The organism is Commensalibacter melissae, from assembly GCF_003691365.1.
Lineage (GTDB): Bacteria > Pseudomonadota > Alphaproteobacteria > Acetobacterales > Acetobacteraceae > Commensalibacter > Commensalibacter melissae.
Map to the genome: position 1 here is coordinate 57,672 of NZ_CP033087.1, position 57,671 is coordinate 115,342.

The following is a 57,671-nucleotide window of genomic DNA, read 5'->3' on the forward strand; positions in this document are numbered from 1 at the left end:
AAAGTAGAGGCGTGTGGAATTTGCGCTGGGGATACCAAAGCATTTGATGGGGCACCAAGTTTTTGGGGGGATGAAAAGCAACCTGCCTATATTAAGGCTCCCATGATACCCGGTCATGAATTTATTGGGCATGTTGTTGCCTATGGCGATAAAATCAAAGATTTCAAACTGAATGACCGTATTATTTCCGAACAAATTGTTCCTTGTTGGGAATGCCGTTTCTGTAAACGTGGTGAATACTGGATGTGTGAAAAACACGATCTTTACGGTTTTCAAAACAACGTTAATGGCGGCATGGCAGAATATATAAAATTGCCTAAAGAAGCGATTAACTATCATTTGCCAGATGATCTTCCCATGAAACAGGCTGTTCTGGTTGAACCATATGCCTGTTCATTACATGCCGTGCAACGTGCAAGTGTTAAGTTGGGAGATTTTGTGGTGCTATCTGGTGCTGGCACTCTGGGTTTAGGTATGATTGGCGCATTGAAAAAATCCGGCCCCGACAAACTGGTTGTTCTTGATTTGAATGATGATCGTTTAGCACTGGCTAAGAAATTCGGTGCTGATATCGTGATGAATCCAGCCCGTGAAGATGTCGTCAAGAAAATCAAGGATATGACCGAAGGATATGGTTGCGATATTTATATTGAAGCTACGGGTGCAGGCAAATCAGTAGAGCAGGGTCTGTCAATGATTCGCAAACTTGGTCGTTTTGTTGAATTTTCTGTATTCAAAGATCCAGTATCGGTTGACTGGAGTATCATTAGTGATCGTAAGGAGTTGGATGTCTTGGGATCACATTTGGGTCCTTATTGCTATCCCATGGTGATCAAGGGAATACAAAATGGTGATTTTCCAACGGAAGGCGTTGTAACGCATGTTTTCCCGCTAAAAGATTTTAAAGAAGCTTTTGACATAATGAAAAAAGGAGTGGGTTCTTTAAAGGTCGTACTCGATCCAAATTTATAATTTATTGAATTTTAGCCATCTAATTATTTGAAAGTAATTTATTTACTAAGAGGGAGACCTGCACGTGAACAAAGTCATAGAGAGACTTTTCATTTCTCCAAAATTGATGTTGGGTTATTTTGGAGTATTAATTTTCATGGCTGGTGAAGGGCTGGAACAGAACTGGTTGTCTCCCTTTTTACAACAGCATGGTCTAACTGCACATCAGGCTTCTACCATTTTCACGGTTTATGGATTGATGGTTGCCATTTCATCATGGCTTTCAGGTGTTTTGGCAGAGATTTTCGGGGTTCGGAAAGTGATGACCATTGGACTTGTCCTTTTTTTTGTAGGGTCATTTCTTTTTTTGGTTTTTGGTATTCCAACTTATAATTTTAGCGTTATATTGCCTACCTATGCAGTGCGGGGACTTGCTTATCCTCTGTTCGCTTATGGTTTTCTAGTTTCAGTTGCATATGAGGCTCCCCGTGAACGGTTGGGAGGTGCTGTCGGTATGTTCTGGCTTGTTTATGCAGGTGGGATTTCCGTTCTGGGAACTGGCTATTCAAATATTATGCTTTATTATTTCCATATGGAAAACCTTCATTTATTGTGGACAGCATTGATTTTTGTTGCTGTAGGTGCTGTTATTGCATTGAGTCTAAGTGGGAAAAAATCTGCCCAAAATAATTATCCAGAAGATGATGAAACCCATTCATTAAAACATTTGTTAAAAGGTTTAACGATTGTTTATGAAAAACCAAAAGTGGGGATTGGTGGTCTTGTCCGGATGATTAATACAAGTGCCGCATACGGTTTTTCAGTTTTTATGCCAACTTTTTTATTCGGTATGGGATATGCTGAAAATGCGTGGCTTGAAGTTGCCGTGTATTTATGGATGGGTAATGTTGTATTCAATCTTATCTTTGGGGCCGCAAGTGACAAATTGGGGTGGCGTAACGTTGTTATGTGGTTTGGCTGTATAGGCTGTGCATTGAGCGTTATGGCATATACCTATTGCATTTCTATTCATGCGGATCTTTTCACCATAAAAATATGCGCCGCTATATATGGTGCATTGCTTGCAGCATTTGTTCCTTTATCAGCCATTATGCCAAATCTTGCCCCTGAAAATAAGGGTGCGGCCATGTCAATTCTTAATTTTGGTGCAGGAATGAGTTACTTTTTTGGTTATGCAATTGTCATGCTTTTTCAAGGGATCATTGGTAATTTCGGGGTAATGTACATTTATATTGGGCTCTATTTTGTTGCTGCAGCATTAATGATTTTTGTCAAGGTTCAACAATATAAAAATGAAACAATTGATCAAGAAGTCGGTGTGGCAATAGAAGAAACATTATAGCCTATTAAGGAGAGGTTTATGTCAACAAATCAAATGTTTGATTTATCAGGTAAAACTGCACTTGTTACCGGGGGGGCTGCCGGTATCGGAAACGAGATTGTTCGGACTTTTTTACAAAAAGGTGTAAAGGTAGCGTTGTTGGATCGACTTGATACCATTGATCAAGTTGCAAAAAATCTAAGTCCAGATAATGCTATTGGTATCCAGGTTGACGTAACGAATAAAAAACAGGTTGATCAGGCAGTAAAAAAAGTTGTTGATCATTTTGGCCGTATAGATATTGCTGTAAATTGTGCGGGTGTTGCTTTGCTTGATGCAGCTGAAACGCTCAGTGAGGAAATGTGGAATGCGACTATTAATATTAATTTAACTGGTACCTATTGGGTTGCCCAGGCAGTGGGAAACGTGATGTTAAAACAAAAGAGTGGATCCATTATTAATATGGCTTCACAGGCGGGGGTTATCGCCTTGCAAAAACATGCTGCTTATTGTGCCAGCAAGGCAGGTGTTATTGGATTGACACATGTACTGGCATTGGAATGGGGACCTCATGGGATCAATGTTAATGCGATTTCTCCAACCGTTGTTTTGACGGAACTTGGGAAAAAAGCATGGGCAGGTAAAGTTGGTGAGGATATGAAGGCGCAAATTCCCATGCGCCGTTTTGCTGAACCCGAACAGATTGCCGCTGCAGCTGTTTATCTTGCCAGCTCTGAAGCATCTATTGTGAATGGTGCTAATTTAGTCATTGATGGTGGATTTACCATTCAATAAAAAGAAATAAAAAATAATGAGAATAAATAATGACAATGAACAGAATTATTAATGATCCAGATTTAGTCGTTGAAGATGCAATCGAGGGATATGTCGTCGCCCATCCAGAATTTTTTGAAAAAACGGATAATTCTAGAGTTCTAAAATATTCAGGTTCAGAAAAAAAAGGTAAAGTTGGCATTATTACAGGTGGCGGTTCCGGTCATGAACCAGCCTTTCTGGGATATGTAGGTAAAAATATGGTTGATGCAGTTGCAATTGGGGAAATTTTTTCCTCTCCCACTGCTGGTGCATTTTTGGATGCAATGAAAGCCGCAGATTCAGGTGCTGGTGTTGCTTGTTTATACGGTAATTATGCTGGCGATAATATGAATGTCAAGATGGCAATAAAGAAGGCCACAGCCGCTGGTATTACAGTCAAAACAGTTGTTGCCAATGATGATGTCGCTTCCGCACCGGCCAGTGAAATAGAGAAACGCCGCGGTGTTGCGGGTGAAATCCTTATGTGGAAAATTGGTGGGGCTGCCGCTGCCGAAGGATATGATCTTGATGGTGTTATTGCCGCTGCTCAAAAAGCAATAAATAACTGTCGTTCAATTGGGGTTGGCTTGAGTTCTTGTACTATTCCTGCAGTTGGAAAACCAAATTTCCATATTGAAAAAGGAACAATGGAATTGGGTATTGGCCATCATGGTGAACCTGGAATCAAGGTTGTTCCTATAGAAACGGCAAAAGAGATGGCGGAAACCATGCTTCATCCAATCATGGAGGAAGGTCTTTTTGAACCCGGATCTGAAGTGGTCGTGCTGGTTTCCGGCCTTGGAGCAACACCTGTTATGGAGCTTTATATCTATTATGCAGAGGTTGAACGTCTTTTGAAGGCTAAAAATGTCAAGATCCATCGCTGTTATGTAGGAAATTATTTTACTTCTCTTGAAATGATGGGTGTGACGCTTTCCGTTATGAAATTAGATGCGGAATTAAAAAAACTGATTGATATTCCTGCACGTTCTTTGGGTTTGGTACAGGAGTAAATGGCATGACAGAAGTGGCTAAAATTGAAAATGGCACCGAGATTGTTGATGATCTAATCAGCTGTATCGTGAATAACCGTGATTATTTAAGCGAGATTGACGGTGCGATCGGTGATGGTGATCATGGGATCAACATGGCAAAGGGATTTAACATTTGCAAACATCGTATTGATGGGAAAAATCTTTCATTGTCAGAAGCCTTTGAAATATTAAGTGATTCCCTGATGGAGGGGATTGGTGGTTCAATGGGGCCTTTATATGGCAGTATTTTTGCTGGATGGGCTGAGGCAATTCAAGGTAAAAGTACCTTGAATTCAAATGAATTCAAGGAAATGCTTTCAAAAGGGTTGCATGAATTACAGGAAATTAGTTCTGCCAAACAGGGTGATAAATGTTTGCTTGATACTTTAATGCCTGCAATTGAAGGATTCAAAAAAGCGAATGAATCCGGAAAAACATTTCATGAAGCTTTGATTATTATGAAACAGGCAGCACATGATGGTAAGGAATCCACCCGCAATCTTGTTGCTAAAATAGGTCGTGCCAGTCGTTTGGGTGAACGTTCAAAAGGCATTTTGGATGCTGGTGCAACTTCTTGCTGTTTGTTGTTAACGCAACTTGCGGACAGTATTTCGAAAAGAATTTCCTAAATTTTTAAAAAATAAAATACAAGTTATATACATTATCGATTTATCGATAATGTATATAACCTTTTATTAAAAGTTGACCGTAGATCTCAATCCAAAAATGGCGGCATTTGGAATTTTCTTTTTACTATTTTCCTCAAGATTCAATCCTCCACCGGAACGGAAGACATATTGAAAATCAGGTTTTAACTCTAGCCATGATGTGGCCTGTATTTGCCAGGCGAGCTCGATATGATGTTCTGTTTTTCGAATACACCAGTATGGATCCGCAAAATTGCGGTAATCACGGTCATAATGTCTGGCACGATTGCCAGTATGGGCAAATCCCCAGCCAAAACCCAGGGAATCATGTTCCCGATTGAGAAGTCCCTTATAGACAATCCCTGCATCTCCTGCATAATTGATGGGGCTGCGGTCAGTTGGGCTGACTTGCATTCTTCCAAATATGCCAAGAGATTCTTTTTTGTTTACCGGGTTTCTCCATATCATTTGATCCATAATTCCATAAACTGACCAGGTATGGCGATGGTTGAGCATTGTTTGGGGATTGTCCGGATTTCCTAATGGATCCCCATCCCTGTTATAACGTTGATCCGGGAATTTTGAACTATCAAAATAGGCTCCCAACCGATAAGTTCCAGGATAAGCTGTATATTTTTCATCATCTTCATTGCCAGGATTCAGATGATATTGAATTTCATTGGTTATGAATACCCCGGTGGTAAAATTGAAATGTGTTCCTGATTGATGCTTGGAATATGGATCACAGGTAAATGGTCCGGATGGATTGCAAAAAGAAACATTGTTGGGATTACTGTCCGCAACTGCAAAAAGGTCCGTCCAGTGATCATTGGGTTGGAAACTGAAACGGATTGCAGGAGAGGCAACGGGATAGTCAATTCCTCCACTATAGGTATTGACTGATGGAATCATGGGCCATCCAAAAGAGGAGTTAATGAATAGCGTTGCATAATCGCTGATGTTAAACTCCTGGTCCAAACTTAATTTCCCGATGCGAACGGTCATTTTATTATCAAAAAATCCCTGTTGGTACCATAGCTCCCATAAACGAGTCGAGCGATCGCCTTCCCAACCACTGGTAGAGTTATAGGCTCCTATATTTTCTGCCGTAAAAGCCCGTCCTCGAAGTTGCAGGGCGCTAATGTTAAAAAGACCATTCTTAATTCCTGTCACTTTCTCGGGATCCCAGTTCAAGGTAACTGTGGTCAAACCTGTATAGGCAGCACCCTGCTTGATGCCCCCATAAGGATTTCCCCATACCTCATTGACATCCACCAGGGTGAGGGTCAGACCATATTGTGCCATAAGGGAACGTAATCCCAAAATATTTCCCAATAACATATCGTTGTTTTCGGGTGCCTGACCTGTATCCTTATCAAGGATTGTGGCTGGTGGAGGGGATTTTTTTACCGGGGTGGCACCGCTAATATTTGTCGATGGAGATGCACCCTGATTAACAATAGGGGAATTTCCAACCGCATGTGCTGAATGTTGATTAATCAGAGTTTGATATACAACAAAATTAATTAAAACAATTTTGGGTAAATTATTTTTTTTTGATAAAAATAGCTGGGAATAGCGATGAGACATTATAATACACTTCATTGCAAATGATTATTATTAACGCGAAATTAAAGTTAATCTTATTTATTTTGTATTGTCAATTAGTTGATATTATTGTGCTTATGACCTGTATCAGGATTTGACATTCTTTTTCTGTGCCAATTGTTATCCTAAGCCAGTTTTGAATGCGTGGAAGATTAAAATGTCTAACTAAAATTTTATTTTTTCTTAACTGTATTGCAAGCTCTTCACCAGATATCTTGGGATGAGATGTAAAAACAAAGTTTGATTTTGAATCGAGAGTTGTGAATCCTAATTCAGAAAGGGCATTGATCAGGTAATCTCTGTTTTTGATAATCTGTCGGGCATTATTAACAGACCATTGAATGTCTTTTACTGATGCAATCGCACCAATTTGTGCCAATCGATCTAAGGGATATGAATTAAAGCTGTCCTTTACACGTCTAATACCCTCAATTAATTGTGTGTTTCCAATTGCATAACCAACGCGTAACCCGGCAAAGGCGTGAAATTTCGAGAAAGTTCGAACAACTAGAAGATTTTGAAATTGATTGATAAGGGGAATGACCGATTTTCCACCAAAATCTATATAGGCTTCATCGATAATAACAATTTGTTCAGGGTGTGTTTCAAGGTAATGCCGGATTGTCTCCTGGTCAATCAGCAAGCCAGTTGGAGCGTTGGGGTTGGCAATGACGATCCCGCAAGCGTCCTCTGCATCATATTGTTCAAGGTCAATCTTGAAATTTCCGGTTAGGGGAATGGTTTTATAGTCAATATTGAAAAGATTGCAGTAAACAGGGTAAAAACTATAGGTTATATCTGGAAAGAGAACAGGTTTTTCATGTTTTAATAAGGCATGAAAGGCAAATCCAAGCACCTCATCAGAGCCATTGCCGACGAAAACCTGGTCTGGTTGGACATAATGCAAATCAGCCAAGGATTGACAAAGGGCCTGGGATGTAGGATCGGGATACAATTTTAATAAATTGTTGGTATTTGTCTGTATGGCTTTTAGTACGTTGGGGGATATATCATACGCATTTTCATTTGTATTAAGTTTGATAAGATTATTTACCTTGGGTTGTTCCCCAGGTGTGTAAGGAACTAAATTTTTGACAAAAGAACTCCAATAACGATTTTGCATAAGGATATACCTATTTAAAAAATTATGAAATTTAAATGTTTTGATAGTTTTCAAGTAAGTATATTAGATGTTTATTCCCCTGTTGTTCTGCAAGTTTTAAGGGTGTAAAGCCTTCCCCATCGGCGTGCCGAGGGTTCGCCCCGGCTTTTAATAAAATTTCAGTCATGTCGTTTCGGTTAAAAAGGATTGCAAACATCAAAGGTGTGCGTCCTAGATTATTGGGAATATCAACCGAGGCACCAGCCTTAATCAAAAGATTGGCCATTTCAACATGATCTTTGAAAGCTACGCCCATTAAAGCCGTTGCACCTGTTTTATCCTGCAGATCAGGATTTGCCCCGCTTTTTAATAGGAAAGTCGTTGCATCATGATGATTATTGTAAGTGGTTAAGATGAGAGGAGTATATCCTTTTTCATTCTGATGATTGATATTCATACCCGCGGCGATGAATTCTTCAAGCAAAGGAAGTGAACCTTCTCTAGCAGAATTGAAATAAAGCGTTTCTATTTCCTGTGAAGTGAATTCGGGGGAAGAACTAGAATCAAGAGAGGATGAAACCGTCATGGTATTGCCATATTATTGAGAGTTAATGAACAAAAATCTGGTTTTTATTTTATAGTGCCGCGTATAAAAAAGAAAGATCAAGAAAAATAAGATTTCTTTTATAGGAGAAAGTTTTATAAAAGTGTATGATTTTAATATAATTTAATATAATCGATAAAATTGATTACAGATAAAATGTTTTATTAATTGAACATTTGGCAGGGGTCAGAATTTATCGGAATATTAACAATTCGATCTTAAGTTAATTGATAGCTTTGTAGGATAAAATTTTTGTAATTTGAACAATCGATTTTTTTTCCTTTTTTATTGGGTGATATAAATTGATTTAAAAAAAACGATTAAATTTATGATTAACGAAGTTATTTTAAAAGTTGTTTGATGGAGAGACTTGAATGAATATGGATAAGGTATGTATTAATACCATTCGTGGACTTGCAATTGATCAAGTGCAGAAAGCTAACTCTGGTCATCCAGGTACGCCGCTTGACTTGGCACCCGCGACATATGCCTTATGGAATAATATTTTAAATTATGATCCTGCGAATCCATTGTGGCCGGCCCGCGATCGTTTTGTTTTGTCAGGTGGTCATGCCTGTTCCCTTTTATATGCCATGATTCATTTAAGCGGTATTAAGGAAGTGACACGTCAAGGTAAAGTGGAAAACAAACCAGCCTTAACCCTTGAAGATTTAAGTCAATTCAGACAGCTCAATTCAAAAACGCCCGGTCATCCAGAGTATTTGCATACCACCGGAATTGAAACCACAACAGGACCTTTAGCTCAAGGGATTGCAACGTCTGTGGGGATGGCGATTGCCCAGGAATGGTTTGCTGCACGTTATAATCGACCAGAATTTCCATTGTTCGATTATCATGTCTATGCCTTTTGCGGTGATGGTGATCTTATGGAGGGGATTTCCTATGAGGCGGCCTCTCTTGCAGGACATTTGAAGTTAGGTAACCTTATCTGGGTATATGATCGGAACCGTATTACGATCGAGGGCAATATCAATATTGCCTTTACAGAAAATGTTGAAAAACGTTTTGAAGCTGCAGGATGGAAAATCTATCATGTGAAAGATGGTAACGATATCGATGATTTCCAAAATAAGATTAATCAAGCGCGTCAAAATAAAGACATGCCAAGTTTCATCGTCATTGATAGTGTTATCGGGTATGGGTCTCCTAATAAAGCGGGAAAATCAGTAGCGCATGGTGAACCGCTTGGGGTGGAAGAAGTTAAAGCGACCAAAAAGAATCTTGGTTTGCCTGAAGACAAAGATTTCTTTGTCCCTGATGGTGTAATGGATCATTTTAAAGCCAATATTGGTAAAAGAGGGGCTGCAGCCTATCAAAAATGGCATACGCTGTTTGCGGATTATAAGGTAAAATATCCCGAGTTGGGTCAAGAGATCGAGGATATTTTAAATCATCGCCTACCAAAGGGATGGGACAAGGATATTCCAATTTTTGCGCCTGATGCCAAAGGGGTTGCATCGCGGGCCAGTTCAGGTAAGGTATTGAATGCCATTGCGAAGAATGTTCCCTGGTTAATCGGTGGGTCTGCTGATCTTGCCCCCTCTAATAAAAGCAATCTGGATTTTGAAGGGGCCGGGGTTTTTCAGAATCCTGCTTATGGCGGTACATATGATGGACGGAATTTTCATTTTGGCGTTCGTGAACATGCCATGGGGGCAATTGTCAACGGAATGGCCTTAAGCGGTTTGCGTTCGTATGCCGCAGGATTTTTCATTTTTTCTGACTATATGAAAAATCCCATCCGTTTGTCTGCATTGATGCATTTGCCGGTCATATATATTTTTACGCATGATAGTATCGGGGTTGGTGAGGACGGTCCGACACATCAGCCAGTTGAGCAGTTGGTTCACTTTAGGGCAACGCCTAATCTTGTTGTTTTTCGTCCCGCCGATGCAAACGAGGTTGTCGAGGCATGGAAATATGCGATGCAGGAAAATTCTAAACCAGTCATTCTGGCATTAAGTCGTCAGAATTTGCCAACAATTGACCGCCATCAATATGCTTCGGCAGAAGGGCTTAAAAAGGGTGCTTATGTTATTGCGGATTGTGAAGGTAAGCCAGACTTGATTCTCATGGCGACAGGAAGCGAGGTTGGTTTGATTATGGAAGCTTATCAGGTTTTAACAAAATCCGGAAAAAAGATTCGGGTTGTTTCAATGCCCTCATGGGAACTTTTTGAAGAACAGTCCAAGTCTTATCGTGATCAGGTTTTGCCTCCTGATATAACAGCACGTGTCGCGGTTGAACAGGGATCTCCCATTGGATGGGATCGTTATGCTGGAACAACCGGTGCAATCATCGCTATGCGTGGTTTTGGTGCCTCTGCTCCCTATAGTGATCTACAGAAAAAATTCGGGTTTACTCTTGAAGCTGTTTTACAAGCGGCACAGGAACAATTGACAAGGTAAATGTAGTGAATCCTTCTTAATTTATTAAGAAGGATTTTTTGTCGCAGCATATTTAAGGAAAGAAATAGAAATGGTTGAAAACCCTCTCATTAAATTAGAACAGTATAGACAATCACCTTGGCTAGATTTTATCCAGCGTTCATTTACACAAAGCGGTGGGTTAAAAAAACTGGTTGATGAAGATGGATTAAAGGGTGTTACTTCCAACCCTTCAATTTTTGAAAAGGCAATGGGGCATGGCACTGACTACGATGAACAATTTAAACAACTGATTTCTTCGGGAATCACCGATGTTGTTACCTTATATGAAACAATGGCGATTGATGATATCCGTGCGGCCTGTTCAGTATTGTATCCTGTATGGGAAAAAACCCATGGGCTGGATGGATATGTCAGTTTGGAGGTTTCTCCATATATCGCTATGGACGGGCATGCAACATTGGAAGACGCACGCCGATTATGGAAAAGGGTTGCTGAAAAGAATCTTATGATCAAGATTCCAGCAACAGCACCTTGTATTGCCGCTATTGAAGGGGCCATTGCCGAGGGAATCAATGTTAATGTAACTTTATTATTTTCCTTGGATATGTACAAACAGGTTCTTGAAGCGTATATCAAGGGGCTTGAAGCGCATCTTGCCAAGGGTCATCATATTGCGCATATTGCCAGTGTGGCCTCTTTCTTTATTAGTCGTATTGATACGGCCATTGATAAGCAAATTGATCAAAGGATCGCCGCAGGGGATAAGGAAAGCGGTGCATTAAAAGCTATTCGCGGTAAGGTTGCCATTGCAAATGCAAAACTTGCTTATCAGCATTATCTTGAAGTGATGCAAAGTGACCGATGGAAAAAACTTGAAGCTGCAGGAGCGAAACCCCAACGTTTATTATGGGCCAGTACAAGTTGCAAGGATAAGACATTTCCAGACACTATTTATGTTGATCAACTGATTGGTAGGGATACTGTCAATACAATTCCACCTGCCACCATGGATGCTTTTAGAGATCATGGTACTGTGGCTGACACCCTGGAACAAAATATTGATGAAGCTAAAAAGATTCTGGCTGAGGCTGAACATTTGAACCTTGATTTAAAAAAAGTTACGGATCAGTTATTGGAAGACGGTGTTAATTCATTTGCCGACGCTTTTGATCAATTATTGGGTTCTGTTGGTGAAAAGCAGATGATATTACAGGGGAATAAGCTAACTCATTTGCAGTCTGATTTACCTTCAGATTATGAAACCGCTGTAAAAACTGGTCTGGATAAATGGCGTAAGAATGGTACAGTCCGCAAACTGTGGGATCGTGAATCTTCTGTCTGGACGGGAAAGGATGAGAATAAATGGCTCGGTTGGCTTGATATTGTTGATCAACAGGTTGAAAATCTTGCTGAACTGGAGGAATTCCAAAAAGAAGTCAGGAATAGAGGTTTTACCGATATCCTTTTACTAGGTATGGGCGGATCAAGTCTTGGTCCTGAAGTTCTGGGAGAGGTTTTTGGACATCAGGCTGGTTTTCCGCGTCTTCATGTCCTGGATAGCACTGATCCACAGCAAGTGCACAGCTTCCAGCAGAAAGTGACAATTGCGACAACCCTGTTTATTGTTTCTTCGAAATCAGGCAGCACTCTTGAGCCTAATATTCTTAAGGCATATTTTTTCAATGAAGCCAAAAAGGTGCTGGGTGACAAAGTGGGGCAGCATTTTGTTGCGGTCACCGATCCGGGTTCCCATATGGAAGATGTGGCCAAGCAGGATGGTTTCTGGAAAATCTTTTACGGCTTGAAATCAATCGGTGGGCGTTATTCCGTTTTATCTAATTTTGGAATTGTTCCCGCAGCCGCAGCGGGATTGCCTTTACAGGAAATCCTGTATTCGGCCCAACGAATGGAAAAAGCTTGTTCTGCAGGATCTCCACCGGCACAAAATCCGGGAGTTCAACTCGGGACAATTTTCGGGGTTGGTGTTGCTGAATTCAAACGGGATAAATTTACAATCATAGCCTCACCTGATATTGGCTCCTTAGGTTCATGGCTTGAGCAACTTTTGGCAGAATCAACGGGTAAGGTTGGTAAAGGAATCATTCCTATAGATGAGGAAACCTTGACTGTTCCATCTGTATATGGAAAGGATCGTTTATTTATCTATTTACGGTTAGAGAATAAGATTGATCCTCAACAGGAAAAAGCAATTGCTGAATTAAAAGCGGCTCAACAGCCTGTTGTGACAATAAATCTACATGATAAAGCACAGATTGTTCAGACTTTTTTCCAAACTGAATTTGCAACCGCTGTGGCGGGTGCCTTCATTGGAATTAATCCTTTTGATCAACCCGATGTTGAAGCCAGTAAGATTGAAACCAAGAAAATTACAACTGCTTATAATGAAAAAGGTTCTCTTCCCGTTATTACCCCAATCGTTCAAGAGCAAGGGTTTGATCTTTATGCAGGTAAGGTTGAAATTGCAAAATTAAAAGGTCTTTCCACAATCTCCGAAGCCTTGAAAAGCTTTTTCAATGAAATTGCTGCAGGAGATTATGTTGCTGTTTTGGCCTATATTGAACGTGATTTGGCAACACGGGAGTGGATCCAGAAATTACGTCTGGCTATAAGAGACAAGAAAAAGGTTGCAACAGCGGCTGAATTCGGTCCCCGGTTTTTGCATTCAACTGGACAGGCTTATAAGGGTGGACCCAATAGTGGTGTATTTTTACAGATCACTGCCGATGATGATCATGATTTGCCTGTTCCTGGTGAAAAATACACATTTGGAATTGTGAAGGAAGCACAAGCTCGTGGTGATTTTGACGTATTATCGGAACGGGATAGAAGGGTTATCCGTATTCATGTAAAAGGGAATATGAAAGTTGGATTGGATAAATTAAGCCAATCAATTTTAAATATTCTGTAGATTAATCAACGTTTATATCTTACGATTACCACAAGATATAAACTTATTGTGATGAAAATGGAGAAATTAACTATGAAACTAGGTATGTATGGCTTGGGCAGAATGGGAGGTAACATGGCAATTCGTTTGGCTCGTCATGGTCATGAAGTTGTTCTGTTAAATCGTACGCGCAGCAAAAGTGAGGAAATTCATAATCAAGCTCCTAAAAGTACCATTGTCGATGATTTGAAATCTTTGGTAGAAGCATTGCCTTCCCCAAAAATTGTTTGGATTATGTTGCCTTGTGGTGAAGTGACAGAACAGGCAATCAAAAGTCTTGGAGATATGTTAAATAAAGGGGATATCGTTATTGACGGTGGAAACACGTTCTATAAAGATGACATACGTCGTGCAAAAATGCTGGAAGCAAAGGGTATTCACTATGTTGATGTTGGAACTTCTGGTGGCGTTTGGGGCCTGGAACGTGGATATTGCATGATGTATGGTGGCAGTAAGGAAGCTGTTGACCATATTGATCCGATTTTGGACTCTTTGGCTCCTGGAATGGGCGATATTCCACGTACAAAGGGACGTAATGCCAATTTGAATCCCCGTGCGGAAAAAGGTTACCTTCATTGTGGTCCCGCAGGTTCTGGACATTTTGTTAAAATGGTTCATAACGGTATTGAATACGGTATGATGCAGGCCTATGCAGAAGGGTTTGATATTATGCGTACCAAAGGGTCAGATCGTTTACCTGAAGATGAACGTTTTGATTTGAATATGGCAGATATTGCAGAAGTATGGCGTCGTGGCAGCGTTATTCCGTCGTGGTTGTTGGATTTATGTGCGGATGCGCTTGCAAAGGATGGTACTCTTGCAGGTTTTAAAGGTGATGTTGCAGATACGGGAGAAGGGCGCTGGACCATTGAAGCCGCAATTGAAGAGGCTGTTCCTGCCCCCGTTATAACTTCCGCTTTATTCACCCGTTTTCGTTCCCGTTCAGGAAATACGTTTGGCGAAAAGATGTTGTCAGCAATGCGTTTTGGTTTTGGTGGCCATGTAGAAAAGAAATAATATAAATTTTCCAATTTCATTGGAAAAGGCCTTAATCCTCACGATTAAGGCTTTTTTTTATAAATTTTATACAAAATATATAAGGAATATATAGAGTTAGTGAAATAAATCAAATTTATTTTACTAACATTACGTTAAACAAAATTCGCTATTGAATGGTTTATGACATAATAATTTTCTAACAACATACATAAGCATAATGGTTTTTCATAAAGATTATAAAAATCTACAAGATATAATTTAAGGGTATCATCTAATGGGAACAAAACATCACGATATGAGTCCGGTCATTGATATGACTCAACAACAGTTTGGTGGGCCGGTAAGGAAATTATATCCTGTTTATAATCGCCATTTACCACCATGTAATTATGCCTGTCCCGCCGGTGAGGATATACAAGGGTGGCTTTCCCTTGCTCAAGAGGGAAAGTTTAGAGAGGCTTGGGAACATATTCTTGATAATAATCCCATGCCTGCAGTTCACGGGCGGGCATGTTATCATCCATGTGAAGGTTCATGTAATCGTAAAGAATTGGATGGATCTGTCACCATTCACGCTGTTGAACGGTTTTTGGGGGATATGGCTAATGACCGGGGATGGCAAGTTTCCGTTGCAGATAATCCTAATCGTAAACGTATTTTAATTGTTGGAGCTGGACCTGGGGGGTTATCTGCAGCTTATCATTTGTGTCGTATGGGGCATGAAGTTGTAATACGTGAGGCTTTTCCTGAACCTGGAGGCATGATGCGTTATGGCATTCCCGCTTATCGTTTACCGAGAGATATTCTAAAGCTTGATATTTATCGGATTGAACAGATGGGGGTCAAGATCAGATGTAATGATCCAGTGAGGGATTTATTGAAAGAAAAGCAGGAGGAACGGTTTGATGCGGTCTTTTTGGCAATAGGGGCTACAAAACCAAGTTTGTTAAATATTCCAATTGATAAGGAAGCGCATCTTTTGTCAGCCATAGAGTTTTTGGGTGATGTCAGTGTTGGGAAAAATCCAAAAATCGGTAAAAACGTTTTGGTCTATGGAGCCGGAAATACAGCGATGGATGCCGCTCGAACAGCCTTTCGTGCAGGGGCGCAAAAAGTAACGGTTATTTTCTTTTGGGATCGTTCGCATATGGAGGCGCATCAATTTGAGATTAAGGATGCAGAGGCAGAAGGTACTCAATTTAAATGTATGAGGACAATTGATTCTGTTTTTAAAGACAGGGTGATTTTACGGAAAATGATCATTGGCCAGGATGCTCGTCCGGAACCATCCGAGGAGATGGAGGAAATACAGATGGATACCGTTATTATGGCATTGGGACAGCAACCTGATAATCATTTTTTGCAAAATATTGAAGGAATAGAATTTGATTCAAAGGGGACTCTGGTTATTGATGCCCAGATGATGACTGGGGTTTCTGGCATATTTGCGGGCGGGGATGCTATTGACGGTCCTCGAAGTATCACGAATGCTGTGGGTTCTGGTAAAAAGGCTGCTCGGTTCATTAATGCTTGGCTGGATAATAAACCCTTTATTGTATCCCCAAAAAATCCGATTACCTATTATACGGATTTACATCTTCCCTTATTGGAGGATACACCTCAGATCCTACAAAAGGAATTGCCTGTTGAAAAGCGTGTTGGATTTACGGAAACATTAATCGGTTTTAATGAAAAGGAAGCTCTGTATGAAGCCAAACGCTGTCTTTCCTGTGGAAATTGCTATGAGTGTGATAACTGTCTGGCAGCTTGTCCAGAGGATGCTTTAACCAAAGCCGGAGTGGGAAAAGGGTATTTACTGGATATGGATCGTTGCACGGGATGTGCGGTCTGTTTTGAATCCTGTCCATGCCAAGCAATTGATATGACAGCTGAAAATATCTAAATATATTAATATTATATGCAGATAACGTCTCAAGAGAGGATGGTTATAGATGACTAATACAATAATGGACGCCAATACTGCAGTTGCCCATATTGCTTATCGTGTTAATGAGGTTTGTGCCATATTTCCGATTACGCCCTCATCCCCGATGGCTGAGCATATTGATGAATGGGCGGCAAAGGGAATTAAAAATATTTGGGGAAATATTCCCCTTGTTCAGGAAATGCAAAGTGAGGGTGGTGCTGCAGGAGCAGTACATGGCTCTTTACAAACAGGGGCATTAACAACAACCTTTACGGCATCACAGGGATTGTTGTTGATGTTGCCAAACATGTTCAAGATCGCTGGTGAATTGACCTCGACGGTTTTTCATGTGGCAGCACGTTCTGTTGCAACTTCTGCCCTGTCAATTTTCGGGGATCATTCTGATGTCATGGCAAGCAGAATGACAGGTTTTGGCATGTGCTGTTCTGCATCAGTCCAGGAAGCCCATGATTTGGCTTTGATTATGCATGCTGTTACATTGGAGGCACGTGTACCTTTCATTCATTTTTTTGATGGTTTTCGTACGTCTCATGAATTAAACACATTGGATATCATATCTGATGAGATTATGGCTAAAATGATCGATGATGAATTTGTCATTGCACATCGTGAACGGGCCCTAAATCCTGAAAAACCCTTTATTAGAGGAACGGCTCATAATCCTGACACATTTTTCCAGGCACGTGAAGCGGTTAATCCATATTACAACCGGGTTATCAAACTTGTTGAAAAATACGTAAAGCGTTTAGGGGATTTAACAGGGCGTTACCATGATCTGATTGAATATGTTGGGGATTCTCGGGCAGAACATGTTATCGTATTGATGGGATCCGCTGCCGAAACTGCTGACAATACAGCTGAAGCCCTCATAAAACAGGGGGAATCTGTTGGTGTTTTAAAAATTCGTCTCTATCGTCCTTTTCCTTCAGAAAAATTTCTCGAATTCCTGCCTACTTCAGTCAAACGAATTGCAGTTATGGATCGTACAAAAGAATCAGGTGCGTTGGGGGAACCTTTATATTTAGATGTGATGGCGACTTTGGCCGAGGCTGTCTCAAGGGGGAAAAGAAGGGATTTGCCCTTGATTATCGGTGGTAGGTATGGTCTTTCATCCAAGGATTTCACCCCTGCAATGGTCAAGGCCGTATTTGATGAGTTAAAGACAGAGAATCCTCGACATGGTTTTACAGTCGGTATCCAGGATGATTTAACCCATAACAGTTTAACCTATGATTCATCCTTTACAATTGATAGTGATCAAATTAAACGCGCCATGTTTTTTGGATTGAGTGCGGATGGAACCGTTGGGGCCAACAAAAATAGCGTGAAAATTATTGCTGAGGATGCAGGGGAATATGCACAGGGGTATTTTGTTTATGATTCTCATAAATCCGGTGCGCAGACCGTGTCCCATTTACGTTTTGGTAAAATTCCGATCAAGGCGGCCTATCTGGTTCAACGTGCCGATTTTGTCGGGTGTCATCATTTTCATTTCCTTTATCGTCAGGATATTCTTGAACATGTGGTGGAAGGTGGAGTTTTTCTGCTGAATGCGCATTATAATGCAGATGAAATTTGGCAACATTTACCTCGTTTGGTACAACAGCGTATTATTGAAAAGAAATTAAGATTTTACGTTGTTAATGCTTCAAAAGTTGCCCAGGAAGTTGGGTTGGGTATGCGCACCAATACGATTTTGCAAACCTGTTTTTTTGCAATTTCGGATATTCTTCCAAGGGATAAAGCGATTGAATATATCAAACATTCGATCAGGAAAACCTATCTTGTAAAAGGTGAGGATGTTGTACAGCAAAATTACAGGGCTGTTGATGCAGCCTGCGATAGCTTACAGCAAGTAAGGGTTCCAGACCGTGTATCAAGCAATATCGATCTTGAATGTCCTATTCCAGCAGATGCACCAGAGTTTGTTCATAAGGTTATTGCTCCTATGTTTGCGGGCAAGGGGGATCAAATTCCAGTAAGCTTGATCCCGGCAGATGGAACTTTTCCTTCCGGAACAGCCGTTTATGAAAAACGTAACGTTTCGGATTTTGTTCCTGAATGGCGAGAGGATCTGTGCGTGCAATGTGGTCAGTGCAGCTATGTTTGTCCACATAGTGTGATACGTTCCAAAACTTACCATGATCGTTATCTGGAAAAAGCACCAGAGGGATTTAAGACGGCACCTTTAAAAGTTAGGGGATATCCAAATATTAATTATACTTTGCAATTTTACGTGGAGGATTGCACAGGGTGTACTTTGTGTGTTGATGTATGTCCAGCGAAAAGTCCTATTGAGCCCGAAACCAGGGCAATCAATATGACAGCAAAGGAATCCCTGCTTGAAAGAGAAAAAAGGAATATTTTGTTTTTTGAAACTTTACCGGTTGATGATCGTAGCAAAGTTAATTTTTCGAATGTACGGGGTGTGCAGTTTCTGGAACCTTTATTTCAGTTTTCTGGTGCCTGTGCCGGATGTGGGGAAACGCCTTACCTGAAATTATTGACCCAGTTGTTTGGAGATCGCTTGCAAGTTGCCAACGCGACTGGTTGTTCATCAATCTATGGTGGCAATCTGCCTGTAACGCCCTGGTCTGTAAATGGAGAAGGACAGGGCCCAGCCTGGTCCAATTCTTTGTTTGAAGATAATGCCGAATTTGGATTGGGTTTTAGGATTGCTGTTGACAAACAGCTAGAAGTGGCCAGTTATTTATTGAAGCGATTGAGGGAAGAGGTCGGTACGGATCTGGCTGATGCGATTTTGAATTCATCACAGAAAGAAGAATCTGAAATTCAGGCCCAACGTTCACGGGTAAAAATGCTGAAGACACGTTTAGCTCGGCTTAACAGTGATGATGCAAAACGTTTATTGGCATTGGCTGATTACTTTATCCGTCGCAGTATCTGGATTGTTGGTGGAGATGGTTGGGCCTATGACATTGGTTACGGTGGTTTGGATCATGTTTTAGCGTCAGGTGAAAATGTCAATATCCTCGTGCTGGATACAGAGATGTATTCCAATACAGGAGGTCAGGCCTCAAAGGCGACACCGTTCGGATCAATTGCCAAATTTGCATCAAAGGGAAAAGAAACAATTCGTAAAGATTTGGCGTTAATGGCCATGACATATGATAATGTCTATGTTGCCCAGGTTGCTCTGGGTTCCAATCCGCAACATACCCTAAAAGCATTTCGCCAGGCCGAAGCTTATGATGGGCCATCGTTGATCATTGCCTACAGCCACTGCATTGGACAGGGAATAGATATGCGTCATGGATTGACCCAACAAAAATTGGCGACAGCATCCGGTTATTGGCCATTATTCCGTTTTGATCCTATGATGCGGAAAATTGGTAAAAATCCTTTCCAACTGGATTCAGCCAGACCACGTATTGCTTTAAAAGAATATGCGGGTAATGAAATCAGATATCGGAATCTAAAACGGATACGTCCGAATGATGCCGAGGAAATTATGGAAAATGCACAAAAGGCAATTGACCGTCGCTATAAACAATATGAGGCCCTGGCATCAATTGAAACGGATGAAGTCAATCCTGTTGTATTGGGATTAAAACATTGAGACTAAATTAAAATATGTGATTGATGACACTCCTTGACGATTACGGTCAAGGGGTGTTTTTATATTTTGACAATTATATATCGTCATATTTTATCAATTTGTGAATATAATATTTTTTCAATTGATTATTAGAAAATCAAAAATGGCTTTTTGGATGGTTTTAAAACATTTTAATACAGTTGGAAAGTGTCAATCTTGAATAAAACAACTCCAGCAATTCGGTTGTTAATTTCGGATATTGATGGAACATTGATACCAAACAATAAAATTGTCACAAATGAAACCATTCATGCTGTTCATAAAATGAAACAGGCAGGGATTGGATTGTCCCTGGTAAGTAGCAGGCCTGCCTTGGGTATGCGTTTGTATTTGGAGCAATTGAAAATAGAGTTGCCTTTTGCCGCATTGAATGGCGGAGAAATTCTTGATGTAAAAGGAAGTATCCTTTCCAGAATTTGCATGAATCCTGTCCTGATTCTCGATATATGCAATATGCTCCAGAAGCATAAAATTGAAATATGGTTTTATAGTAGTCTTGAATGGTTCGTATTTACTACTGAAAGTGCTTTTGTGGAGCATGAACAAAAAGCCTTGCAATTGCAGCCGAAAATTATTCAAAACATTCAAGATCATGTAACGGATACAATAAAAATCATGGGTATTTCCCAGGATACTGTTTTACTTGATAATCTAGCACAACAGATAAAACGATATCATGGCCGAGAAGTTTCCGCAGTGCATTCTTCAAAAAATTATCTGGATATCTCTCATTTAAAGGCAAATAAAGGATTTGCAGCTCAGAAAATAGCGGAATTACTTAAAATTCCGTTAAGTAAAACGGCCTGTATAGGGGATATGGATAATGATATTCCGATGCTGAAAATTGCAGGAATGCCGATTGTTATGGGACAATCAAGTCAAAGGGTAAAACAATATGCTCATCATATTGCACGTACGAATGAGGAAAATGGATGGGCTTATGCTGTTAATCAATTTTTACTTTAATTTAAATGAAAATATTTTAAGTTGTGAAATAATGGTTTAATTTTGTAACCTGAATTGTTGAATCCCGGGAAGGGGTACATAAAAATTATAAAGAACGAGTTATCTATGACAGACAATATGGAAAAAGGGCATAATGCGAAAACCGGATATGTTCTTGTCTTACCCGATGCAAATGCACAGGCTAATTATCTGGCTGATATCATTTTGCACCAGATTGAGGAAAAAAAGGATGCGGTTTTCAGGATAGCGTTATCAGGAGGATCCACACCTAAAAAATTATACGAATTATTAGGGGGAGAGACTTACAGTCATCGACTGCCTTGGGAACGGTTGCATCTGTTTTTTGGTGATGAAAGAATGGTGCCCTATACGGATGAAGCCAGCAATTTTCGTATGGTTACCGAGACTTTGCTTAATCATGTGAATATTCCATTTAGGAATGTTCATCCGATGCCTATTTTAGAAGATGTGGAAAAAGCTGCGCGATTATACGAAGAAAATTTACAGCATGAATATGGATCAAGGGTATTGAAGAATGGGGAACCCTTATTTGATATCGTTTTATTGGGACTGGGGACAGATGGTCATACGGCTTCACTTTTTCCTGACACAGCTGTTTTGGAGGAAAAACAGAAGTGGGTTTCTTGGTGTCAACCAAAAGACGCCCCTCATAGAAGAATGACATTGACCTATCCAGCAATTGCTTCCAGTCGTTTGGTTATATTTGTAGTGAGTGGAGAAAACAAGGTTAAGATTTTCCGTGAGGTAAGGGAAGAGAATGCAATATATCCCTCTTCAAAAATTGAAACGGAAGGAGAGGTTCACTGGATTTTGGATAAAGCGGCCGGTGGTGAATAAAAGCGGTCGGTAATTGGATAACGAAAGAATACTAGATAGAGATGGATGCACAACAAATCGTTAAATATAAAGAGCAGCTTGGAAAAATAGGGGCTTCATTAGTTTCGCAAGGAATGAAAGTCGGATTGGGAAGTGGGAGTACCGCGGCATGTGTTATCCGATCTTTAGGCAAGCGGTGGCAAGAGGAGGGGTTGCGTTTTGAAGGTGTGCCTTCCTCGATTGCGTCGGCCAAGCTGGCCGAATCTTACGGAATTGAACTGACAACATTGGGGGAATGTCCAGAATTAGATATTGCCATTGATGGGGCAGATGAGGTTACGCATCAAGGATTACAGTTAATTAAGGGGTTGGGTGGCGCTTTATTACGAGAAAAAATTGTTCGCTATGCAGCCAAAAAATTTGTTATAGTCGTTGATGAACGTAAATTAGTCGATAAGCTTGGTGAGCATACACCTGTTCCAGTTGAGGTTACCCCTTTCGGTTGGGAAGCCACAATGAAACATTTGGAAAAAATTGGAGCATCAATAAAAGTTCGAGTCAAGAATGATCATCCTGATTTTTTCCTGACGGATGGTGGGAACATGATTCTGGATTGTGATTTTGGAATTATTGACGATCCTGTACGGCTAGAGAAAGATATCATTTCAATTGCTGGGGTTATCGAAAGTGGTTTATTTATTAATTGTACGGATGAGGCTTTAGTCGCAGGTTATAACGGGATTCAGCATTTATATAAGTAAAGGAACACATCAATGTCTTTGTCCACGAATGATAATGTACAGATTAGGCCTTGTTTATTGGTGATAATGGGTGTTTCGGGATGTGGAAAAACGACATTGGCAAAAGGTTTGGATCAGTATCTTGACTGGCCTTTTCAGGAAGGGGACTCTTTTCATTCACAACATAATATCCAGAAAATGTCAGAAGGCAAACCCCTAACAGATAGCGATCGTTGGCCATGGTTGGAAAAATGTCATGCATGGTTGGAGGCATGTGCGGAAGAACATGATGGGAAAGGGGTGTTAACATGTTCCGCCCTAAAAAGATCCTATCGTGATTTTTTGCGCAAGGGCATTGGGAAACCTTTCTATTTTGTAAATTTAAAAGTTCCATATGATGTTCTTCTTCATCGTATTGAAAAACGTGAAGGGCATTTTATGCCCGCAAGTTTACTGGATACACAGCTGAAAAGCTTTGAACCGCTCCAGGTGGATGAACCTCATATAGAAATTGACATGTCCCATACGCTTGAAACGGTTATTCAAGATACACTAATGAAATTACAGCAACTTTAGTTAAAAGCTGGCAGTCAGGGCGATATTAAAAGAACGACCCAGACCAGGCAGGGCACGCAATTCGTTAGTTGTGATTAAATCTCCTAAGGACATTCCTCCCAAAGGAAGATAATATTTTTTGTTGGCAATATTTTCTATGCTTGCATCCAGGCGAAGCATACGCCATGTATAACTCCCCCCGATATTGAACAAAACATAGCCAGGTGTTTTCGGTTCACGACGCATAGGGTCAATTTGACTTTTTGTATTGACGAAATTTGCCTCGATCCTGCCAGTCCATGAACCAAAATATTCATTAAGGCTTATCGTTCCATTTAATGGCATCATGTGATAAAGGCTGTTGTGATTGGTTCGATCTTGACCCATAACCCAGTTGATATTTCCTTTCAATATGCCTTGACCATATTTCTTATTGTTCCATAATTTATAGGATTCAGCTGTGTTAATTCCATAGATTTGGGCGTTATGATTGTCAAACTGCAATTTTGAGACAGTTGTATTTTGACGTGTTTGCATACTCCCAAGGTAATTAACGTTGATGTAATGGTGAATATAGGTATAGAAGGGTTGAATCTTGATCTCCCATATATCCTGGTGTGGATCGTGAAAGTCAAAGGTTGTGCTGACGGTATTGCCTACTTCCGGTTTGAGGTTGAGATTGCCGATATAACCATTTCCATCACCAAACCAGCCAATCATGCGCATGGCCATCGGAGATGTGCCCCAAGTATAACGTTCATATAAATTTGGAGAACGGCTTTTCCGGGCATACCCACCTTCCCAGGTAAAGGATTTATTGACTGTCCATCGTGCCATGGCTGTAACATCAAAATTGGTATCGGTATGGCCACGGTTTGCAGTATTGAAATTATGAATGGCTTTCCGTTCCTCGGCATTCATTCCATTGATGCCTTGGTATCCAGATATTCTCCCTGTATTCATCATGACCAGATCATTTCGAAAACCGAGAAGGGTTGTGACTTTTGGGGTCCATTGGGCTTCCCATTCAGCAAAATTTCCCAATCGATCCCGATGGCCATTATTGATATTGTGATAGGTATGAGGTCCCATCATCATGTTTTTTTGTAGGGGGGGCCACCAGTCATTTAAACCTGAATGATCGAAAGAGCTGCCAATCCGTAACGTGTTATGATTATCTATGAATACTGTTGCCTTAACATTATATCCAGTTGTACGACCATCAATGTTCATGGGCATTCCTTTCGTGGCGGAATGGCCGCCTTTATTGCTGAGCATATTCATGGCATGGGTGACACGTTGCCAATAGCCTCTTGCTTCAATTGTTCCCCAATCGAAGTCACCCTTATATTTTCCATTGACAAAAATGGAGCGATTATTGGTCATATCCATATATTGATTGGGAAAACCTTCATAGGGTGTGTCAGATTGTCCATAGGTCAAAGAGAATAAATGGTTATCCTTTTTATAACCTAGGGTCACATCATGATTGAATGTTTTATAAGCAGAAGAATATACTTTTCCACCTCCGCTGCCTGCATGATAATTGCGGGATTGAGACCATGACCCGTTATAGCGGAGACTTAAATGTTTATTGGCAACAGTAATGTTTCCTGCCGTTCCTACGCCTGAACCATTACTATGATAAAAGCTTGAGGCTTCTCCTTTGATGAGAATTTTTTTGTTTTTTTCTGCAAAAAGAGGATCTTTTCGTTGGATATCAATTGATCCGGCCAGGCTGTCCCCTCCCATACTTACGGGTGTGATACCGGCCATGATTTTGGCTGTTGCAACATCATGGGGATTAAGATAGGAAATGGCAGGATTCATATGGTTTGGACAATCCCCATTGATACGCATACCATCAATGAACGTGGCCACCCGATCATCCGCCATTCCGTTAATTACGGGTAAAGAGGCAATACGACCCGCACCATATTGGCTGATACCCATTTGATTTTTGAAAAGATCCATTGGGTTTGGACTGTTATTCACAATATCCTTTAATTTATCCTTTTTTAAAAAAATTGAATTGGGTGGATTTGTGGAAAAGTCTGGGATGTCTTCTGATTCAATATGTATTTCTGGAACTGGTGCAGTGGTATTGGTTCTTGAAAGAGAGGTTTTATTTTGTGTAATGTTTTTTTGTGCTTTTCCATTATAGGGGTAAAGAGAACACAATAATAAAAAAAGGTAAAATTTACATGTACAATGCCATCGATAAGACATAGATTAACCTGATATAATAATGATAAAGGAATAATTTGGTCATAATATCTGTATGACCATTAGAACTATCAGTGTTAATAAAGAGGTGGTGCACGGGGTAGTTGCGTATTCAAGGGTAATATCGGGGGAGGTTGAGCCTGATAAACCTTGCGCTTCAAAAAAAGATGAACAATTGTCAATTGGGGAAAGATAAGTAATAAATTTAACAAGGGGTTTGGAACAGCCAATCCATTACAGAGGGGACAAACAAAGATTCCATGATGTTGTTGATTGTGTTGGGAGTGTTGATCCGTTTTCTTGCTTATCTTAGAGTGGGAGAAAGTGGCAGTGTCACACATCGTCATTGACATGTATGCATGCTGATTTTGCATCATTGGACAATGCCAAAGCGAGGTAAATGTAAAAGGTAAAAGAATTAAATGACTTATAAACAGAAACAGGACAATAATAACAGAATATAAAGATACAGGATAAGAATCTTTATTTTTTTTTACCCATATATTTGTTGTAGAGGATAAAATCATTAATGCCTTGGTCAAGTATTGAAGATCATCATTATTTATTTGATTAAAATTATGGACAAAGTCAAATTTCTTTTTAGTATTTGAATGTTTTGTTTTATAGATAGAATAGAATAAAGGCTCTTTACCTCTAATATATTTGAGCAAATATGGCATCAAGGATTATGAAACAGGAACCTATCTGTCCTTCTCTGAATCAGAAAACGATTTTATCATCATTTCCAAAAAGGACGTTGGTTTTTTCCGAACATGTCAATTCAGTAGGGATAGAGTTGGCCTGTACGGTTGCTGTTCTATTTAATATAATTGTTTTCCTACTAATGTTTTTTTGTTTACATGTAAAGAAAGAAGTTTTCCCACTCTCTTCAATGGTCGTGGTTCAATTTCAAGAAGGGATGAAATCTCTTTCCTCATTGGATGCAATTGCAGAAAATAAAACGGATGATCTGAAGGCAGTAACCATCCCCGTGGCCAGAAGTCCTGTCAATGCTTTGCCAGCCATGAACGTATTGCAAAAAATTTCAGTGCCAACCACTCAGGACCAATCGAGTAATCGTAACATTTCCAAAAATAAAATGGCTGCTCAATCAGCAATGGGACAGCAGAAAAGGCAAGATAGGGGAATGGAGCAGAAAGCCAAACCATCAATACCTTTAGTCAGTCACAACTTTCCATTGCAACGCTGCTCATCACCAAAAAGCACTTATCCCTTGGCTGCCCGTAGAAGACATGAACAGGGTGTTGCAAAGGTTGCATTGCAAATTTTGTCAAATGGACAGGTTGGTCAGGTAAAAATTGTTGAGACAAGTGGTTTTGTTGATTTGGATCGGGCTGCAATCGAGGCAGTCCAACAAATAAAATGCAGTGCACTGGAAGATAATGATACGCTTGTTCAGACAACAACCACGGTTCATTTTGAGTTAAGACACAACTAAAAATATATTAAGTAGTATTCATGTATAATTGAATAATATTTATGATCGGTTCAGCTGATATATATGTTTTTATATTATATAGTTTATTTGGTTATTGCCATTTTATTTTTAAAATTGAAATAGGTTTAAATTAAAAATACTTTTTCGGGAAGATTATCTGAAGTAAGAATATATCAAGAAAGAAAATTCTATCAATGCCTGTTTGGGGTTTATGGATTGATTATTTTCAAACTGTTGGAACCAGAAGACTATAATAAATTGTAACCTAAATTGAGTCATGAAATTCAATTTCATAGATATAATCTTTACTTTGAAACTGTTTGTTTGGTTTATAAAATCCTTGGTTTTAATATTTAATTGAATAAATTAATTTTTGTATCAGAAGGGTGATTATAGATGGAGATGATAAAAACGAAGGCTGCTGTTGCATGGAGAGCCAATCAGCCTCTTTCAATTGAGACAGTTGATTTAATGCCGCCACAAAAAGGGGAAGTTTTAATAAAGATAATTGCAACCAGTGTATGTCATACAGATGCATACACGCTTTCAGGAAAAGATCCTGAAGGTATATTTCCAGCAATATTGGGTCATGAAGGGGCGGGAATTATACAGGCTGTTGGTGAAGGGGTAACAAGTGTTTCTGTTGGTGATCATGTTATACCCTTATATACTCCGGAATGTGGAACATGTGAATATTGTCGTTCTGGTAAAACCAATCTCTGTCAGGCTATTCGTGTCACTCAAGGTCAAGGGTTGATGCCTGATGGTACGAACCGTTTTTTCAAAGACGGCGAACCTATCTATCATTATATGGGAACATCTACATTTTCCGAATATACGGTTGTTCCGGAGATTTCTGTAGCAAAAATCAGTAAACAGGCACCTTTGGAAAAAGTATGTTTATTGGGTTGTGGAATCACAACTGGTATGGGAGCTGTAAAAAATACGGCAAAAGTACAAAAAGGTGATAGTGTTGCAGTTTTTGGGTTGGGTGCGATTGGCTTGTCAGTCATTATGGGAGCCCATATGGCGGGTGCAGGTCGCATTGTCGCAATTGATATTGATTCAGAAAAATTTAAATTGGCTAGGAAGTTAGGTGCTACCGATTTTATAAATCCTAAAGATTATTCCGCCTCAATACAGGAAGTTGTAATTGAAAAAACAAAAGGTGGAGTAGATTTTTCATTTGAATGTATAGGAAACGTTCAGGTAATGCGTTCTGCTCTTGAATGTTGTCATAAAGGTTGGGGAGAATCTGTTATCATTGGTGTTGCCGGGGCAGGTGAGGAAATTTCCACCCGTCCTTTTCAGTTGGTGACCGGCCGCGTATGGCGAGGATCCGCATTTGGTGGGGTTAAGGGGCGTTCACAATTGCCTGTTATTGTAAATGATTATCTGCAAGGCAAATTCGTTTTGGAGGATTTTATAACACAAGACTTGGCATTTGATGAGATTAATAGGGCTTTTGATTTATTGCATCAGGGAAAAGCTATTCGAACTGTTTTACATTACTAGTTTCAGATAGGTTTGACAGGAAATATTATGAAATATGTTGAATTGGAAACTCATCAATCTTTTGGTGGACAGCAAAAACGGTTTAGACACTGGTCAGTCACACTGGGCTGCGAAATGAGTTATTCAGTTTACTTGCCACCTGATTACAGGAATACAACTTTACCTATATTATACTGGCTTTCCGGTTTAACTTGTAATGACCAGAATTTTGTGACTAAGGCAGGGGCGCAAAAATATGCTGCAGAATTGGGAATTATACTGGTTGTCCCTGATACAAGTCCCCGAGGTGATATAATTCCTGACGCGCCTTCTTATGATCTGGGACAGGGAGCGAGTTTTTATGTTAATGCGACACAAGAACCCTGGAAACAAAATTATCAAATGTTTGATTATATTTCCATTGAGCTTCCCAAATTGATCAAGCGACAATTTAAATCGAATGGCAAGCAATCTATTGCTGGACATTCAATGGGTGGTCATGGTGCTTTGATGTTTGCCCTAAAACATCCTGGTCGATTTTGTTCGGTTTCGGCTTTTGCACCAATTGTTAATCCAATGCAGGTGCCGTTTGGGCGTAAGGCATTTTGTCATTATCTTGGAGATAGCAAGGAAACTTGGCAAGTCTATGATAGCTGTTTTCTAATGGAGCATTATATTGACCAACCCTTTCCCATATTGATTGATCAGGGAACAAAGGATGAATTTTTATTAAAACAGTTACAACCAGAAATTTTGGAAACTGTTGCCCTCAAAAAGAATTGGCCGTTTCAATTGCGATGGCAGAAAGATTATGATCACAGCTATTTTTTTGTTTCAAGTTTTATCCGTGATCATTTGTTATTTCATTATAGATATTTAAAGTAAATATATGTGAATAATCATATCAAGAATTTATGCAGTTTCACGTTTTTTGAAATGAGGACAGTTTGTATAAACTATATTTAATGGATTATTGATTCAAGGGTCTCCACAATCTGATGCGTTTCTGTTCCTGTTTGAATGGAGGTTCTATATTTTCCCTCTGGATCCATGAGAATGAACTGATCATAAGGTTCAACAAGGCTTATATCACTATTGATTGGCGCTTTTTTGATGGAAACATGATAAAGAATTGAAATATCACGAAGCGCCAGTTCACCACCGGTCAGGGCTATAATTTTATCATTATAGGTTTTCATACTTAACATCAGACGGCTGGGTGTATCATAGTTAGAATCAAAGGATATGAAAATTGGAACAAGTTGAGATGCTTTATTCTCTAAATGGTTAATGATCTCACCCATTTTTATAAGATCCTTACGACATTGATTATGCGGGCAACGTGTTGCACCGAAATACATCAACATCCATTTTCCCCTGAATATTCCGTCATTGACGATACTTCCTGCAGGGCTGATAAGTTGAAAACCCCCTCCGATTATATTGGAATTTTCAGGCGCAACGGCTGTATGATTGGCAGTGAATTTAATCCCGAGGAACATCATGCCAATAATGAAAGCGATAAATAGGAATGAAATAATCCAAATAGATTTTTTTTGATTTTGTGGCATGATTTAATGTGCTTCTGCCCAGTTTTTACCTATTCCAGCCTCAACAACAAGGGGAATGGAAAGATTAACAGTGTTTTCCATTGTTTGCTTTACAAGATTAACGAATGTTTCAGCATAATCTGTTCGCACTTCAAAAAGCAACTCGTCATGAACTTGTAATAACATGCTTACGGGGAGTTTTTTTTCTGTGATGATTTTGTCCATATCCCGCATTGCGCATTTTATAATGTCGGCGGCGCCCCCCTGAATAGGAGCATTTATGGCTTGGCGTTCGGCATAAGCCTTTTGTGGACCTTTGCTATTTTTAATTCCAGCAATCCAGCATTTTCTGCCAAAAGGTGTTAGAACAAATCCCTTTTCCTTTGCCTCTTCCTGGGTATTTTGCATATATGCCCTTATTTCAGGGTAACGTTTAAAATAGGTCTCAATATATTGTTTGGCATCAGATGATGAAACATTCAATTGTTTGGCTAACCCAAAGGCACTAATTCCATAAATAATACCAAAATTGATTGCTTTGGCCTGTCGACGCAGCAAAGGTTGCATTTCATTGATTGGAACGTCAAAGACCTCTGAGGCTGTACGGGCATGAATATCCTCATTATGAATAAAGGATTCTTTTAATTGGGGAATATTTGCAACATGTGCAAGAAGCCTCAATTCTATTTGTGAATAATCTGCGGAAACAAGAACATGGCTAGGCTTGGCAATAAATGCTTCCCTGATTTTTCCACCGTCTTCTGTTCGAATAGGTATATTTTGTAAATTGGGATCATTGGAAGACAAACGTCCCGTAACGGTTCCAACCATATTAAAGCTGGTATGTACACGTTTTGTTTCCGGGTTTATTTCCTTAACCAAGGCATCCGTATAGGTGGATTTAAGTTTCGCCAATTGTCGCCAAGCCAGCAGTTTTTCAGCAATCTCGTGACCCTGATCGCTAAGTTCCTGTAATACCTTGACATCTGTTCCCCATGTACCAGATTTCATACGTTTTCCACCAGGCAACTTCATCTGGTCAAAAAGGATCTCCCCAAGTTGTTTTGGTGAGGCCAAATTGAATTCTTCACCGGAAACATGATAGATTTCTTTTTCTTTTTCTGACATTTTTTCGGTGAAAGTAGTAGAAAGCTTTTGAAGAAGGGAAGCGTCAATCATAATTCCATTCTGTTCCATCCTGGTCAGGATTGGAATTAGGGGACGTTCTATTTCTTCATAAAGACCTAGAACATGTGCGGTTCTTAATTGAGGTCGCAATATTTCCCATAAACGCAAAGTGACATCTGCATCTTCACCTGCATAGGTTGTTGCCTCTTCAATTGAAACTTGCGCAAAAGGGATACGTTTACGACCGGTTCCGGTTAATGCATCATAAGATATTGTTTGATGATTCAAATAGCGTTTTGCCAGTTCATCCATTCCATGTCTGTGCTCTCCTGCCGCTAGGTTGTAAGAAATAATCATTGTGTCATCATAGGGGGCAGGTTGCGGGAACCCGTTATGTTCCAAAACAAGAAAATCATACTTAGCATTATGAAAAATCTTGAGGATGGAAGGATCTGTCAGAATGGGGCCAAGATACTGAATGACATTTTTTAATGAAATTTGTTCTGGTTTTAATAATTCTCCATCTATTTGATGATTGATGGGAATATAACAGGCTTTACCCGGGGCTACAGCTAGGGAAATCCCGATTAGATTTGCCTGTAATGCATTAAGGTTGTCGGTTTCAGTATCCACGGCACAAAAATGGGTTGTTTGAATTCGGTGAATCCATTCCTGTAATTGCGTGTTATTGAGAATGGTCTCATACTGATGATACGGGGCGGCAAGAACCGCTTTGTTTGGTTCGGGACCGGTCTGTGTTTCCTGTCTGCGAGATGTATGAGGAATGTCGCCTGTATTATGAGAATTTTTTGTCCAGCGATTTAATATGGAGCGGAATCCATGTTTTTGAAGCCATGCGGTAACTTTTTCAGGATCAGCCTTGCAACAATTTAACTGATCAATCGGGGTGGGTAGAGGAATATCATCTTTTAGCTGAACAAGTTGATATGAAATTCGTGCATTTTCCTTGTTGGTTTCAAGATTATCGCGCCGTTTGGAGGGTTTCATCATAGGAATGGCAGCAAGGATATCCTCCAACTGTCCATATTCATGAATTAAAGCGGCTGCCGTTTTGGGACCTATGCCAGGAACTCCAGGGACATTATCTACCGGGTCTCCCATCAATGCTTGTAAGGAAATCATATCTGTTGGGGACACACCAAATTTAGCTCGTACCTCTTCAATCTTGATGAATTTTTCCTTGATGGGATCCTGCATTTGAATATGTTCGTTGATTAATTGCATCAGATCCTTATCGGAAGAAATAATTGTACATTTGCCCCCATCTGCCACGATTGCTTTTGCGTAACTTGCAATAAGATCATCAGCTTCCCATCCTGCCATTTCAATTGTTGGTAATCCCAGAATTTCAGAGGCTTCCCGAACAAGTGAAAACTGGGGAACAAGCTCTTCAGGAGGAGGAGGTCTATGTGCTTTATAAGCTGGATAAATTTCATTCCTGAAGGTTTTTCTTCCTGCATCAAAAATGACAGCCATATGACTGGCCACACGATCACGGATTAGTTTTATCATCATGTTAGTAAAACCATAAACCGCGTTGACAGGTGTTCCTGATGGATCAGTCATTAAGGGAATGGCATGAAAAGCACGAAAAATAAACCCGGATCCATCAATGAGGATTAAGTGTTTTTGATTTGATGCAGAAGATGAAGTCATGAAAGATGTTAATTTGATTCAGATAGTTTGTAGACAAATGATTTTGAGCAATAAGGACAGGTTGCCTGTCCGTTTTTTAGTTTTAGAAAAACCCGTGGATGACCGAACAGTGTGTGATTACCCTCACAAGCAACGGTTTGGGAAGAAGTATAAATGGTTTCAATAGGTTTTGCCGGTAAGGTTGTTGTAGAATCTTTTTCTAAATTCATGAATATACCCTTGTTAAGTGGTTCAGAACTTGTCATTTATAAAAATAAAATTTATCTTGGACAAATATGTTTTTCTTAAACCGTTTAAGTTCTGTCTATTTACATAAAGCTTGCTATTTTTTTCTGATCGGAATTTATTTCCTGACCCAACATTGTAATATAGCCTATGCAGAAGTTAAAGTGAATAGTTCTGTTTTGAATACATCCTCTATCGGTTCTGATCCTTATGCACGTTATAAAAAGCTGATTCCTCCTGATTTGTGGTGGGAAATGTCGGATCATGCCCGTATTCCCGTGCGTATATGGCGGGCAATACAACAAAAGGCAATTATCCTGGCCTTACATGGATTTAATGATAGTCGCGATGCGTGGGAAGATTCAGCAGATCATTTTGTTAAGTCAGGTGTAACTTTATATTCCCCGGATCAGAGAGGATTTGGACAAGCACCGTTAAGAGGAAATTGGGCGGGTAGCCGTCGGATGATTGACGATATTATTGAGGAAATATCATTTTTAAAAACTCGATATCCCGATACACCCTTGTATGTGATGGGAGAGAGTATGGGGGGGGCTGTCGCCATGTGTTTGGCCTCACGTCCCAATGTTCCAAAAGTCGATGGTTATATTTTACTGGCCCCAGCCGTGTGGGGTCATAAACAGCTGGGACTGGTTGCCGATGTTATCTTGCGCATGATCAATACGATCGCCCCGAATTGGCGGTTAAGTGGAAAAAGCGCCCCGGTAACCATCAGGGCAAGTGATAATGATGAATCCCTGTTACGTTTGTATTTTGATCCGTTATCATTGCACAAAGCCCGTGTAAAGGCATTGTATGGGTTGGTCAATTTGATGAGCAAGGCTGCAAAGGCTGCTCCTTATATTCATTCTCCAATCCTTGTAATGTATGGTGATATGGATCAGCTCATCCCTGATTCTTCAATGAAAAAGGTCTGGCGACAATTTCCTTCTTGGGTAAGAAAGGATTATATTCCTGGAGGATATCATTTATTGTTGCGTGGTAGAAATAGAAACATTGTGGTGCAGGATATACTGAGCTGGATTTTTAGTCCGGATCAGTTTTTGCCATCAGGTGGAGATATTTCAACCTCCACATGGTTATCGATTGAGGGAAAGGAAAAAATACCGGTTTATTTGCCAAGCCAGGTTGATAATTTTATTAAAAAATAAAAGTCTCTATATCTTATGGGTGATAGTGCAATAACAGCTTGCCGGCTAGTCTTGGAGGAGAACAGCTCCAGCAGTCCGATTGGTGGCCGTATCTACCAAAATGGCTGCACCCACATCTTTTGCCTGGTTATAGGGTAAAACCGGAATTGGCTGTTGCAAGGTTAGGGAAACTTGTCCAATACTGTTTTTCTGTAAATCCTTGGCAGGTTCTTTTTCCAGATTATGTATATTTAGATGATTATGAATCGATGAGATTTTCGCCTTGATCCAGCGGTGACCATGTTTCAACCAATAAAGTCTTCCAATAATCAAAGGTTCGTCATCCAACCATGCCAGGGTGGCTTGGACCTCTTTTTGTAATGGAGATATGGAAGGAGAGGTTATCCAGTCCCCTCGGGAAATGTCTATTTCTCGGTCAAGAATTAATCCAACGGATTTACCCGCTTCAGCACAGGGTATTTCGTTTTGTAGTGCATCGGCAAAAATCTTAGCAATTTTTGCTTTTAGTCCAGAAGGTTGCACAATAATTTCATTTTCTGGCTTGACAGTTCCTGCCGCTATTTTCCCCCAAAAAATTCTTTGACCATGTTGGGTGGGGCTGGATTGGGTTTCAGATAGTTTTTGTACATATTGGACAGGGAAATATAAAGGACATTTGACAATATGTTGTTGGGAGGGAAGTTCGGTCAAGGCGTCTAAAAGACAGGGACCGTGATAGACATTTTCACATAAGCGATATCTTTCGTTATCAGCTATAGTGGAGATGATATTATAACCTTTTAATGCTGAAATGGGTATGATGTGCGTAACAGGTATATTTGCTTCCTGAGTGAATTTTTTTAGTGCTTTTTTAATATGCACAAAGGCAATATCGGGATTTTTGACAGCATCAAGTTTATTGATGGCGAAAAGCAGCGAAGGGACTTTTAATAGGTTGGCAAGTAATGTGTGCCGACGGGTTTGAGGCAACAAGTCAACATTTTCCATCTCCCAGTTTAATTTTGTCGCATCGACCAAAATGACGGCAGCGTCACTATTGCTGGCGGCGGTTACCATGTTTCTTGTGTATTGTTCATGACCTGGTGCGTCCGCGATAATGAATTTACGAGTTGGTGTGGTAAAATAACGGTATGCCACATCGATTGTAATACCTTGTTCTCGTTCAGCTTGTAATCCATCTGTAAGCCGGGCGAGATCATAGGAACGGTCTGTCGAAAACTGTTGTTGTATACCAGATAGTTGATCGGCAAGAATTGCCTTGCTATCGAGTAATAAACGGCCGATTAATGTGCTTTTGCCATCGTCAACGTTTCCGGCGGTCAGGAATTTTAATGTATGATGTGAATGAGAGGTGGAATTTACGGGAGAAGATATCATGATGCATTCCTTAAGAAATAAAAACGGGGATAGAGAGATCAGAAATAACCTTCAAGTTTACGTTTTTCCATTGAGGCTTCTGAGGTCTGGTCATCCATACGGGTTGCACCACGTTCACTGATCGTGACGGTAGCTGTTTCCCTGACAATATCGCGTGCTGTTTTTGCATTGCTTTCAATAGGGCAAGTACAGGTCATGTCACCGACCGTGCGAAAGCGGACAGTTTTGGTAAGAATTTCTTCATCTTGTTTAGGCTGTGTCACCTCTGTTACAGGAACAAGCAACCCTTTGCGGGGAATGACTTGCCGTTGATGAGCGTAGTAAAGGCTGGGTAAGGGAATATTTTCCTGTTCGATATAACGCCATACATCATATTCCGTCCAGTTAGAGATTGGAAAAACACGGAAATTTTCACCCGGATGAATTCTGGTATTGAATATGTTCCATAATTCTGGCCGTTGATCTTTGGGTTGCCATTGACCAAAAGAATCCCTGTGTGAAAAAATTCTTTCCTTGGCACGGGCCTTTTCTTCGTCACGGCGGGCCCCTCCAATTAATGCATCAAAACCAAATTCCTCTATAGCCTCCAACAATGTTACTGATTGATGGGGATTACGGCTTTCCAAAGGATGAGATAGCCTCACCGTACCTCGTTTCATTGATTCTTCTACTGATCGAATGATTAAATTTGCCTTTAATTCTTTTGCTCTCTGATTACGAAATTGGATGACTTCTGGAAAATTATGTCCTGTATCGATCATAAGAAGCGGAAAGGGGAAGCGTCCCTGCCCAAAGGCTTTTTCAGCCAGCCTTAATAAAATACATGAATCCTTGCCGCCAGAAAATAACAGGGCTGGTTTTTCGAAGGAACCAGCCACTTCACGCATAATGAATATGGCCTCTTCTACCAGATCATTTATGGCAGGGTTCGAGGATGATATGAGAAAATTCATGATAAAATGACCATAATTAAAATATGTTAAGACTGATGAGAGTTGAGAGAAATGGGTGCACTCACATGAAGACCACATTCCTTCGCTTCATCATGTTCCCACCACCAGCGTCCAGCTCTGAAATCTTCGCCAAGAGTGATGGCGCGAGTGCATGGTTCGCAGCCAATACTGACAAAAAAATGATCATGAAGCGTATTGTAGGGAACGCGATATGTTTTAACGTAGTACCACACATCTCCATTTGTCCAGTCAAGTAAAGGGTTTAGCTTTACTTCAGGTTGATCATTCCCTTTGTTTTCAGGTTCAACTGCTTGAAGATTGGCCCGGAAATTTGATTGTTCTTTGCGTAATCCTGTAATCCAACCTTTATAGTTTCGTAAAAGGTCGGTCAGGGGGACCAGTTTTCTGATGTGACAACATTCTTTACGAAGCTCAGTTGATCGATAAATCGCTTTTTCACCATTTTTTTGAACATAATTCTGGACTGTTTTTTTGTTTGGATAATAGCTTTTTATTTTTATACTATAATGAATTTCAGCTTGTCTTTTTAAGGCTAGCGTTTGAGGATGCAGTTTTAGTGTATCCAGCATGGAAACCTGAATGGGTAAATCAAGCTGATGGATAAGATCTGTGATTACCATATCCTCCACCCCTAAACTGGTTGCCTGAACCAATGGTGAATAATCCCGATTTATTTTTTGCAGGAATGATCTTGTTTGTTCGAGCTTCTGTTCATATTGCTCGCTTGGATGTTTGGAATAGAATTCAAGTGGTGTCATCGTAAACTGTTACCTAAGTTGATATAATAATTCTGTTATTAGGAATTTGAAAAAGATGCGGTTAGAAATTCTGGTGTTAATGACTAAATAGGATAATCTGCAGTAGGGGGCTGATCCATGGTAAAACTATTCCTCAAATTACTTTAATTAACTGTAAAATATAGAATATTTTCAATTTATGCAATATAATTTGTATTATTTAAGTAAATAAAGTCAATTAATAACTATAAAATATTGTATATTTTATTTATAGTTTATTGATTTATATATAAAATTTATAATTTCCTTGTATATATTCATATTTCAAAATCTAAAATTGGCTTAAAATAAATAATTTGGCCTTTTTTTAGATTCTGAATTTTTGGAATTGTTTTTGGAATTTGGGCTTCAATGTGAGAGGTGCATTGTTGAGGTTTTAAAACTAGTTTCAGTAAAGCACCAAGGGGTCGTATATCGATGACTTCTGCTGGATAGTATCCTATAGGGGATATATCGTTAATTTGTATATCAATTTCATAAGGACGAAAGTTAAAGCTTTTTTCCCCAATGCGTAAATTATTCGAATCGCCCAGAAAATTATAGACAAAATCATTGGCCGGATTATTGAGGATTTCAATCGGGGAGCCAATTTGTTCAATGACACCCCTATTCATGATGACAACACGATCAGCAATTTCCATGGCCTCCTCCTGATCATGCGTTACAAAAATGGTTGTCAGGTGAATTTCTTGATGAAACTGGGTTAGCCAACGTCGTAATTCTCTTCGGACCTTTGTATCAAGAGCGGAAAAAGGTTCATCCAGTAATAGAATTTTGGGATTTATGGCTAGGGTACGTGCCAGGGCAATTCTTTGGCATTGTCCGCCGGAGAGTTCATGTGGATAATGATTGGCCACATGTTCAAGTTGTACCATTTCCAGAAGAAATTGAGCTTTTTTCGTGATCTCTTTGGGGGAAAGCCTTACTTTTTTTGGTTTAATGCGTAGACCAAACGCAATATTGTCAATAACTTTCATATGTGGGAATAAAGCGAAATTCTGGAATACATACCCAATATGTCGATTACGAATATCTTCCTTGCTTATATCCTGGTTTTCAAAAAAGATGTGTCCCGAGGTGGGCAATTCCAAACCTGCAATAATTCGTAACAGGCTTGTTTTTCCACATCCCGATGGTCCTAGGAGTGCAACAAGCTCACCTTTTTCAATGGTGAGGTTTATATCATTGAGTGCATGATAATGATTGAACCATTTATTGAGATGAGATATCTGAATACCCATTTTAACTATTTCCCTTCTTTTGGGACGGTTTAAGTTGTTTCTCACACCAATATCTTAGAATGAGAATGAATAGGGCCATGATAAGAAGGAGAATGGAAATACTGAATGCGGCCGTGGCATTATATTCATTATATAAAATCTCGATATGAAGGGGTAAGGTATTGGTCAGGCCTTGTATATGGCCTGAAACAATTGAAACGGCACCAAATTCTCCCATGGCACGGGCGGTACACATAACAATACCATACAGAAATGCCCATTTGATGTTGGGAAATGTTATTTTTTTAAAAATTTGCCATCCTGATGCACCTAACAAACGGGCGGTTTCCTCTTCTTGATTGCTCTGGGTTTGCATTAAGGCGATCAAAGAACGTGTGATAAAAGGAAAAGTCACAAAAATGGTTACAAGAATAATTCCTGGAATTGCATAAATAATTTGTAAGTGATAATGCATTAAAAAAGTATGTAAAATACCTTGCGATCCATAGAATAAGGTATAAATCAAACCTGCAATCACAGGGGAAATGGAAAAAGGCAGATCGATGAGGGTTAAAAGTATATTTTTCCCTTTGAAATCATATTTGCATAAACACCATCCAGCCATCAGTCCGAAGATTCCATTGAAAAAAACGGCGCAGGAAGTCGCTATTATTGTTAATTTTAGTGCCGCCAGGGCTTCTGACGAAGTACAGGTGACCCAGAAAAAGACAATACCTTTGCCTAAACCTTCAATTAGAATGATAGAAAGGGGTGCGATAAAAATAATTAAAAAAATGAGCCAAGTAATAAAGATAACGCTGTTTTTTTGCCAATTTACAAAAGGTTTGGAGGAATAAAAGGGCATTTATGTATTCCTCTGAAAAATATTAAAAGGGGAAAGCTGGGATGTGGATAGAATTAGGCGGTAAGGTTTAAAATGTTTTTGGAACAGGTTGAAAAAAAATAATAAAGAAAAAGAAACCAGCAACATTAAGAGACTGATTACAGTTGCACTCGTATAATCAAACTGGTCAAGTTTTGATACGATTAAGATAGGTAAAATTTCCGTTTTGTAAGGAATATTTGCGGCAATGAACACAACGGAGCCATATTCTCCCAAGCTTCTTGCAACAGAAAGCGAAAAACCGGTAAGCCATGCAGGAAATAAAATGGGGAGAAAGATATATATAAATGTTTGTAAACGGGTTGCACCTAGTGTGTAAGCCGCTTCTTGTAATGAGGGGGGGAACTCTTTTATAACGGGTTGCAAGGTTCTGATTACAAAGGGAATTGTAACGAATATGAGGGCAAGAATAATTCCCAGGGGTGTGTAGGCAACCTTGAAGGGTAAAATTGTACCGAATAAACCGTTGGGCGCATATAAGTCTGTTAATGCAATGCCTGCAATTGCAGTAGGTAATGCCAGGGGAAGATCAATCATTGAATCAATTATTTTTTTTCCCTTGAATTCGTAACGTATTAAATTCCAGGCCAAAAAACCGCCCAGGATAGAGGACAGTAAAGAAGCGCAGAAAGAGGTGTAAAAAGAAAGTTTTAATGCGCTTAATAAGCGTTGATCGGTTAAGATCATGACAAGCTGATGACTATTGATATGGGTGCTGTAAAGAATCAGTCCAACCAATGGTAATAAAACGATAAAGGACAACCAGAAAAGACTGTATCCAAAACTAAGCCAAAACCCTGGAAGAATTGAATATCGGGAAAAAGACATAATTTTTTCCTTATGGCTTTATTGATTAATACTGTGAATGATTTGGTCAAAAATGGCATGATCTTTGAAAAACTCTTGGTTAATCTCTGCCCAGTTTTTGAAGAAATCATTGATCTTTAAAAGATGAAGGGGACGAAACATGATGTAATGGGATGCTATACGTGGATTAATGGGACGATAATAATTTTGAGCGGCAATTTTTTGACCTTCATCGCTGTAAAGCATAAGTAAATAATCTTTTGCTACTTCTCTTGTTTTTTTTTGGTCAATAACAGTATCGATGAGTGCAACGGGGGGTTCCGTTAGGATAGATGTGGATGGGGTTATTACCTCAAATTGTCCTGCCCCTGATTCACGGGTTGCCATATAGGCCTCATTCTCCCAAGAAATAAGTACATCTCCAATGTTGCGTTGGGTAAATGTAAGACTGGCGTTCCTTGCCCCGGCATCAAGTATGGGAACATTTTTATAAAGGTGTTTGACAAAATCATAGGCCTCTTGTGGATCATGATTTTTGGTATAACTGTAAAGCCATGCAGCGAGAAAATTCCATCTTGCCCCACCAGAGGTTTTTGGATTGGGGGTAATTACAGCAATGTCAGGTTTGACAAGATCATTCCAGTCATGGATATGCTTGGGATTACCTTTGCGAACAAGAAAAACAATGGTTGATGTATAAGGAACACTATGATTGGGAAAATTGTCCTGCCAGTTTTTGGTCAGCAAGGGGTGATATTTATTGATTGCATCAATATCTCCGGCAAGAGCTAGTGTGGCAATATCGGCTTGCATACCGTCAATAATGGCCCTGGCCTGCTTTCCTGAACCACTATGGGATTGGTATATTATGACATCCTGACCTGTTTTCTGTTTCCAGTAATGTTGAAAAAAATGGTTATATTGATGAAAAAATTCTCGTGTTGGATCATAGGAAGAATTCAATAGAGTTATGGTTTTAGTACGGGCGGTGGATGTTGTGACGGCAAAAACTGCAATAATCAAAGCTATATATAAATGTAATGTTTGAGTAATATATCTGAATAAAAACATAGGGATATGGCTTTGAAAGGGGAATAATTACTTGCGTAAATGTGAATATGAACTATTTTAACAAAAAATAAAAGTTAATTTTTAAAAAATATAATAAATTACTTTTTTATAAAGTATTTTAAATCTGTGTAAATATAAATTTTCAGATTTATCTAGAAGATAAATTTGATGACATTAATTTTGATATATATATATATCAATTATTTCTGTTTTACAACAAACTTCAATTTTCGCGAAAATGTTTATTTTATAATTTTAGGGGTCAATATAAAATACATTTTATATCATTATCATCATGTTGCCGCCAATTTAAATAATCATTATTTAGATTAGTATAAAATTTAGATTAATTTTATATGTTTTATAAAAATGAATAATATATCAATAACGCTTAACAAATTTATTAAATTATCAGTAAATTGGTTTGTTATTACTGTTTTTTTATCTTCAATTTCATCAATATTATTAATATTAGAATTGGTGTTGTTGTCAAAAATCATTACTTCAATCATATTTTATAAAGCGAATATTTCTTTTGTTGATAACGAAGTTATTTATTTTATATGTTGTGTATTTTTTCAAATTTGTACCAGATCTGTTTCTGATATTACTGGCATAAAAGCGGCATTAAAAATTACAAAAGCCATAAGGTTGGAGATTTATCAATCACTGTTAAGAACAGGTCCAATTTCCTACAGTCATATTTCTTTGGGGGAAATGGTTAACAGCCTAACAGAAGCCGTCGATAATCTGCTTCCCTATTTTGCACGCTATATCCCCAGTGCCGTGATGATGGTCATATTGCCCCTGTTTATTTTGGCCACTGTTTTAAACTTTGATATTTGGGGTTTTGTGATTTTGTTATGTACGGGTCCTTTAATTCCGCTTTTTATGGCTTTGGTTGGATATACGGCACAGGTGATTATGGATAGACAATGGCGGCAGTTATCCCTGTTAAGCGGAAACTTTTTTGACATGTTGAAAGGGTTAAAGACCTTACGGTTATTTGGACGGGCTGGTGAAAGTCTGAAATTTATTGAAAAACTTTCAGATGAATATCGTAAAACAACGCTGTCAGTTATGAAGGTTGCGTTTTTAACGTCAGCAGTGTTGGAATTTTTTTCAAGTTTATCAATTGCAGTTGTCGCTGTGACATTTGGTATTCGTTTGTTAAATGGAACCATGCATTTTCACTCTGCTTTTCTTGTCCTGTTATTGGCGCCAGAATATTTCATGCCTTTACGAGACTTTTCATCGAGTTACCATGCCAGACAAAATGCAAATGCAGCCTTGGATCAATTAAAAAAAATATATAGTTTACCAAAATTAATTAAATTTTCTTATCAAAATAAAAGGATAGATTCATGTATTAAGGAAATCATTCTCGATCATGTAACGGTTAAGAATAAAGAAAATATAAATTTAGTGCAGGATATCACTTGTACATTTTTAAGAGATAGGCTCAATATTATATTTGGTCATAGCGGTGCTGGAAAAACGACGTTATTAAATATTCTACTTGGTTTTTTACCTGTACAATCAGGCACGCTTAAAATTGTTGATTTAAAAAACCAGTCGCAATCTATAAATATGGTTGATATTGCCTGGGTTCCTCAAGAACCTTTATTGCTATATGGGACGATTAGGGATAATTTATCCCTGAAAGCTTTTGAACCTTCTCTTGAACAATTGTGTAGTGTAGCCAATCAAGCCGGTATTTTGTCTTTTATAGAAACCCTACCACAGGGTTTTGAAACTCATATAGGGGAGGAAGGGCAGAATTTATCGGGTGGACAAATAAGACGCCTTATGTTGGCACGAGCGCTGTTAAAAAATCCAGATATTCTGATTCTTGACGAGCCCACTTCCGGGTTGGATCAAAAAAATGCCTTGCAGATTATTCAGACTATTCAACTTCTTAAAAAGGACAGGATTGTTATTGTGGCAACGCACAATCCCCTTTTAATCTCTTATGGTGAGGTTTCTGTACAAATAGATCGGGGACAACTGCTTCATAATTCAAGGGTTGGTGGCAAGTCGTTATGAATTTTAATTTTTCTTTTTTTCAATTGGTTAAACCGATTAAATGGCATTTAATGCTGGGTCTATTTTTATCTTGTATCGCGGCCCTGAGTAATTTTGGGTTGCTGTTTTTATCAGGATGGTTGATAGCTAGTGCAGCCATAGTTGGATTAACCGGGATTATTGCCGTTCAGGCATTTAATATTATTGTTCCAGCCTCAGGGGTCCGTTTTTTTGCCATAACACGGATTGTGACACGATATTTGGAACGTGTGATCACGCATGATGGCGCATTAAGGGTTATAAGCCTGGCAAGAAAAAAGGTTTATGAATGTCTGATCCCCTTAACACCTGCAGGACTTGTGAATAAAAGAGGGGGTGACTTGCTGGGACAATTTGTTTCCGATTCAGAAAATATAGCAAATTATTATACTGATGCATTGCTTCCATTTATTCGGGCTTTATGTTGTGGGATTATATTTATTGTTACCTTTTATTTCTTTTTGCCTGTGGCGGCTTTCTCCTTGGCCATAGCTTTTATCATGGCAGTCGGTCTGGTTTCTGTTGGAGTTTACGGTTGTTCATACAAGTATATTTGTCATATTCTTGAATCAAGAAACAATTTACAGGCTGATCTAGGTGAAACTCTGCGTCATTTTGGTGAATTATATATTTTTAAGGTTATTGATCAGTATTTTAAAAAAATTCAGACTGCTCAGAAATCTATTGATCAAAGCAGATTGATGCTGGATTGTATTGAAAGTGTGGCCAAGTCATTAATTACATTTATTATGATGATTTGTGTTATTGCCGTTTTGTTTCAGGCCAGTAATGCTCATCATGATATAGGACTGAATGCAGCTGAAATTCCCATGTTGGTTTTGGGTGTAATGGCAGCTTTTGATGTTATACTTCCTTTACCACAGGCTTGTCATGCTCATATAAAAGCACGCCTGGCACAAAAAAGGTTACAGATTCTATCAAATGCAGGGAAAAAGAAACAAAGCAGTAGGGTCATCAATTCCGTATCCTCTTCCACCTGTCTCGTATTTGACAAAGTTCAATTCAGTTATCCCCATAACCCAAGAATGATTTTACAGAATGCATCTTTAACAATCAAACAAGGTGATAAAGTGGCGATTATTGGCGAGTCCGGGACTGGTAAAAGTAGTTTGATCAATTTGATTTTTTCGTTTTATCCAATCCAGGCTGGAGAAATTAAGTTTGCCGGTGAATCTGTCAAGAATTTGAATGCGGATAATTTATCTTCTTTTATCACTGTTGTTTCCCAGGATTTTCATCTTTTTTCTGGAAGCATCATGGATAATTTTAGATTGATTGTACCGGATGCAACTGAAAATAAAATTTATGATGTGTTAAAAATTGTGCAACTTGATGATTTTGTTAAACGACTACCAAAGAATATTCACAGTCATATAGGCAATAATGCAATAGAATTGTCGGGAGGGGAGGCAAAAAGATTGGCTATTGCTATTGCTCTTTTACGTAAAACCCCCTGGCTGATTCTTGATGAACCAACAGATGGTTTGGATCAGCAAACAAAATATACAATGATGCAGGAATTATTGAAACTATATGCTGACAAAACTCTAATAATCATTACTCATGAAACAAGTATATTGTTTTTAATGAATCTTGTTTTTTCGCTGGAAAATGGATGTTTTAATAAAGTTATCATGGATGACTATAAAAAATAATCTTAATTTCAAAATTAAATTACACGAATATTTTACGTATAATTACATTTTTTTATCAATCGATTTTAACAAAACATGTTATAAAGAACTAATATTATTTTTAGCTGTCTGATAATGTATCCAAAACGGAAAACTGAAGAAAAAAGCATAGATAGGGCTTGTAACTATACAGCACTGACAGTTTTATTTTTCTTTGTTTTTCATTTATTCACTACGCCCCTGACATTTACGAAAATATGGCATTGCCCAATGCATAATGGGCAATTTGCGCCAAAGGCCATGATGCATATGCAACATATGAACAGTATGTTGGGTATGAATAACGCCATTGTGCCAATGGATGAGAAAATTTCCTCTTCTCACGGTTCAACTTCTCATTCAAAACAAAAAGGGATACTTTTCTGTCTTTATTGTAGTATTTTTTGGTTGCCAATATCGATTGTTAATTATGAGCCTTTATTACCTTCGATTTTAATATCCATTATTTCATATTTATATCGGATATATCTTGCTAAGGCTCCACTCAATATTTTTTACAAGGCAAATGGGGCAAGAGCGCCTCCATTTTATGAAACATATTCATAAGTAAAATATTCAAACAATATTTGTGTTTGGCTATTATAGAAAACACCTCGTTGATAAAATAGTTTATAAAGCAATCAAATAATCATTCTTTTATTTGGTACAGGGTTTTTTGTTGTCTTTTTCTATGATTTTCTATTTTAGCCAGATATTAGACTAGAACATTTTTTTGAAAAAATGAAAGTTATATAAAATGGATGGGATACACCTTCTGGTTGTAAATCTTTCCCGCTTTCAGTTTGCTTTGACAGCTTTGTATCATTTCATGTTTGTTCCTTTGACACTGGGTCTAACATTTATCTTGGCTGCCATGGAAACTGCCTACGTCATTACTGGTAAAGAAATTTACAAGGAAATGACACAATTCTGGGGAAAATTATTTGGTGTTAATTTTGCGATTGGTGTCGCAACAGGATTAACCATGGAATTCGAATTCGGCACGAACTGGTCAATGTATTCAAGGTTCTTTGGCGATATTTTTGGAACACCTCTTGCGATTGAAGGTTTAATGGCCTTCTTTATGGAATCAACATTTATTGGACTAATGTTTTTTGGATGGGACCGGTTGAGCCGTGGTGCGCATCTGGCAATTACCTATCTTGTCGCATTGGGGTCAAATATTTCCGCCTTATGGATTTTAGTGGCAAATGCCTGCATGAATATGCCTGCAGGGGCTCATTTTGATCCAGAGACCATGCGATTAACCTCAACAAGTTTTGTTGCTCTGGTTTTCAATCCTGATGCACAGGCAAAAGCTGTACACACTTCTGTGGCAGGATTTGTAACTGCATCAATGTTTGTAATGGGGATCAGCGCATTTTATTTATTACGTAAACAGCATCGTGAATTTGCCGCACGTTCTTTTCGTATGGCCGCGTTATTTGGAATTATTTCGACAATTGCAGTCATAACGCTTGGGGATGTCCTTGGCCGATTGGACTATATGCATCAACCGACAAAAGTTGCTGCAATGGAAGGATTGTGGGAAACAAGCAAACCTCCTTATGAACCATGGATTTTATTTGGTATTCCCGATGATAAAAAGCAGACAAACTATCTGGAGGTTGGAATTCCTTTTGTTTTAACCCCTTTGTTAACCCATGATTTTACAACCCCTATTCCTGGTGTTAAGGAATTAAAAAATCAAGCGGCTCCAAGAATTGAGTCGGGTATAAAGGCGGTAGCGGCTTTAAAACGTTATGGGGAAGGCCATCGACAGGTCGATCTTGATATATTTAAGGCTCATCAAAAAGATATGGGATATGGTTTTCTGGCAAGTCAATATGCTCCGGATCAGGATATAGCAAAGATTACGTCAGAGTATAAATCGACTATTATTGAAAAAACTAAGAATGATATTGTCCCTAATGTCTTTGTTACATTCTGGGCCTTCAGAATTATGGTTTTCCTTGCAATTTATTTCTTTGTCATTTTTGCCATGGGATCATATGTAAGTTTGAAAAGGCAAATTGAAAAAAACCGTTTGTTTTTAAAGATAATTACATGGTCAATTCCGCTTCCTTTTATTGCATCCGAGTTCGGTTGGATCACAGCAGAGGTGGGAAGACAACCATGGTCCGTTTATGAAATTCTGCCGACAGTTGTTTCTTCGTCAACACACAGTGCGGGATATATGGTTTTTTCCTTGATTGGCTTTTTATTATTTTACAGTGTATTTATTGTCGTGGAATTTTATTTGATGTTTAAATTTGCTCGACTTGGGCCGGTAAAATATCAAGATAGGGATTCTTTGTCGAAAAAAGTGTTTACATATCAAGAAGGCTGGGGAGATTGATATGGAGTATTATGTAATTCTCAAATTAATCTGGGCAACATTATTATGTATACTGCTTATTGGATTGGGCCTGATGGTCGGTATGGATATGGGTGTTGGTATGCTTCTTCGTTTTGTTGGCAAAAATGATGTTGAGCGTCGTACAGCCCTTAATATTATCGGACCCCATTGGGAAGGGAATCAGGTATGGTTTATTTTGGGAGCAGGTGCCATTTTTGCTGCTTTCCCGACCTTGTATGCCACGGCGTTTTCTGTTTTTTATGTTGTTATGGTTTTACTGTTGTTCAGCATGATTTTGCGACCTGTAGCTTTTGAATTTAGATCAAAAGTTGATGCAAAATTATGGCGTTCGAGTTGGGACTGGATTTTTTTGGTTTCTGGTTTCTTTCCAATGTTTGTCTGTGGAGCAGCCTTTGGTAATATCTTGCAAGGTGTAGGATATCATTTCATTTGGAATGGACAGTATTTTCAAGATGAATCTTTTTGGAGCTATCTGATTAATCCATTTGCTGTTTTATGTGGTTTATTATCGGTTTCGTTAAGTATTTATCAAGGTGGAGCCATGTTGATGATACGTGGTGAAGATCCCATTTATTTACGGGCAAAAAAATATGCCACTATTGCAGGGATGATAGCGATAATATTATTTGTGTTGGGAGGATTATGGATTACGCAGATTAAAGGATTTGTTTTAGTCAGTGGTCATCCTGCAATGCCTTCAAATCCATTATTTGGTCAGAATGTTGCATTATATAAAGGGGCCTGGTTACATCATTTTTATGAACATCCAATTTTATGGGGTTTACCTTTGCTGGGTGTTTTATGCATGTTACTGGGAACATTAATGGTTAAATCTGATAGACCTGTTGTTGCCTGGTGGATTGGGCTTGGTTCCTGGATTGGTGTTATTGTTACGGTTGGGGCTGCCATGTTTCCGTTTTTTATGCCTTCAACAACAATTCCAAATCAAAGTCTGACAATATGGAACAGTTGCGGTAGTTTATACGGATTAATTTGCATGGCTGTTGTGGCTTGTCTTTTCGTGCCTATTATCCTTTCTTATACGTCATGGTGCTTTTATGTCATGCGGGGTAAGGTTAAAACTTCTAATATCATAAATGATCATCATAGTTATTGAATAATAAGGTGTTATTATGTCTACATTTCTACGTTTCACTGGACTAGGCCTAGTTTTAATAGTCGCATTATTAATCGCTGTTTTTGTGGGTGATCAGGGACCTTGGTATTTTGCATGGTTAATTGGTACAGTGATGATCATTCTCATATCAGTGGCAGGGGCAGTTTTATTTGATGCCCAATCAGATTTACGTGATTCAACAGGAGAATTCTAATGGGTGGTTATCTTGAATTAATCATATTTTGCGTTCCTTTTATTTATTTGGCTGTTTATTTGATATTTTATTTTATTACTAAAAGAATTTTTCCCTAATGTAATAGATGTATTTTAAATAACAAAGCCGAGAAAAATATTTTTCTCGGCTTTGTTATTTAAAATAATTAAGTGATATATTAAAATTTGTAAATGAATAATATTGATAAGTTAATTAACTAAGGCAAATAATCCCTATTCAATCAATAAGTAATTAATTAATTTCTTATTATGATTAATTAGTTATTTTACAATAAAGTTGGTTGGGATTATATATGTCTATTCAAAGACCTGGAAAGCTTTTCTCCTCTAAATGGGCAGAATATGGTGATCGCTTTAATATCGAAGATACTGGGGCTGATTATCAAAATGGACGTGCTGATATAGAAACGGGTTTCCCACCACAAACAATGAAATCAGTCTTACAGGGAGGAGTTCCGCCCTGGGGACAGGATCATAATGGAATTTTATATAAAATTACAGAAGCTATACAATGGACACAAGGAGGGGGATTAGCCTTTTTCAATCAGGAATGGTCGAATAAAGTAGGAGGATATGCCCTTGGATCAGTTTTGAGATCGCAACGTTTTATTTATGTATTTTATATAAATATGATGGATGGTAATTCAATTGATCCAGACACAGGAAAGATAACTAGTGATTACTGGGTTAACTATGATAAACCTGGAAATAATTGGGCTGTTTTATCCATACTTTCTGATAATTCCGATAATATTTCTTTCTTGGATAGCGATACTTTTAGAATTACTACTAAAGTTGCAGGGCCATTAGCTAATGTTTATGTAAGACCTTCGACAAATGAGGTTAAATTCTTAGGTACACCAGATTTTCCATTTAGAACGGTGCAAGATGCTATTAATGCTGTGCCTAATGGTGGGACAGCAACTATCTATTTGTGGTATCAAGATGAATATACCTTAATGCAGGATAATACCATGAATTTGCCTGGATTGTTGGCAAATGGATGGGATATTGGTCATCGAAATTTAAACTTTGTTCCATGGGGACAAGATGAAAGGGATAAATTTGGTAATTATAATGATGAAACAGGAGCCTTGATTGATCAATTAAAGCATGATCTAGTCTCTTCTCACAGTGAAGAGGGGATTTGGCATTTTTCCATAATGAAAAAACCTATTATTCATATTCCTGTTGGAGTTGATAATGTTAGTAATATGACTATTCATGGTTATATTAGAGGAGATCTTGGAGCTTCTGTAGTTTTTGAACATTTTGAATTTGTCGTTCAAAGAGGTACACAATTAGGTAATCATCAGGATGGATCTCCTTTTCATCCTTTTTTAAGTTACGTTTTTAATGGTTGTAGTTTTGTTAATTTAGATATTTTAAATCAATTATATGGGGGTTGGGAAGGTGCAAGTAATACGATTAAATTTACTAGATGTCATACAGCTGATGAAAATGGTAATCTTGTAACAGAAGGAAAATTTATTTGTTTAGGTCCAGCTACGACGACTTTAACCGTTGATTTTACTAGATTATCATCTGATACTGAAACATTAAATGGGCATTCATATGAACGCTATGAAGCAAATGCTGAAGCATTTTTTAAACGTATACGTAATTATCAATCTGCACAAATGCGTCCTGTAGCTTACCGGATGAAAGGTTCTCAACCTGTGGAAACTTTTTATTATCCCCAAGGTTTGAAAACAAGCTTAGATTTGGACTTTTCTTAAATATTTTATATATTTTCAAATAGACATGGATGGTTAGCGATGTATTTAATGCGAACGTTTTTTTTGAACAGCTATTGTGTATACCAGGCATTGAGACGCCCGAAGAGGGAACTGTCTGTATTTCCCCCGAAGAACGTCACATCTTATCAGGATTACAGCGTTGATTTTTTTCATCGTTTGTCTGATGGGGAAAGGGTTGTATCCGGGACGGTTTTAGTGCATGGCCTGGGATTGAGGGTGGAGAGTGTTTTTGCGCATGACAGGTTTTTAACGGCGTTTATTTCTGGTGGCCGGGCTAGTCATTCTTATTGTCTGACCTATACAGCGCAGACAGACCGGGGCAGGAGCGTAATCCAGGAGATGATTTTGTCCACTTTTGGACATGCCGCAACAGAGCGGAGGGAGGAGAGGTTCATAAGTATGTCTTCCCGGACAAGACCGCCTGACATACGACCGCCATTGAATGGAATAAAGCTTATTGACCGTTATCTTCTTGATGATAACGGTTTTTTTATATGTATCTAAGGGGAAGGAATAGGGATGAGTAACAGAAAGAGCGATTGTCAGTGTGAGGGTGTCTGCAACCTGGAGTTTTGCGAGCAGGAAACAATCGTGGCATCAGATCAGGTGACTATGTTAAATTCTACGAATGAAATAGGGTTGCAAGATGAGCTGTTGGTTATTCGCAAGGATGGGGAACAGACGCAATTTTATCGTGCCAGGGTTGAAGAGTTTAGTTCAGGGGCAGCTTTATATTTATTGGAGAAGGCTGTTCAGTCAATGTCCAGGACAGATCCGGCAGATGGCCGTTCCCTATGGCTGAATGAGGGGTTTGTCTGTCTGGCCAGCGGGGATGTATCACGATTTGGTACGGTTTCCCCGCAGGGATTAAGCAGTGCATTAAAAGAGGTGTTTGCGATGCTTCCCACCCAGGATCCAGGAGATGGAAGCCCTTGGATTAACGGAGGTTTTTTAATGAAGGGTTCCGTTAAACAGGTATGTGAATAATAAAGATGGAAATAATAAATTAATTTTACATATAAATTTCAGTAATCAATAAGGATTAAAAAATGAACTGTGATCAAGGCAGTCGAATTATTATCGTTCCAGCTGGATGTTTGGGACATCGTGAGATTGATTTGCAATGTAAATCACCATTGGAAAGTGTCTATTACCAGTTTTCAATGGTCAATCGCCTTTCTCCCTCTGATGCAATCAGCTGTGTAAGTGCCCAACCTTCAGATGAGACACTTAGTGTTGACCGGATTACGGTATCTGGGCAGACCTTTAGGGCACGTATCAGTGGAGGGACAATGAATACCAAAACCGGTATTCGTTTTTTGGTAACCACACGTGCAAATGAGGAACGTGAGTTTGTTGTGACATTGCCAATTATGCCGGAAGGAATCATGGGCAGTGGCGAGGCTGGCAATTATGTATTGGGGGATACGGGTCCCCAGGGTCCTCAAGGATGTGCCGCAACGGTTACGGTTGGCAAGGTTCTGCCTACAGAACCTGATGGGGATCCAAAGATTGTCAATTCGGGAACCGAGGTGGATGCCGTTCTGGATTTCACCTTGCCCCGTGGTCAGGTTGGGCCTCAGGGTGAGCGGGGCCAGGCCGCGACGGTAAAGATTGGAAATGTTGTGACAGGTGCGGCAGGGAGTGATGCTGCTGTTGAGAACAGGGGTGATGAGCATAACGCTGTTCTTGATTTTACCATTCCTGAAGGTAGGCAAGGCATACAGGGGATACAGGGGAAGGCAGGCACGCAAATTCTGTTGTCCAATCGTGATCCTGTTGCCCGTGATGCCAAGGAAAATATTGTCTGGCTCAATGATGTCACAGGAGATTTGTTTGAAACTGTTTCCCGGGGCGGGGATGCATATAGCTGGCACAAGTCTGGGAATTTGAAGGGGGAGGCTGGCAGTATCATATATACTGGTACTGTGGATCCCGTTTACAATGAGGTTTATAAAAAGAGTGATCTCTATTTCAATATTACCAACAGCAACCTGTTCACATTTAATGATAATCAATGGGTCAGGCTGGCCAATCTGAAAGGGGATCAGGGAGAGAGAGGTTCTCTATGGTTTTTTGCCCAGGAGGATCCTGTAACCTCTTCAAGCTATAGGGTCGGGGATAGTTTCCTGAATACAGCTTCCAATGATCTGTTTGTTTTCAATGGCACGAATTGGCAAAAGGTTGGAAACCTTCAAGGTAAACAAGGTGGTATTGGCCCACAGGGATTGCAGGGTGATACTGGCCCGCAGGGACTGCAGGGCATTCAGGGAGAGAAAGGGGAAGCAGGCAAGGACGGCAGGGACGGTTTTGATGGAACCCGCATCATCACCAGCCAGCAGGATCCGGATCAGGGAAGCGCCCCCCTAAACCCGAATGTTGTATGGATCAACACGACGAGCTGGGAGGTCAAGCGCACCATTCCGCATGGAGATAGCTGGGATTGGGTCAGTCTTGGCAGCATCAGGGGTCCACGTGGTGGTATTGGCCCGCAGGGATTGCAGGGTGATACTGGCCCGCAGGGACTGCAGGGCATTCAGGGAGAGAAAGGGGAAGCAGGCAAGGACGGCAGGGACGGTTTTGATGGAACCCGCATCATCACCAGCCAGCAGGATCCGGATCAGGGAAGCGCCCCCCTAAACCCGAATGTTGTATGGATCAACACGACGAGCTGGGAGGTCAAGCGCACCATTCCGCATGGAGATAGCTGGGATTGGGTCAGTCTTGGCAGCATCAGGGGTCCACGTGGTGATACCGGCCCGCAGGGATTGCAGGGGTTGCAGGGTGAGAAAGGTGCAAAAGGGGATGATGGCTCACGCTGGTATAGTGGTCATAACTTGCCTGATGCGACAATTGGTCTTAATGATCCCCGTGGTATGCCAAGAGCGGGGGATCAATATCTTTATCTTGATGAAAAGACTGGTGAGGCCAGCGCCTATATATACACCAATGACAAGACCTGGGGCGGGCCTTTAGGAAAAGTTGCGGGACCCCAGGGAAAAGCGGCAACTGTCAGGGCTGTTGAGCAGGTGCGGCCTTTAAGACCCGATGAGGCGGCAACCATCAAAAATATTGGCGATGAACATGACGCGATCCTGCAGTTCAGCATTCCAAAAGGGGAGAAGGGGGATGTGGGCCCGATCGGAAAAGAGGGGGCCGCAGCTACCATACGTATAGGAACCGTGACCACCACAGATCCGGATGTCCAGGCATCCGTTCGCAATTCAGGATCAGAAAATACCGCCGTGCTCGAGTTCTCCATTCCCAAGGGAGAAAAGGGGGACAGCTATACGAATGACGGATCAACTGAACTCAACGTCAAGTCAATTCAGTCAGATGGCGGAAAGGTCGGAACAGATGGCGCGGGTAAATTATCCGCTGAAATGTTGGATTATACCATAAAGGTCCCAACTCCATCCCATCAGGATGCCTCTTTGGGTAAAGTCGTCGATCTTGCTCATCAGGCCATTCCAAATATTGAAATAAATCATCCAAATGGAGTTGCAGGATTGGATGCACGGGGTCAGTTGACTCAACCTATTAATAATCCGTTTATAATAACGCAGTCTATTAATCCTGATGCTAAAGTTTCCATCTATTTAGATGATGATGTTCACGCTTATGCGGATAAAACACTGTTTGATATTTACACGGTTGGTGCACAAAGCAAAATTATAGCATTTGCTCCATCCGAGGGAATAGCTGATATCCTGGCATCAGCAAAGGCTGATAAGATTGAGGAGTTAAAAGGATATATATTTGCTGGGGGAGCCTGTTGGTTACCTGATTGTCAGCCGTTAGAATTTAAGGGGTATCAAGGGTCATATACCTTTGTGTGTTATGGTTCTGATATGGATAAATCAGGTTATAAAATTAAAACTGATATTATTTGTGAAAACCAGTTGGTTGATGGAAAAGGGGAAGCATTTAAAAAAGATGCTATTATCACTATAAGGGTTGGTGATGTTGTAACTCTTATGGCGCATTGGATGGATCAAAATAGGACATATTATTATGTTAAGAGAAGTAGAAGCGCTGGATTATTGAGTAATTTATATTTATCAGAAAAAGAACAACCCAAAACCATTACATCATTGGGATATCAGGATGAAATACGATTTGGTAAAGATGGTATCTTTTGGTGTTCAAAAGAAGGTGGAGAAGGACAGGCTGAATGGTCTTTATATCCGTCTTATGCCGCAATGAAAAAAGATCATACAGGAAAATTTACTTATCCTTATGTAACCCCTACAACCAAGGATAAATTGCCTGTTGATTATCCAATTGGAACACAATCATATGATATTGATAAAAAAGAACCTCTATGGTGGAACGGTACTGAATGGATTGATCCGGTTGCCAAAGCGGCAACAATCAAAATAGGTAACATTGTATCTGTCGAAGCTGACCAACCTGCTCAAATAACGAATTCAGGATCTGATATAAATGCAGTTTTTGATTTTTCAATTCCGAAGGGAGAAAAAGGACAGCAAGGGATTAGTGTTGAATCCGTTATCATGAATGATGATTTAACCTTTTCCTTTATGATGAGTAATGGTTCAATTGAGAAAGTTAATTCCGGTCTTTATAGAAATAAAGATGGAGTAGTTATCGCGCCTGAAAAGGTTTCTGAAATTCCAAATGATTTTTCATTAAATGGTAATTTATACATAGCTTCTGATGATTATCTCAACGGCAGTAAAAAAATGCCTGAAGGATTGTCATTAAACGGTAATATCGTTCTTACTGATGGTTCTGTCTACTATAAAAATTCCTGGAATAATGGTGGCGTGCTTTGTGTTGCTTAATAGCTAGTATTTTTTCATTCAATTGTAGATATATAGGGCATTAAAATGATTAATAATTCTCCAAAGAATTTGAATCTTTCAGATTGTAATGTTTCTATTGATGAAGATAATGTTGAAAACCAGAAATTGCTAGATGCAATCTATAATCTTGATGTTCATACATTCAAGCTTAATTACGCTATTGATAAAAAGGGAGAGAGTAAAGCCAGATTGCATAATGGTTTTATAGCTCAGGAGGTTGAGAAGTCTTTGAAAGATAAAGGTTTGTCAGCTTCTGATTATGGAATGTGGATAGAAGAAAAAGTTTTTGAGACACAAGATATTGAGACAGGCGAAAAGGATGACAGGGGTAATCCTGTTACAAAAAGAGAATGTATATTTTTAAAAGATGCTGATGGTAATCAGGTTTACAGGCAGTCTTTACGATATGATGAAATATTTTGTGTTTTTATTCAAGCATTTAAACAAAAATTGAAAAAACTTGAGGATTTTAAACAAGTTTACGAGCAAAGAATTAGTGATTTAGAAACTAGGCTATTAAATTTAAAATAAATTTTTCAAATTAATGAATGAAATTAATTAAGAGATATAAAATGACAAATCAAAATAACGCTCCAAAAGATCTGGACCTGTCTGCATGTAATGTTTCAATGGATGGTGGTAATACATCACAGCAACTTTCAGAACTTGTTAAAACAGCAAATGATACAAAAGAACAGATTGCAAGTGTCACAGCAATTGCAAGTCAAGCACAAAGTAATGTTGATAACATTAGAACCTATGTCAATAATTTAGATCTAGATAAATATTTTTCCATTGATGATGCAAATAAACCCTTGGGTATTGTAATACTTGATTTGACAGGACAATTTGTGTATCCACAGCCTAAGGATATGGATGGTGTTACATGGATTAATGCGGGTTTAAGACCAATAAATGGTGATTATACAAAAGATTATGAACCCAATCCAAAATCCAGGGAAATACATATTCAGTATTCTGTAAATTTTAATGGTGAAAAAGGTAATAACAAGAGTTTTACTAGTGTAGTATGGTCTGACAACATTAATGCCAATTATGCATTTGGTTCTGTTTCCTTTCATCCCCTTAATGATGGCGGCGGGGACCTTGGACGTGCGGGAAATTCATGGAACAATCTTTTCATAAAGACCGCACCAAACGTGACCTCGGACAAAAACGTCAAGACCATCACATCCATCCTTGATGAAAAAGCCGATAATTCCGACAGGAAACTGATGGATGCTCTGTATAATGTCAATGTTGTCAATTACAAGCTGAATGACGCGATAAAAGAGAAAGGTGAGGACAAGGCACGTGTTCATACAGGTTTTATCGCGCAGGATATAGAACAGGCGATCAGGGATGCGGGACTTGATCCATCCGATTATGCCATGTGGACGCAGGATGCATCACTTGAATTCAAGAGGGTGGATACAGGCGAGAAGGATGAAAACGGGAACCCGATCCTTAAATCTGTTCAGGAAGTGCCAAAAGATGACAAGGGTGACATTATTTATCGTCAAAAACTGAGATATACAGAAGTTCTTTGTATGCTTTTAGCTGCTCATAAACGGAAAATTAATGATCTTGAGACACGGCTGATGAAACTTGAAAGTAAATAAAATGAGCAGATTTGATATGACACAAGGTCTCGCGAAAGGATCGTTGGGACAGGAAATGACAGGTGGACAGATTGTTGATCGTTTATCTGCTGGTATATTGGTTGAAAACAGGATTGTAAATGATCCAGCCATTACCTTGATGTTTCCAAAAGCGGGAGACATCAGCTATCGTCTTCTACTCCAGAAAGCGTGCAGGATTTCACTTGGGCAAGGGCAAAAGGGTCAGTTGCAACGCATGACGATCATTCTTCAGCAACCCTATGAAGGAAATTGCGAGGTTGAATTTGATGCATCTGTCAAATGGCAGAATAGGCAACCCTTTATTGATACAAGAGCAGGGTCGGTTACCCTTGTAGAAATTTTGTTTGATGGAATGTCACAATTTTATGGAAAATTGATTTATGGCTGATGTCAAAAAAAAGTAGTAAATAGGATATATTAATAATGAAAATCTTGTCTAGTTTGGTTGTAGTAACATATCGGATGAATGGGATTTAACCGTATTATCTAAATCAAACAGACCATTGCTGGTTTTCATTAAAGGAGAGCAATCCCACAGATAAAGTGAAGGGAATAAGTATTTCATTTTTTGAAGGAATATCTTATTTTAATTCTTTGCAGTAAGAATCTGGGGATTGCAAGAACAGGTCAGTTTAACGTCAGTAAAGAAAAATTATAATATAGAATAAAAGATTGCATCCTGTTGTAGATAAATATTTTATTATCAGATTCAGGTATGGTTT

Annotated in this window: 46 protein-coding genes (1 of these 46 only partly in view); 31 read left to right on the plus strand and 15 right to left on the minus strand. The window is 39.2% G+C overall.

Annotated features, from left to right (window positions below):
• The 5 genes from D9V35_RS00270 to dhaL form a co-directional block, all read left to right on the plus strand.
• On the plus strand, window positions 1-972 hold the 3' portion of the coding sequence (locus D9V35_RS00270; protein WP_230882806.1) for an MDR/zinc-dependent alcohol dehydrogenase-like family protein. The gene continues 144 nt to the left of window position 1, outside the view; the window shows 972 of its 1,116 coding nt (coding positions 145-1,116); its start codon lies beyond the left edge, outside the window; the stop codon is at window positions 970-972.
• Between the two features lie 64 nt (window positions 973-1,036).
• A complete protein-coding gene (locus D9V35_RS00275; protein ID WP_240993380.1) occupies window positions 1,037-2,314 on the plus strand; it encodes an MFS transporter in 1,278 nt (425 codons plus the stop codon).
• 18 nt (window positions 2,315-2,332) lie between these two features.
• The gene (locus D9V35_RS00280; protein WP_122122836.1) at window positions 2,333-3,088 is read left to right on the plus strand and encodes an SDR family oxidoreductase; all 756 of its coding nucleotides are present in this window, start codon (window positions 2,333-2,335) and stop codon (window positions 3,086-3,088) included.
• 35 nt (window positions 3,089-3,123) lie between these two features.
• Complete coding sequence (locus tag D9V35_RS00285) at window positions 3,124-4,122, plus strand: dihydroxyacetone kinase subunit DhaK (RefSeq protein WP_122124222.1); 999 nt, start codon at window positions 3,124-3,126, stop codon at window positions 4,120-4,122.
• Between the two features lie 5 nt (window positions 4,123-4,127).
• Entirely contained in the window at window positions 4,128-4,772 is a 645-nt protein-coding gene (gene dhaL, locus D9V35_RS00290) for a dihydroxyacetone kinase subunit DhaL (protein ID WP_122122837.1), read from the plus strand.
• A gap of 66 nt (window positions 4,773-4,838) precedes the next feature.
• Here dhaL and D9V35_RS00295 read toward each other — a convergent pair whose 3' ends face one another.
• The 3 genes from D9V35_RS00295 to D9V35_RS00305 form a co-directional block, all read right to left on the minus strand.
• Window positions 4,839-6,380: a carbohydrate porin gene (locus D9V35_RS00295; protein ID WP_122122838.1), complete on the minus strand. Its 1,542-nt coding sequence runs from the start codon at window positions 6,378-6,380 to the stop codon at window positions 4,839-4,841.
• Between the two features lie 70 nt (window positions 6,381-6,450).
• Window positions 6,451-7,521 carry a histidinol-phosphate transaminase gene (gene hisC / locus D9V35_RS00300; RefSeq protein WP_122124223.1) on the minus strand — a complete coding sequence of 357 codons (1,071 nt, stop codon included), beginning with the start codon at window positions 7,519-7,521 and terminating at the stop codon, window positions 6,451-6,453.
• Between the two features lie 31 nt (window positions 7,522-7,552).
• Window positions 7,553-8,086, minus strand: a complete 534-nt coding sequence (locus D9V35_RS00305; RefSeq protein WP_122122839.1) for an ankyrin repeat domain-containing protein — start codon at window positions 8,084-8,086, stop codon at window positions 7,553-7,555.
• Window positions 8,087-8,478: 392 nt separating this feature from the next.
• Here D9V35_RS00305 and tkt point away from each other — a divergent pair, with 392 nt between their 5' ends.
• The 9 genes from tkt (at window position 8,479) to D9V35_RS00350 (ending at window position 23,168) form a co-directional block, all read left to right on the plus strand.
• Complete coding sequence (gene tkt, locus D9V35_RS00310) at window positions 8,479-10,533, plus strand: transketolase (protein ID WP_122122840.1); 2,055 nt, start codon at window positions 8,479-8,481, stop codon at window positions 10,531-10,533.
• Between the two features lie 70 nt (window positions 10,534-10,603).
• Window positions 10,604-13,444: a bifunctional transaldolase/phosoglucose isomerase gene (locus tag D9V35_RS00315; protein WP_122122841.1), complete on the plus strand. Its 2,841-nt coding sequence runs from the start codon at window positions 10,604-10,606 to the stop codon at window positions 13,442-13,444.
• A gap of 72 nt (window positions 13,445-13,516) precedes the next feature.
• Window positions 13,517-14,500, plus strand: coding sequence for a phosphogluconate dehydrogenase (NAD(+)-dependent, decarboxylating) (gnd, locus tag D9V35_RS00320; protein WP_110439283.1), 984 nt, complete (start codon window positions 13,517-13,519; stop codon window positions 14,498-14,500).
• Between the two features lie 256 nt (window positions 14,501-14,756).
• Window positions 14,757-16,385, plus strand: a complete 1,629-nt coding sequence (locus D9V35_RS00325) for an NAD(P)-binding protein (RefSeq protein WP_122122842.1) — start codon at window positions 14,757-14,759, stop codon at window positions 16,383-16,385.
• Between the two features lie 49 nt (window positions 16,386-16,434).
• A complete protein-coding gene (gene nifJ, locus D9V35_RS00330) occupies window positions 16,435-20,010 on the plus strand; it encodes a pyruvate:ferredoxin (flavodoxin) oxidoreductase (RefSeq protein ID WP_240993381.1) in 3,576 nt (1,191 codons plus the stop codon).
• A gap of 195 nt (window positions 20,011-20,205) precedes the next feature.
• Window positions 20,206-21,015 (plus strand): Cof-type HAD-IIB family hydrolase, encoded by an 810-nt coding sequence (locus D9V35_RS00335; protein WP_162988505.1) that lies wholly within the window; start codon window positions 20,206-20,208, stop codon window positions 21,013-21,015.
• A gap of 105 nt (window positions 21,016-21,120) precedes the next feature.
• Window positions 21,121-21,873, plus strand: coding sequence for a 6-phosphogluconolactonase (pgl, locus tag D9V35_RS00340; protein ID WP_122122844.1), 753 nt, complete (start codon window positions 21,121-21,123; stop codon window positions 21,871-21,873).
• A gap of 41 nt (window positions 21,874-21,914) precedes the next feature.
• A complete protein-coding gene (gene rpiA, locus D9V35_RS00345; RefSeq protein ID WP_110439287.1) occupies window positions 21,915-22,613 on the plus strand; it encodes a ribose-5-phosphate isomerase RpiA in 699 nt (232 codons plus the stop codon).
• 12 nt (window positions 22,614-22,625) lie between these two features.
• On the plus strand, window positions 22,626-23,168 hold the full coding sequence (locus D9V35_RS00350) for a gluconokinase (protein WP_122122845.1): 543 nt from the start codon (window positions 22,626-22,628) through the stop codon (window positions 23,166-23,168).
• Here D9V35_RS00350 and D9V35_RS00355 read toward each other — a convergent pair whose 3' ends face one another.
• The gene (locus D9V35_RS00355) at window positions 23,169-25,376 is read right to left on the minus strand and encodes a TonB-dependent receptor (protein ID WP_122122846.1); all 2,208 of its coding nucleotides are present in this window, start codon (window positions 25,374-25,376) and stop codon (window positions 23,169-23,171) included. It abuts the gene before it with no gap.
• Window positions 25,377-25,450: 74 nt separating this feature from the next.
• Entirely contained in the window at window positions 25,451-25,900 is a 450-nt protein-coding gene (locus D9V35_RS00360; protein WP_205910308.1) for a DUF2946 family protein, read from the minus strand.
• Between the two features lie 161 nt (window positions 25,901-26,061).
• Here D9V35_RS00360 and D9V35_RS00365 point away from each other — a divergent pair, with 161 nt between their 5' ends.
• From D9V35_RS00365 to fghA, 3 genes are all read left to right on the plus strand, one after another.
• The gene (locus D9V35_RS00365; RefSeq protein WP_158523892.1) at window positions 26,062-26,832 is read left to right on the plus strand and encodes an energy transducer TonB; all 771 of its coding nucleotides are present in this window, start codon (window positions 26,062-26,064) and stop codon (window positions 26,830-26,832) included.
• Between the two features lie 405 nt (window positions 26,833-27,237).
• Window positions 27,238-28,347, plus strand: coding sequence for an S-(hydroxymethyl)glutathione dehydrogenase/class III alcohol dehydrogenase (locus D9V35_RS00370; RefSeq protein ID WP_198193696.1), 1,110 nt, complete (start codon window positions 27,238-27,240; stop codon window positions 28,345-28,347).
• Between the two features lie 27 nt (window positions 28,348-28,374).
• Window positions 28,375-29,211: an S-formylglutathione hydrolase gene (gene fghA / locus D9V35_RS00375; RefSeq protein WP_122122849.1), complete on the plus strand. Its 837-nt coding sequence runs from the start codon at window positions 28,375-28,377 to the stop codon at window positions 29,209-29,211.
• A gap of 77 nt (window positions 29,212-29,288) precedes the next feature.
• Here the strand turns inward: fghA and D9V35_RS00380 are convergent, their stop codons facing one another.
• From D9V35_RS00380 to D9V35_RS00390, 3 genes are read right to left on the minus strand one after another with little or no spacing between them, the layout of a single operon-like run.
• Entirely contained in the window at window positions 29,289-29,897 is a 609-nt protein-coding gene (locus tag D9V35_RS00380; protein WP_122122850.1) for an SCO family protein, read from the minus strand.
• Between the two features lie 3 nt (window positions 29,898-29,900).
• A complete protein-coding gene (polA, locus tag D9V35_RS00385) occupies window positions 29,901-32,681 on the minus strand; it encodes a DNA polymerase I (protein ID WP_122122851.1) in 2,781 nt (926 codons plus the stop codon).
• Window positions 32,682-32,689: 8 nt separating this feature from the next.
• A complete protein-coding gene (locus D9V35_RS00390; RefSeq protein WP_122122852.1) occupies window positions 32,690-32,890 on the minus strand; it encodes a zinc-finger domain-containing protein in 201 nt (66 codons plus the stop codon).
• A gap of 66 nt (window positions 32,891-32,956) precedes the next feature.
• Between D9V35_RS00390 and D9V35_RS00395 the strand changes: the two genes are divergently transcribed.
• On the plus strand, window positions 32,957-34,078 hold the full coding sequence (locus D9V35_RS00395) for an alpha/beta fold hydrolase (protein ID WP_122122853.1): 1,122 nt from the start codon (window positions 32,957-32,959) through the stop codon (window positions 34,076-34,078).
• Window positions 34,079-34,123: 45 nt separating this feature from the next.
• Here the strand turns inward: D9V35_RS00395 and D9V35_RS00400 are convergent, their stop codons facing one another.
• The 7 genes from D9V35_RS00400 to D9V35_RS00430 all read right to left on the minus strand — a co-directional run bounded on the left by D9V35_RS00400 (window position 34,124) and on the right by D9V35_RS00430 (window position 41,228).
• Window positions 34,124-35,455: a sulfate adenylyltransferase subunit 1 gene (locus D9V35_RS00400; RefSeq protein WP_122122854.1), complete on the minus strand. Its 1,332-nt coding sequence runs from the start codon at window positions 35,453-35,455 to the stop codon at window positions 34,124-34,126.
• Window positions 35,456-35,493: 38 nt separating this feature from the next.
• Entirely contained in the window at window positions 35,494-36,408 is a 915-nt protein-coding gene (cysD, locus tag D9V35_RS00405) for a sulfate adenylyltransferase subunit CysD (protein ID WP_122122855.1), read from the minus strand.
• A gap of 26 nt (window positions 36,409-36,434) precedes the next feature.
• Window positions 36,435-37,187 (minus strand): phosphoadenylyl-sulfate reductase, encoded by a 753-nt coding sequence (locus D9V35_RS00410; protein ID WP_122122856.1) that lies wholly within the window; start codon window positions 37,185-37,187, stop codon window positions 36,435-36,437.
• 296 nt (window positions 37,188-37,483) lie between these two features.
• Complete coding sequence (locus tag D9V35_RS00415; RefSeq protein WP_122122857.1) at window positions 37,484-38,467, minus strand: sulfate/molybdate ABC transporter ATP-binding protein; 984 nt, start codon at window positions 38,465-38,467, stop codon at window positions 37,484-37,486.
• A 1-nt stretch (window position 38,468) separates the two neighbouring features.
• The gene (locus tag D9V35_RS00420) at window positions 38,469-39,311 is read right to left on the minus strand and encodes a sulfate ABC transporter permease (protein ID WP_122122858.1); all 843 of its coding nucleotides are present in this window, start codon (window positions 39,309-39,311) and stop codon (window positions 38,469-38,471) included.
• Window positions 39,312-40,178, minus strand: coding sequence for a sulfate ABC transporter permease subunit CysT (gene cysT, locus D9V35_RS00425; protein ID WP_110439303.1), 867 nt, complete (start codon window positions 40,176-40,178; stop codon window positions 39,312-39,314).
• Between the two features lie 18 nt (window positions 40,179-40,196).
• Entirely contained in the window at window positions 40,197-41,228 is a 1,032-nt protein-coding gene (locus tag D9V35_RS00430) for a sulfate ABC transporter substrate-binding protein (RefSeq protein ID WP_122122859.1), read from the minus strand.
• 369 nt (window positions 41,229-41,597) lie between these two features.
• Between D9V35_RS00430 and cydD the strand changes: the two genes are divergently transcribed.
• The 13 genes from cydD to D9V35_RS00495 all read left to right on the plus strand — a co-directional run bounded on the left by cydD (window position 41,598) and on the right by D9V35_RS00495 (window position 57,337).
• Window positions 41,598-43,274, plus strand: coding sequence for a thiol reductant ABC exporter subunit CydD (cydD, locus tag D9V35_RS00435; RefSeq protein WP_122122860.1), 1,677 nt, complete (start codon window positions 41,598-41,600; stop codon window positions 43,272-43,274).
• A complete protein-coding gene (gene cydC, locus D9V35_RS00440; RefSeq protein WP_122122861.1) occupies window positions 43,271-44,968 on the plus strand; it encodes a thiol reductant ABC exporter subunit CydC in 1,698 nt (565 codons plus the stop codon). Before cydD ends, cydC begins: the two co-directional genes overlap by 4 nt.
• Window positions 44,969-45,082: 114 nt before the next feature.
• The gene (locus tag D9V35_RS00445) at window positions 45,083-45,553 is read left to right on the plus strand and encodes a hypothetical protein (RefSeq protein ID WP_122122862.1); all 471 of its coding nucleotides are present in this window, start codon (window positions 45,083-45,085) and stop codon (window positions 45,551-45,553) included.
• Between the two features lie 190 nt (window positions 45,554-45,743).
• The gene (locus tag D9V35_RS00450; RefSeq protein WP_122122863.1) at window positions 45,744-47,345 is read left to right on the plus strand and encodes a cytochrome ubiquinol oxidase subunit I; all 1,602 of its coding nucleotides are present in this window, start codon (window positions 45,744-45,746) and stop codon (window positions 47,343-47,345) included.
• A gap of 1 nt (window position 47,346) precedes the next feature.
• Window positions 47,347-48,483: a cytochrome d ubiquinol oxidase subunit II gene (cydB, locus tag D9V35_RS00455; RefSeq protein ID WP_122122864.1), complete on the plus strand. Its 1,137-nt coding sequence runs from the start codon at window positions 47,347-47,349 to the stop codon at window positions 48,481-48,483.
• 16 nt (window positions 48,484-48,499) lie between these two features.
• Complete coding sequence (locus tag D9V35_RS00460; RefSeq protein WP_110439310.1) at window positions 48,500-48,697, plus strand: hypothetical protein; 198 nt, start codon at window positions 48,500-48,502, stop codon at window positions 48,695-48,697.
• A gap of 313 nt (window positions 48,698-49,010) precedes the next feature.
• Window positions 49,011-50,456: a hypothetical protein gene (locus D9V35_RS00465; protein WP_122122865.1), complete on the plus strand. Its 1,446-nt coding sequence runs from the start codon at window positions 49,011-49,013 to the stop codon at window positions 50,454-50,456.
• Window positions 50,457-50,504: 48 nt separating this feature from the next.
• The gene (locus tag D9V35_RS00470; RefSeq protein ID WP_162988507.1) at window positions 50,505-50,981 is read left to right on the plus strand and encodes a phage fiber-tail adaptor protein; all 477 of its coding nucleotides are present in this window, start codon (window positions 50,505-50,507) and stop codon (window positions 50,979-50,981) included.
• 15 nt (window positions 50,982-50,996) lie between these two features.
• Window positions 50,997-51,464 carry a hypothetical protein gene (locus D9V35_RS00475; RefSeq protein WP_162988508.1) on the plus strand — a complete coding sequence of 156 codons (468 nt, stop codon included), beginning with the start codon at window positions 50,997-50,999 and terminating at the stop codon, window positions 51,462-51,464.
• 62 nt (window positions 51,465-51,526) lie between these two features.
• On the plus strand, window positions 51,527-55,285 hold the full coding sequence (locus D9V35_RS00480; RefSeq protein WP_122122868.1) for a phage fiber-tail adaptor protein: 3,759 nt from the start codon (window positions 51,527-51,529) through the stop codon (window positions 55,283-55,285).
• Between the two features lie 45 nt (window positions 55,286-55,330).
• On the plus strand, window positions 55,331-55,837 hold the full coding sequence (locus tag D9V35_RS00485) for a tail fiber domain-containing protein (RefSeq protein WP_122122869.1): 507 nt from the start codon (window positions 55,331-55,333) through the stop codon (window positions 55,835-55,837).
• A 41-nt stretch (window positions 55,838-55,878) separates the two neighbouring features.
• The gene (locus D9V35_RS00490; RefSeq protein ID WP_158523905.1) at window positions 55,879-56,928 is read left to right on the plus strand and encodes a tail fiber domain-containing protein; all 1,050 of its coding nucleotides are present in this window, start codon (window positions 55,879-55,881) and stop codon (window positions 56,926-56,928) included.
• 1 nt (window position 56,929) lies between these two features.
• Window positions 56,930-57,337 carry a hypothetical protein gene (locus D9V35_RS00495; RefSeq protein WP_110439596.1) on the plus strand — a complete coding sequence of 136 codons (408 nt, stop codon included), beginning with the start codon at window positions 56,930-56,932 and terminating at the stop codon, window positions 57,335-57,337.
• The last annotated feature ends 334 nt before the right edge of the window (window positions 57,338-57,671 follow it).

Coding starts and splice junctions, on each gene's coding strand:
- D9V35_RS00280 (WP_122122836.1), top strand. CDS start 2,333: ATGTCAACAAATCAAATGTTTGATTTATCAGGTAAAACTGCACTTGTT.
- D9V35_RS00285 (WP_122124222.1), top strand. CDS start 3,124: ATGAACAGAATTATTAATGATCCAGATTTAGTCGTTGAAGATGCAATC.
- dhaL (WP_122122837.1), top strand. CDS start 4,128: ATGACAGAAGTGGCTAAAATTGAAAATGGCACCGAGATTGTTGATGAT.
- D9V35_RS00295 (WP_122122838.1), bottom strand. CDS start 6,380: ATGTCTCATCGCTATTCCCAGCTATTTTTATCAAAAAAAAATAATTTA.
- hisC (WP_122124223.1), bottom strand. CDS start 7,521: ATGCAAAATCGTTATTGGAGTTCTTTTGTCAAAAATTTAGTTCCTTAC.
- D9V35_RS00305 (WP_122122839.1), bottom strand. CDS start 8,086: ATGACGGTTTCATCCTCTCTTGATTCTAGTTCTTCCCCCGAATTCACT.
- tkt (WP_122122840.1), top strand. CDS start 8,479: ATGAATATGGATAAGGTATGTATTAATACCATTCGTGGACTTGCAATT.
- D9V35_RS00315 (WP_122122841.1), top strand. CDS start 10,604: ATGGTTGAAAACCCTCTCATTAAATTAGAACAGTATAGACAATCACCT.
- gnd (WP_110439283.1), top strand. CDS start 13,517: ATGAAACTAGGTATGTATGGCTTGGGCAGAATGGGAGGTAACATGGCA.
- D9V35_RS00325 (WP_122122842.1), top strand. CDS start 14,757: ATGGGAACAAAACATCACGATATGAGTCCGGTCATTGATATGACTCAA.
- nifJ (WP_240993381.1), top strand. CDS start 16,435: ATGACTAATACAATAATGGACGCCAATACTGCAGTTGCCCATATTGCT.
- pgl (WP_122122844.1), top strand. CDS start 21,121: ATGACAGACAATATGGAAAAAGGGCATAATGCGAAAACCGGATATGTT.
- rpiA (WP_110439287.1), top strand. CDS start 21,915: ATGGATGCACAACAAATCGTTAAATATAAAGAGCAGCTTGGAAAAATA.
- D9V35_RS00350 (WP_122122845.1), top strand. CDS start 22,626: ATGTCTTTGTCCACGAATGATAATGTACAGATTAGGCCTTGTTTATTG.
- D9V35_RS00355 (WP_122122846.1), bottom strand. CDS start 25,376: ATGTCTTATCGATGGCATTGTACATGTAAATTTTACCTTTTTTTATTA.
- D9V35_RS00360 (WP_205910308.1), bottom strand. CDS start 25,900: ATGATTTTATCCTCTACAACAAATATATGGGTAAAAAAAAATAAAGAT.
- D9V35_RS00365 (WP_158523892.1), top strand. CDS start 26,062: ATGAAACAGGAACCTATCTGTCCTTCTCTGAATCAGAAAACGATTTTA.
- fghA (WP_122122849.1), top strand. CDS start 28,375: ATGAAATATGTTGAATTGGAAACTCATCAATCTTTTGGTGGACAGCAA.
- D9V35_RS00380 (WP_122122850.1), bottom strand. CDS start 29,897: ATGCCACAAAATCAAAAAAAATCTATTTGGATTATTTCATTCCTATTT.
- polA (WP_122122851.1), bottom strand. CDS start 32,681: ATGACTTCATCTTCTGCATCAAATCAAAAACACTTAATCCTCATTGAT.
- D9V35_RS00390 (WP_122122852.1), bottom strand. CDS start 32,890: ATGAATTTAGAAAAAGATTCTACAACAACCTTACCGGCAAAACCTATT.
- D9V35_RS00395 (WP_122122853.1), top strand. CDS start 32,957: ATGTTTTTCTTAAACCGTTTAAGTTCTGTCTATTTACATAAAGCTTGC.
- D9V35_RS00400 (WP_122122854.1), bottom strand. CDS start 35,455: ATGATATCTTCTCCCGTAAATTCCACCTCTCATTCACATCATACATTA.
- cysD (WP_122122855.1), bottom strand. CDS start 36,408: ATGAATTTTCTCATATCATCCTCGAACCCTGCCATAAATGATCTGGTA.
- D9V35_RS00410 (WP_122122856.1), bottom strand. CDS start 37,187: ATGACACCACTTGAATTCTATTCCAAACATCCAAGCGAGCAATATGAA.
- D9V35_RS00415 (WP_122122857.1), bottom strand. CDS start 38,467: ATGGGTATTCAGATATCTCATCTCAATAAATGGTTCAATCATTATCAT.
- D9V35_RS00420 (WP_122122858.1), bottom strand. CDS start 39,311: ATGCCCTTTTATTCCTCCAAACCTTTTGTAAATTGGCAAAAAAACAGC.
- cysT (WP_110439303.1), bottom strand. CDS start 40,178: ATGTCTTTTTCCCGATATTCAATTCTTCCAGGGTTTTGGCTTAGTTTT.
- D9V35_RS00430 (WP_122122859.1), bottom strand. CDS start 41,228: ATGTTTTTATTCAGATATATTACTCAAACATTACATTTATATATAGCT.
- cydD (WP_122122860.1), top strand. CDS start 41,598: ATGAATAATATATCAATAACGCTTAACAAATTTATTAAATTATCAGTA.
- cydC (WP_122122861.1), top strand. CDS start 43,271: ATGAATTTTAATTTTTCTTTTTTTCAATTGGTTAAACCGATTAAATGG.
- D9V35_RS00445 (WP_122122862.1), top strand. CDS start 45,083: ATGTATCCAAAACGGAAAACTGAAGAAAAAAGCATAGATAGGGCTTGT.
- D9V35_RS00450 (WP_122122863.1), top strand. CDS start 45,744: ATGGATGGGATACACCTTCTGGTTGTAAATCTTTCCCGCTTTCAGTTT.
- cydB (WP_122122864.1), top strand. CDS start 47,347: ATGGAGTATTATGTAATTCTCAAATTAATCTGGGCAACATTATTATGT.
- D9V35_RS00460 (WP_110439310.1), top strand. CDS start 48,500: ATGTCTACATTTCTACGTTTCACTGGACTAGGCCTAGTTTTAATAGTC.
- D9V35_RS00465 (WP_122122865.1), top strand. CDS start 49,011: ATGTCTATTCAAAGACCTGGAAAGCTTTTCTCCTCTAAATGGGCAGAA.
- D9V35_RS00470 (WP_162988507.1), top strand. CDS start 50,505: ATGCGAACGTTTTTTTTGAACAGCTATTGTGTATACCAGGCATTGAGA.
- D9V35_RS00475 (WP_162988508.1), top strand. CDS start 50,997: ATGAGTAACAGAAAGAGCGATTGTCAGTGTGAGGGTGTCTGCAACCTG.
- D9V35_RS00480 (WP_122122868.1), top strand. CDS start 51,527: ATGAACTGTGATCAAGGCAGTCGAATTATTATCGTTCCAGCTGGATGT.
- D9V35_RS00485 (WP_122122869.1), top strand. CDS start 55,331: ATGATTAATAATTCTCCAAAGAATTTGAATCTTTCAGATTGTAATGTT.
- D9V35_RS00490 (WP_158523905.1), top strand. CDS start 55,879: ATGACAAATCAAAATAACGCTCCAAAAGATCTGGACCTGTCTGCATGT.
- D9V35_RS00495 (WP_110439596.1), top strand. CDS start 56,930: ATGAGCAGATTTGATATGACACAAGGTCTCGCGAAAGGATCGTTGGGA.